Origin of the sequence: Lachnoclostridium sp. An14, from assembly GCF_002160755.1 — a bacterium.
Lineage (GTDB): Bacteria > Bacillota > Clostridia > Lachnospirales > Lachnospiraceae > Lachnoclostridium_A.
In genome coordinates this window covers 1-57671 of the sequence record NZ_NFLE01000006.1, presented here as the reverse complement: position 1 = coordinate 57671, position 57671 = coordinate 1, and the positions used below count along the sequence as shown (strand labels likewise).

Here is a 57671-nt window from a genome sequence, read left to right as displayed (position 1 = left end):
CTGGAAGAGAATATCCATTGGAGAGAACCAGGAATATCGGTATTATGGCTCATATCGATGCGGGTAAGACCACACTGACTGAGCGTATCCTGTATTACACTGGTGTAAACTATAAGATTGGTAATACTCACGAAGGCAACGCTACCATGGACTGGATGGAGCAGGAGCAGGAGAGAGGAATTACTATTACTTCTGCAGCTACCACCTGCCATTGGACCCTGGAGGAGAACTGCAAGCCGAAGCCGGGCGCCCTGGAGCATCGTATCAACATCATTGATACTCCTGGACACGTTGACTTTACGGTAGAGGTTGAGCGTTCCCTGCGTGTGCTTGACGGCGCCGTAGGCGTTTTCTGTGCAAAGGGCGGTGTTGAGCCCCAGTCCGAGAACGTATGGCGTCAGGCTGACACCTATAACGTACCGAGAATGGCTTTCATCAATAAGATGGACATCCTCGGCGCAGACTTCTACAACGCTGTAGATCAGATCCGCACCAGACTTGGCAAGAATGCCATCTGCCTGCAGCTCCCCATCGGCAAGGAAGATGAGTTCAAGGGAATCATCGACCTGTTCGAGATGAGAGCCTACATCTACAACGATGAGAAGGGCGACGACATCAGCATCGTGGAGATCCCGGACGACATGAAGGATGAGGCTGAGCTTTATCATTCTGAGCTGGTTGAGAAGATCTGCGAGCTGGATGACGATCTGATGATGATGTATCTGGAGGGCGAGGAGCCTTCTGTAGAGGAGATGAAGAAGGTCTTAAGAAAGGCCACCTGCGAGTGTACCGCTATCCCGGTATGCTGCGGCTCCGCTTACAGAAACAAGGGCGTACAGAAACTTCTGGATGCGATTCTGGAGTTCATGCCGGCCCCGACCGACATCCCGGCTATCAAGGGTGTTGATATGGACGGCAATGAGATCGAGAGACATTCCTCTGACGAGGAGCCGTTCTCCGCTCTCGTATTTAAGATCATGACCGACCCGTTCGTTGGAAAGCTGGCGTTCTTCCGCGTATACTCCGGTACCATGAATTCCGGTTCCTACGTGCTGAACGCGACAAAGGGCAAGAAAGAGCGTGTTGGACGTATCGTGCAGATGCACGCAAATAAGAGACAGGAGATCGACAAGGTTTACTCCGGCGACATCGCCGCTGCTGTAGGCTTTAAGATTTCCACCACCGGCGACACCATCTGCGATGAGCAGCATCCGGTAATCCTGGAGTCCATGGAGTTCCCGGAGCCGGTTATCGACATCGCGATCGAGCCCAAGACCAAGGCTGGCCAGGGCAAGATGGGCGAAGCCCTCGCAAAGCTGGCTGAGGAGGACCCGACCTTCCGCGCGAGAACCGATCAGGAGACTGGTCAGACCATCATCTCCGGTATGGGTGAGCTTCACCTGGAGATCATCGTAGACCGTCTGCTCCGTGAGTTCAACGTAGAGGCAAACGTAGGCGCGCCTCAGGTTGCTTACAAAGAGACCTTCACCAAGGCTGTGGACGTGGACAGCAAGTACGCGAAGCAGTCCGGTGGACGTGGACAGTACGGACACTGTAAAGTACACTTCGAGCCGATGGACGCCAACGCAGAGGAGACCTTCAAGTTTGATTCCTCCGTTGTGGGCGGCGCGATCCCGAAGGAGTACATCCCGGCAGTTGGAGAGGGTATCGAGGAGGCTGCTAAGGCAGGTATCCTCGGCGGATTCCCGGTGCTGGGCGTACACGCTACCGTATTTGACGGTTCCTACCACGAGGTAGACTCCTCTGAGATGGCATTCCACATCGCCGGATCCCTGGCGTTCAAGGAGGCCATGCAGAAGGCGGGCGCGATCCTGCTTGAGCCGATCATGAAGGTAGAGGTAACCATGCCTGAGGAATACATGGGCGACGTAATCGGAGACATCAACTCCCGTCGTGGCCGTATCGAGGGTATGGACGATGTAGGCGGCGGAAAGATGGTTAAGGCATTCGTTCCGTTGTCCGAGATGTTCGGCTACTCCACCGACCTTCGTTCCAGAACGCAGGGCCGTGGAAACTACTCCATGTTCTTCGATAAGTACGAGCCCGTACCCAAGAGCGTACAGGAGAAGGTGCTGAGCGAGAGAAAAGGTAAGTAATTAACCTGTTTTTTAGGGGGCCGCGGCTCTGTCCGGGCCGCGAAACCTCATGAAATTAGGCTTGAAATAAGTATTCAAATCGAATATAATTATAGACAGCCTAGATAATAACTAAATAGCCCTGAAGGGTGCAAATTTAAGGAGGACGTTATAAAATGGCTAAAGCTAAGTTTGAAAGAACGAAACCGCATTGTAACATTGGTACCATTGGCCACGTTGACCATGGTAAAACCACTTTAACGGCTGCTATCACGAAGGTTCTGCACGAGAGATTAGGTACCGGCGAGGCCGTAGCTTTCGAGAACATCGACAAGGCTCCGGAGGAGAGAGAGCGTGGAATCACCATCTCTACCGCACACGTTGAGTACGAGAGCAACAAGAGACACTATGCTCACGTTGACTGCCCCGGCCATGCTGACTACGTAAAGAACATGATCACCGGTGCTGCTCAGATGGACGGCGCTATCCTGGTTGTAGCTGCTACCGACGGTGTTATGGCTCAGACCAGAGAGCACATCCTTCTGTCCCGTCAGGTAGGCGTTCCGTACATCGTTGTATTCATGAACAAGTGCGACATGGTTGACGATCCGGAGCTGCTTGAGCTGGTTGAGATGGAGATCAGAGACCTGCTTACCGAGTACGAGTTCCCGGGCGATGACACTCCGATCATCCAGGGTTCCGCTCTGAAGGCTCTTGAGGATCCGTCCAGCGAGTGGGGCGACAAGATCCTTGAGCTCATGGATGCTGTTGACAACTACGTTCCGGATCCGGTTCGTGACACCGACAAGCCGTTCCTGATGCCTGTTGAGGATGTATTCTCCATCACTGGCCGTGGAACCGTTGCTACTGGTAGAGTAGAGCGTGGTACCCTGCACATCTCCGACGAGGTTGAGATCGTAGGCGTACACGAGGACGTTCGTAAGGTAGTTGTTACTGGTATCGAGATGTTCCGTAAGCTGCTTGACGAGGCTCAGGCTGGTGATAACATCGGCGCTCTGCTTCGTGGCGTTCAGAGAAACGAGATCGAGCGTGGACAGTGTCTGGTTAAGCCGGGCTCTGTAAAGTGCCACAAGAAGTTCACCGCTCAGGTGTACGTTCTGACCAAGGACGAGGGTGGCCGTCATACTCCGTTCTTCAACAACTATCGTCCGCAGTTCTACTTCAGAACCACTGACGTTACCGGCGTTTGCGAGCTTCCGGCTGGCACCGAGATGTGTATGCCTGGCGACAACGTTGAGATGACCGTTGAGCTGATCCACCCGGTAGCTATGGAGCAGGGTCTTCGTTTCGCTATCCGTGAGGGCGGCAGAACCGTTGGTTCCGGTAGAGTTGTAAGCATCATCGAGTAATTTTCGACGAATTTTAAATAAACTTTATCTGTATAGATAATTTGTGATCAAGCGGGAATAGAAGGGCTGTCGCTTTGCCTTCCGGAATGGGAGGGCGGGGCGGCGGCCTTTTTTGCGTCATGGGAAACGGCGCTCCCTGTGATACAAAAGTTTCTGGCGGGAGGCGTACTCTGTGCAAAGGAAAATGACTGCTGGCGCAGCCGCGCTCCGGCGCGGGTGTGTGCTGCCGCGCACACTTTTTGCATCCGGAGAGACTGGAGGTAGAGGAAACAGCTCCTTTGTGTATAAGCTGTTAAGCTCTCCATTTCCGTATTGCCACACTCCGCCCCGTAGGTTATAATACATCCATAAGCCCCAGGGGGTGCTATGGGTTTTGGGGCTTAAATTTTGAGAGGTAAGGAGAAGGATGAAGATGACGAAGGAAGAATTGAGAGATAAGCTGATTGCTGAGGCGTGGGAAGGACAGAAGAATTCCTACAGCCCCTATTCTAAATTTCCGGTGGGGGCGGCTGTGATGGGGGCGGACGGAGTGATTTACCGCGGCTGCAACATCGAGAATGTCTCCTACGGGCTGACGGTCTGCGGGGAGAGAAACGCCATTTTTAACATGGTGATGCACGGCTGCCAGACGTATACGGCTCTGGCGGTGGTTTGCAATGGAAACGCGGACGCGGCTCCCTGCGGCGCCTGCAGGCAGGTGATGGGAGAGTTCTGCGAGAGCCTGGATACGCCGGTTTACATCTGCGGCGGGGAAGGAAATCTGCTGGAGACCACGGTGGGCGAGCTGATGCCCTATCCGTTCCTGAAGTTCGACCCGGCAAAGGAGTAAATGCCTCTTTGCTTGACAGAACAGCCCTGCTGCTGTACAATTTCAGCAATGGCGGCTCCGCGCGGCAGAGCCGTCCATTTAATATGTATGAAATAGGAGTGTGATTTTTTTGGATTCCAACCAAGCGAGCGCCATGACTCAGCTATTGATCGTGGTGGTCCTGTTGTTGCTGTCGGCCTTTTTCTCGTCGGCGGAGACGGCGCTTACAACTGTAAACAAAATGCGGGTGCGGACCCTGGCGGAGACGGGGAACCGGCGTGCCCAGGTACTGGCGAAGGTGATCGAGAACCCTGGAAAGCTGCTGAGCGCGATCCTGATCGGGAACAACATCGTGAACCTGTCCGCCTCCTCCCTGACCACTGCCCTGGTGATCAACCTCTGGGGGGATAAGGTCGTGGGGGTTGCCACAGGTATCCTGACCCTGCTTATTCTGGTATTTGGCGAGATTACTCCCAAAACGCTGGCGACTTTTTATGCGGAGCAGCTTTCCATGGCTTACGCTACCGTCATCTACTGGCTGATGATCGTTGCCACGCCGTTTATCTTTGTGATGAACAAGCTGTCCATGGGCGTACTGTTTCTGCTCCGGGTGGATCCGCATAAAAAGCAGGAGTCCATCACCGAGGACGAGCTGCGCACCATCGTGGAGGTGAGCCACGAGGAGGGCGTGATCGAGTCCGAGGAGAAGAAAATGATCAATAACGTGTTCGATTTCGGCGACGCCCGCGCCAAGGACGTGATGGTGCCCAGAATTGACATGGTGATGATCGACGTGAACGCCAGCTATGACGAGCTGCTGGAGCTGTTCCGGCAGGAGCGCTATACCAGAGTGCCCGTTTACGAGGAGACTACGGACAACGTAATTGGAATCATAAACGTAAAGGACCTCCTTTTAATGGAGGAAAAGGATGGATTTTCCATCCGGAATTATCTGAGACAGCCTCTCTACACCTATGAGTATAAGAAAATCGCGGAGCTCATGTCAGAAATGCGGGAGATCGCCAATAACAACTGCGTGATCGTGCTGGACGAGTACGGCGCCACCGCCGGACTGATCACTCTGGAGGACCTTCTGGAGGAGATCGTGGGAGACATCCGCGACGAGTACGACGAGGACGAGGAGGAGGAGCTTGTGAAGGTCGGAGAACGGGAGTATCTGGTGGAAGGTTCCATGAAACTGGATGACTTAAACGACGACCTGGAGCTGAAACTGGAGTCGGAGGACTACGATTCCATCGGCGGGCTGGTGATCGGCCTGCTGGATCACCTTCCGGAGGAGGGTGAGGAAGTTACCTGCGACGGCATTCGCCTGGTGGTGGATCAGGTGGATAAGAACCGGATTGACAAGGTCCGCCTGTACCTTCCGGAGCAGGAGGAAGAACAGGAGCAGGAAGAAAAATAAGACTTTTCCGGCCCGGCAGCGGGGGAGCCTAACGCCCCCCACCGCTGGGCTGTTTTTGTGCCATGGAACGGCGTTTTGCGGTGCCAGAAAAGCCTTCCGCGGGCCGCGCCGCTCCCCGCGGAGGAAATGGACTGGCGGCGCAGGTCTGGCCGCTTAAAATGCCGTTCTGGCCGCCAGCGGCATCCCCGTCCGCCAGCCTCGGCGTGCTTAGCTCAGCATTCCGCCGATGGTTCCGCTGGCGGCGCACATGATAAACGTCCTCACCATCTGCCCCATATCCGCCGGCAGCCCTCTGCCGGTGACGCAGGTGGCGGCGAGAAGGACGGCGAAGTACAGGGCGCCCAGCAGAAAGCCCCAGAAAAACCGCCGTCTGCGGGCGGCCTTTCCCATGAGCAGGCCGCCGATAAAGCAGGTGACTACGTAAATGCCGCTGACAGCCAGTCCCACCTGGCTTTCCTTCAGGTGAAATTTATAGAGAAGGAACGCCAGCGCCACCAACAGGATGGCCGCCAGGAAATAGGAGGCGAAAAGAGAGCGGATGGCCGCCTTCACTTTGGAACTGCCCATATGTTTCTCCCCTTTTCATTGGGTTATGGTCCAGTATATTCCCGGCGGGGACAGAATATGAACAAGACTGAAAAGCCTTGCTAAGGCCCTCAACATATGTTATAATCGCTAGGAAATTCAATAAATTCTCAGGAGGATGATGAACTATGACGCGTGTAAAGACCTTGAATTCCAATACCTTAAAAGACACGATGAAAAAGGGCGGCTGCGGCGAGTGCCAGACGTCCTGCCAGTCTGCCTGCAAGACTTCCTGCACGGTAGGCAACCAGAGCTGCGAGAACAGCAACCGCTAATCTGCGGTGTGTGACGGGTTAGAAAGCAGAACACAGCCAAATGAGAGGGACCCCTACGGCCTGGGAGCCGTAGGGGTGCTTGGTCTGTCCAAATGGAAATTCGGGGAATGGCTGGTTGGATAGGTCAAGAGGACGGCAGTGCTGCGGATTTTGACGTGAGAAAAGGAGAGTATGAGTGATTCATCAATATAAGAACAACGGATATAATATCGTTATGGATGTGAACAGCGGGTCGGTCCATGTGGTGGACGACCTGATCTATGATATGGTGGAGGTCCTGGAAAAGGAGCTGCCGGAGCTTGAAAAGCCGGAGACACTTCCCGCGGAGGCGGTGGAAAAGACGGTGGCAGCCTTAAAGGACCGCTATCCGGAGACGGAGATCCGGGAGGCCATGGAGGACATCCAGGAGCTGATCAACCGGGAGGAGCTGTTCACGAAGGATGTGTATTCCCAGTACGTGACAGACTTTAAAAAGAGGAAAACGGTGGTGAAGGCCCTGTGCCTGCACATCGCCCACGACTGCAACCTGGCCTGCAAATACTGTTTCGCGGAGGAAGGGGAGTACCACGGACGCCGCGCCCTCATGAGCTATGAGGTGGGAAAGAAGGCCCTGGATTTCCTCATCGCCAATTCTGGAAACCGCCGGAATCTGGAGGTGGATTTCTTCGGCGGCGAGCCGCTGATGAACTGGAACGTGGTGAAACGCCTGGTGGAGTACGGCCGTTCCCAGGAGGAGGCCCACAACAAGAAGTTCCGTTTTACTCTGACCACCAACGGCGTGCTGTTAAACGACGAGATCATGGACTTCTGCAACCGGGAGATGAGCAACGTGGTCTTAAGCCTGGACGGACGGCCGGAGGTAAACGATTTCATGCGTCCCTTCCGCAACGGAAAGGGCAGCTACGACCTGATCGTGCCGAAGTTCCAGAAGTTTGTGGAAAAGAGAGGGGACAAGGACTATTACGTCCGCGGCACCTTTACAAAGCAAAATCTGGATTTCTCCAAGGATGTGCTCCATTTCGCGGATCTGGGCTTTGAGAAAATGTCCATCGAGCCGGTGGTTTCCCTGCCGGAGGAGCCTTTCGCCATCACCGAGGAGGATCTTCCCCAGATCATGGAGGAGTACGACAACCTGGCCAAGGAGTATATCCGCCGCTGGAAAGAGGGCAGAGGCTTTACGTTCTTCCATTTCATGATTGACTTAAAACAGGGCCCCTGCGTGGCGAAACGCCTGTCCGGCTGCGGCTCCGGGACGGAGTATCTGGCTGTGACGCCGTGGGGAGATTTCTACCCCTGCCACCAGTTTGTGGGCGAGGAAGGTTTCCTGTTAGGCAATGTGGACGAGGGAATCACCAACACCGCGGTGCGGGATGAGTTTAAGCTGTGCAACGTGTACGCCAAGGACAAGTGCCGGGACTGCTTTGCCAGATTTTACTGCAGCGGCGGCTGCGCGGCCAATTCCTACAAGTTCCACGGCTCCATCACAGACGCCTATGACATCGGCTGTGAGATGCAGAAAAAGAGGATCGAGTGCGCCATTATGATCAAGGCGGCGCTGGAGGATTCCAATTTATAAAATAAAGGAGATAAGTCATGAAGAATAACAGAGGAAAGGGCCTTTTGTGTCTGCTCATTTCCATCGCGGCCATTGTGCTGTTCGGCTATCTGGGCTATACGACGGCAAATGACATCAAGCTGGGACTGGATCTGGCGGGCGGCGTTTCCATCACCTACCAGGCGGTGGGAGACGTCACGGACGAGCAGATGAACGACACGGTTTACAAGCTGCGCAAGAGAGTGGACAGCTACAACAGCACGGAGGCGGATGTGTACCGTGAGGGAAGTGACCGGATCAACATTGATATTCCGGGAGTTTCTGACGCCAACGCGGTGCTGGAGACGCTGGGAAAACCGGGATCTTTGCGGTTTACCGATATGGAAGGGAATACCATTCTCACCGGAGACCAGGTGAGCAGCGCCAATGTGATGGTGTCGGAAAACAATGGATCCAGAGATTACGTGGTGTCCCTGACGTTTAACGAGGAGGGCACGAAGGCCTTCGCGGATGCCACCTCCGCCATGGTGGGGCAGCAGATCGCCATTATCTACGACAATGAGGTAGTTTCTGCCCCCACGGTGCGGGAGGCCATCACCCAGGGCCAGTGCACCATCGACGGAATGGCGGGATACGATGAGGCGGAAAATCTGGCCGCTACCATCCGCATCGGCGCCCTGTCCGTAGAGCTGATGGAGCTGCGCTCCAATGTGGTGGGCGCGAAACTGGGACAGGAGGCCATCACCACCAGTTTGCAGGCAGGGGCTGTGGGATTTGGAATCGTAGCCCTGTTTATGATAATTGTGTATCTGGTGCCCGGACTCGCGGCATCTCTGGCCCTGTCTCTCTATGTGGGGCTGATGGTGCTGCTGTTAGAGGTATTTGAGGTGACGCTGACGCTGCCGGGCGTGGCAGGTATCATCCTGTCCATCGGTATGGCTGTGGATGCCAACGTCATCATTTTCACCAGAATCAAAGAGGAAATCGGTGTGGGCAAGACGGTGGAGTCGGCGGTCAAGACCGGTTTCGCGAAGGCTCTGTCCGCCATTGTGGACGGAAACGTGACCACCCTGATCGCGGCCCTGGTGCTGTTCTGGAGAGGCTCCGGTACGGTGAAGGGCTTTGCCACCACTCTGGCTCTGGGTATTGTGCTTTCCATGTTTACGGCCCTCTTTGTGACCAGGTTCATCCTGCGGGCCCTGTTCCGTCTGGGATTGCAGAACCCGAAACTGTACGGCGTGAAGAAGGAGCGGAAACCGGTAAACTTCCTTGGAAAGCGGAATCTCTGTTTCGTCCTCTCCCTGGTGGTGATCGCTGCCGGCCTGGTGTCCATGGGAATGGGCATGGCCTCTGGAAACGGCGCATTCAACTACAGCATGGAGTTTAAGGGCGGCACCTCCACCAACGTCACCTTCAACGAGGAAATGACCATGGAGGACATTTCCCAGCAGGTCGTTCCGGTGGTGGAAGATGTGACGAAAGACGCCGACGTGCAGACTCAGAAGGTAGAGGGCACGACGGAGGTGATTATTAAGACCAGAACTCTTTCCGTGGAGGAGAGAGAGGCGTTAAACCAGGCGATGGTGGACAATTTCGGCGTGGACGACGAGAAGATCACGGCGGAGAGCATTTCCGGAGCGATCAGCGAGGAGATGAAAAACGACGCTATCGTGGCGGTGGTGATCGCTACGGTTTGTATGCTGATTTACATCTGGTTCCGGTTTAAAAATATCCGGTTCGCGGCCAGCGCGGTGCTGGCGCTGGTTCACGACGTGGCAGTGGTGGCGACCTTCTATTCCATTCTCAAATGGTCTGTGGGTTCCACATTTATCGCCTGTATGCTGACCATCGTGGGTTATTCCATCAACGCGACCATCGTCATCTTCGACCGGATCCGTGAGAATCTGAAACTGACGGGCGGCCGGGCCGATCTGGCGGAGCTGGTCAACGACAGCATTACCCAGACCTTCACCAGGAGCATCAACACCTCTCTTACCACCTTTATCATGGTGTTTGTGCTCTATATTATGGGCGTGTCCTCCATTCGGGAGTTCGCTTTGCCTCTGATGGTAGGTATTGTGTGCGGAACCTATTCTTCCGTGTGCATTACGGGAGCGCTGTGGTATGTGATGACGGTGCGCCATGAAGGCAGGAAGGCCGCGGAGAAAGCGGCGGCCAAGGCGGCGAAAAAACAGGGGAAGAAGGCATGATGGAATATAAGATCATAGCGAAGGACGGCCGCGCCAAGCGGGCGGAAGTGAAGACGGTTCACGGGACGATCCAGACTCCGGTGTTTATGAACGTGGGAACGGTGGGGGCCATCAAGGGAGCGGTTTCCACCGACGATCTGCGGCAGATCGGCACCCAGGTGGAGCTTTCCAACACCTACCATCTCCATGTGCGGACGGGGGATAAGCTGATCAAGGAGTTTGGCGGCCTGCACAAGTTTATGAACTGGGACAGGCCCATTCTCACCGATTCCGGCGGGTTCCAGGTATTTTCCCTGTCGGGGCTGAGAAAAATCAAGGAGGAGGGAGTGTATTTTAACTCCCATATTGACGGGCGCAAGATTTTTATGGGGCCGGAGGAGAGTATGCAGATCCAGTCCAACCTGGGATCCACCATCGCCATGGCCTTTGATGAGTGTGCGCCGGCTCTTTCCTCCAGGGAGTATGTGGAGAATTCCGTGGCCAGGACCACCAGATGGCTGGCCCGCTGCAAGGCGGAGATGGAGCGTCTGAACCATCTGCCGGATACGGTAAATCCCCATCAGCTCCTGTTTGGAATCAACCAGGGCGGCATTTTCCCGGACATCCGCATCGCTCACGCGAAGGAAATTTCCAGGATGGATCTGAACGGCTACGCCGTGGGCGGACTGGCTGTGGGAGAGACTCACGAGGAGATGTACCACATCCTGGATGAGGTGGTGCCCCACCTGCCGGAGAACAAGCCCACTTATCTGATGGGCGTGGGAACACCGGCCAACATCCTGGAGGCGGTGGACCGGGGCGTGGATTTCTTTGACTGCGTGTACCCGTCCAGAAACGGGCGCCACGGCCACGTTTACACCAACCACGGGAAACTGAACCTGTTTAACCAGAAATATGAGCTGGATCCCCGGCCCATCGAGGAGGGCTGCCAGTGCCCGGCCTGCCGTTCTTACAGCAGGGCGTACATCCGCCATCTGTTTAAGGCAAAAGAAATGCTGGGGATGCGATTATGTGTATTGCATAATTTGTATTTTTATAATAAAATGATGAAAGAGATTCGCGATGCAATCGAGAACCACCGTTATGCCGAGTACAAGGAACAAAAACTGGAAGGTATGGCGAGAGGACAATCAAAGGGATAGCGGTCCGGGCAAGGCGCAGGACGCGAACAAGGAGGATTTTTACTATGCAAAGTGGAGTTGTTATGGTCGGCTACATCATTTTCTTCTGTGCACTGATGTATTTTATGCTCATCCGGCCCCAGAACAAGGAGAAGAAGAAAAGAGAGGAGCTTATGGCCAGCATTGCCGTAGGAGACAGCGTGCTTACGACCAGCGGTTTTTACGGCGTGATCATCGACATGACCGATGACACGGTGATCGTGGAGTTTGGCAGCAATAAGAACTGCCGTATTCCCATGCAGAAGGCGGCCATCATCGAGGTGGAGAAACCGGAGCTGTAATACGGAGAGAGAAGAAATGGGAGCGGTTTTCCTGGAGGATGGGAGGGCCGCTCCTTTTTGTTGCAAAATTTTTCTGTAGTGATATAATAGGGAACAGCTTAAGGAGGCGAGGAAACGTGGAAAATGGGAAAAATTATGATGTCCCGATCCATTACGCCATGGCCCTTTGCGGAGGGATGATCGGGGTGTATGCGATCGTGGACCGGATGGGCGTGTTCGGGTCGGCGCAGACGGCGAATATGATTGAGCTGATGTGTGACGTGCTGGGACGGGATCCCTTGGAGATTTCTTACCGGGTGATGGCGCTGGTGATCTACGTGGGCGCTATGGCCACGACGGTGGTCCTGGAGAAACGGACGAACTGGAATCTGAAATACACGGCTATTCTGGTGGATCTGGCAGCGGTGACGGCAGTGGGCTGTTTTCCGGAGACTATGAATCCCTTTGTGGCCCTCTATCCCATATTTTTTGCCATGGCTTTTCAGTGGTGCGTGTTCAAGGGGGCGAATGGCTATGTGAGCGCCACCATTTTTTCCACCAACAACCTGAAACAGACGGTGACCGCGTTTACGGACTATCTGCTCACCGGGCGGGATGAGGCCGGCCGGGCGGAGAAGGGGCAGAAGGCGGCGTTTTTTGGCGGGACGCTCCTCAGTTTCCATGCCGGAGTGGCGGCCGGGTACGGCTGCTGGCTGATGTGGGGTGTGCACAGCATTTGGGTGTGCGTGCTGCCGCTGGCCGTGGGAGCGGTTCTGGTGACGGCCGCGGAGCGGCAGCTGGTGGCGGTGCAGGCGGACACGGCAGTGTGTGGGCTTGAGGATTGTGTGAAATGAAGGCTGCTGCAGCGTCGCTTGCTTTTTTGATAAGAGAAATAAGGGAAAATAAAAATGCCCACCCCGCCTGCAAACGGGATGGGCGCCTCTTAATGAGAGGAAACTAACCATTTGGGAGCATCCACTTTGGAGTGGGTGCTCTTTCTATTTTTCATGTCATAGGAAACTGCGTTCCCTATGACACAAAAGCCTCCGGCGGGAGGCGCACTCCGCGCAGAGGAATATGGCTGCTGACGCAGCCGCGCTCCGGCGCGAGTGTGCGCCAAGCGCACACTTTTTAATTATATATGGTTTTGGGGGTTTTATAAATCGTTTGCGGGATGTCAGATTGCGTCAGATCGCCACGCCTAACAATTTGCGACTGATTCGCATATTGACAACCCGGCGGAGATTCGATATACTAATTTGCGAATCGTTTGCAAATCATAGGGGGTATGAGGGATGGCGAAGTATTGGACGAGGCAGCGCAGGCAGCTGCTGGAATACCTGTCGGCGCACAGGGATGAGCAGATGACCGCCCAGCAGATTGCCGGCGGTATGACCTCGGAAAAAATCAGCATCAGCGCGGTTTACCGGAATCTGTCCGTGTTGGAGGAGAGAGGATTTTTAAAACGAAATGTCCGTGAAAACACCCGGGAGATTTACTATCAGTATATCGCCGCGGAAGAATGCAGGGACCGTCTGCATTTGTCGTGTCTGGTCTGCGGAAAGAGCATTCATCTGGGGGAGGATGAGACGGAGAGGCTGATTCAAAGCACTCTGGAGAGCACAGGGTTTGAGATAAAGAAATCGGAGACGATTCTCTACGGCGTGTGCGAATCCTGCAGAAAGCAGTAAAAGAAAGGAAGGTGAGCGTGATGAATAAAAACAGGAAACGGCTGGCCCTGCTGACCGCGGCCATGGTTTTATTTGTCGTGCTCGCTTCCATCTTTTTTGTGGCGGGGGAGGCGGGCCATGACTGCGTTGGCAGAGGCTGTACGGTCTGCGAGCAGCTCAGCGCCTGCGAAAAAACGCTGGAGAGCTTGGGATTTGCGGCCTGCGCCGCGGCGTTTGCGGTGGTGCTTACGTATTTCCCGGGGGCAGGTACTCCGGTTTCCAGGGAGTTTGTTCCGATTCCCACATTGGTTTCACTTAAGGTAAAACTTCTGAATTGAAAAGAGATGGCAAGGGACAGCCGGTCCGGGTTTCGGATGGGCTGATGCGGCGCTGCCGTTACCCTTGTATTTTTGTACCCATTTTTCAGTCTTTTCAATAAATTCGGAGGATTTTTACTAATGAAAAAATTAATAACCATTCTTCCCGCGCTGGCCTTAACCGGCGGTTTGCTGGCCGGCTGCGGAAAAATTGCGGCGCTGGACGGGAAAAAGGACGATTCCAGGCAGCTGAGCATTGTCACCACCATTTTTCCGGAATATGACTGGGTCCGTGAGATCCTTGGAAACAGGATGGAAAATGTCAGCCTCACCATGCTGTTGGACAGCGGCGTTGACCTGCACAGCTATCAGCCCACAGCCGATGATATTGTAAGCATTTCCGACTGCGATCTGTTCATCTATGTGGGCGGCGAGTCCGACGGCTGGGTGGACGACGCGTTAAAAGAGGCCACCAATCCCAATATGCGGGTTATCAACCTGCTGGACGTGCTGGGTGATGGGGTCAAAACAGAGGAGGCAAAGCCTGGTATGCAGGCGGAGGAAGGCCATCACCACGGCTATTCCCACTTTTCGGACAGCGATGTGCGGGACAGAACTCTTTCTGACTGGACCGGGAGCTGGCAGTCCGTGTACCCCTTCCTGGAGGACGGCACTCTGGACGAGGTGATGAAACGCAAAGGGGAAAACGGCAAGAAAACCGCGGAGGAATACCGGAAATATTACGAAACCGGCTATCAGACCGACGTGGAGAGCATTGTGATCGACGGCGGCGCGGGAACAATGGAATTTGTAAAGAACGGCGTTTCCTCCAAGGCGGTTTACCAGTATAAAGGCTATCAGATTTACGATTACGCCTCCGGGAGCCGGGGGGTGCGCTACTTTTTTGAAACCGCGGACGAGGATTCCGGGGCGCCCAGATATGTCCAGTTCAGTGACCATGGGATTGAACCGGGGAAAGCGGGGCATTTTCACATTTACAGCGGCAATGACGGGTTCGATGCCCTGTCGCAGGAAATGGAACACTGGCCGACGTACTATCCGGCGGACCTGACCGGGGATGAGATCAGGGAGGAGATGCTGGAGCACGAGGAAAAGGAGTATGACGAGCACGTCTGGCTGTCTTTGAAAAACGCGGAAATACTCTGCAAAGCCATTGCTGCCCAGCTGGAAGAACTGGATCCGGAGCACCGCGACATTTATAGCACCAATGTGTCCGCTTATGTGGAAAAACTTGCGAAACTGGACGGAAGATATAAGGGAACTGTGGAGAAGGCGTCCGGAAAAACCGTTCTGTTTGCCGACCGCTTCCCCTTCCGGTACATGGTGGATGATTATGGCTTAGACTATTACGCGGCCTTTGCGGGCTGTTCCGCGGAAAGTGAAGCCAGCTTTGAAACCGTGTCCTTTCTCGCCAACAAAATAGATGAGCTGGAGCTGCCCTGCGTGCTGACCATCGAGGGAAATCACCACAGGCTGGCGGAAACCATCGTGGAAAATACCAGGGACAAAAATCAGAAAATCCTCACCCTGGATTCCATGCAGGGAACGACTGCGGAGGACGTGAAAAAAGGGGTGACGTATCTGTCTGTGATGGAACAGAATCTCAACCTGCTGCGGGAAAGCCTGGAGTAAGGAGGAGGATTTATGGCTCAGCTTATTTGTTGTAACCTCTCCGCCGGCTATGAGGGAAAGGCCGTGGTGCGGAACTTAAACTTTCAGGTCCATGCAGGCGACTATCTCTGTATTGTGGGGGAAAATGGCTCCGGGAAAACCACGCTTATGAAAACCATTCTCGGCCTGCATCCGCCTATAAGCGGCAAAATTTTCATGGACAACGGCCTGAAAAACAGGAAAATCGGCTATCTGCCGCAGCAGACCGATGTGCAGAAGGATTTTCCCGCGTCCGTGAGGGAGATCGTCCTCTCCGGATGCCAGGGACGCTGCGGAAACCGCCCTTTTTACAGCCGGACGGAAAAGCAGATGGCGGAGGACGCCATCCGGAAAATGGAGATCAGCCATCTGGCGAAACGCTGCTACCGCTCTCTTTCCGGCGGGCAGCAGCAGCGGGTCCTTTTGGCCAGGGCCCTGTGCGCCACTCAGAAAATGCTGGTGCTGGACGAGCCGGTTTCCGGGCTGGATCCCAAGGTGGCGGCGCAGATGTACGCGCAGATTGAAAAACTGAACCGGGAGGACGGCATCACCGTGATCATGATTTCCCATGACATAGAGGCGGCGCTGCGCTATGCCACCCACATTCTCTACATTGGAGACCGGCTGTTTTTCGGATCCAACGCCTCTTATCAAAGGCAATTTTCACAGGCGTTTCCGGGGCTGAAGGGGAAAGGCGGTGATCAATCATGACCGCGGTTTTAGAAAAGCTGCTGTTTTACTGGAATTATCCCTTTGTCCGCTACGCGCTGGCAGTGGGGGTGCTGATTGCCTTGTGTTCCTCCCTGTTGGGCGTGACCCTGGTGCTGAAACGGTTTTCCTTTATCGGGGACGGGCTCTCCCATGTGGCCTTTGGGGCCATGTCCGTGGCGTCGGTGATGAAACTGACGGACGATATACCGCTGACGCTGGGGATTACGGTGGTCAGTGCCATCCTTCTGCTGCGCACGGGGCAGCACACGAAGATCAAGGGGGACGCGGCCATTGCCATGATTTCTGTGGGGGCTCTGGCCGTCGGTTATCTGCTGATGAACCTGTTTTCCACATCCGCCAATCTTTCCGGCGATGTGTGCAGCACTTTGTTTGGTTCCACTTCGATCCTGACGCTGACCCAGACCGAGGTGTGGCTGTGCGCGGGGCTGTCTGTCCTCGTGGCGGCGGTGTTCGTGTTATTTTACAATAAGATTTTCGCGGTGACCTTTGATGAGGATTTTTCAAAGGCGGTGGGGACAAAGGCGGAGGTTTACAACCTGGTGATTGCCGTGACGGTCGCGGTGGTCATCGTGCTGGCCATGAATTTGGTGGGATCGCTGCTGATTTCCGCTTTGGTGATTTTTCCGGCGATTTCCGCTATGCGGGTTTATCAGAATTTCCGCGCGGTGACCATCTGCTCGGCGGCGCTGTCCGTGGTCTGCGCCGTGCTGGGGATTCTCGTTTCCATTCTCGGCGGGACGCCGGTGGGATCTACCATTGTGGCGGTAAATATCACGGCGTTTCTCCTGTTTTCCGCAGTGGGGCGGTGGATGGGAGGGGGTGGAGGATGAGAAAGGGACTTCGCCTCTTATTTGTCCTTTTGGCCGGCCTGGTTTTAGGGGCCTGCAGGGAGGGGACGGGGAAGGAAATAAACGGTGGGATCGCTGTTTTGGAAACCGCTCCGCGAAAGACGGAAATGCGGCCGGTTCGTAGTGTGCCGGAGACGCAGGGAGTGCTGGAGACGCGGGGAGCGGGGGAAATGCCGGAAACGCGGAAAGCAGCGGAAACCCCGCCCTCACCGGCGGCACCGGAGAACGGCGGGGATGCTGAGGTAGATCTGACGGCGCTGAGCAGCATCATGGTCTATTCTGAGATCTGGAACATGATGAAGGCCCCTGAAAACTACATCGGAAAGACGATTAAAATGCGGGGGCAATTTGTCTGCGCAGGGGAACAGGAGGAGGGAAAACGGTACTTTGGGTGTCTCGTTGCCGACGCCGCCCAGTGCTGTTCCCAGGGGCTGGAGTTTGTTCTGGCCGGCGAGCACGTTTATCCGGACGATTATCCGGCGCTGAACTCGAGAATCACCGTTACAGGCACCTTTGAGACGTATCAGGTAAAGGGGATCGAATATTGCAGGATTGTGGACGCGGTGCTGGAATGTGAATCCAATTAAATGGAGCCGGATCAGTGCCGCAGGCCCGTGATCACGAAAAAAGGCAGTCAGGTGAGGAATCTTCCTTTGAGGGAGGTGAAATGTCGCCAAACTGCCTTTTTTGACGTCACAGGCCGGAAACCGGCGCGCCTGGCGGCCTTTGGACGGAGTCTTAGAGGGCCGTACCTTTCTTGGGGACGGAAAAGCGGCTTACATCCACCTGTTCCAGGGTCAGCAGTTTCACCTTGCGGTCAATGCCGCCGGCGTATCCCGTCAGGCTGCCGTTTGTCCCCACCACACGATGGCAGGGAACGATGATGGAGATTTCGTTGTGGCCCACGGCGCCGCCTACAGCCTGGGCGGACATATGGGGAAGGCCCCGTCTGGCGGCCAGCTTTTTCGCGATTTCCCCGTAAGTGGTGGTCTGTCCGTAGGGGATGGCGGAGAGAATTTCCCACACCTCATTCTGAAAGGGGGTTCCGGTAAAGTGGAGCGGCACCTGGAACTTTGGATTTTTGCCGGAAAAGTAGAGGTCAAGCCACTGTTTTGCCGTCTCGAACACCGGCAGCTCCTTTTCCTCGTGCTCCTTGTCCAGATAGAGGGCAAAATATTTCTGCCCCTCAAACCAAAGGCCGGTCAGGCCCTCCTGGTCTGCCGCCAGGAGAATGTCCCCCAGGGGAGACGAATAGTGACTGATGTACTGCATAGCGTTCCTCCGTAGTGAAAGCGTTGTCAGGGCGGGCACAGGCCGTTTTCCCTGTTTTCTTTTCTCAATTTTAGCACAGATCAGGGAGACAGGCCATGGGGAAATGGCGGCTCCGCGAAATTTCGCGAAATTCTGCCGCGAAATTTTACCGGATAAAAAGAGCTTTTCCGACGGCCCAAATTCGATTATACTAGAGGGAGCACGATGTTTGCGGCAAAAACGGAGGATGAGAATTTGGACGAGAAGGAAAAAGATAAATTAGAGCAGGAAAAGCAGGGCGGGGAGGACGAGTATGAGAAGGTCTGCTACGTCTGCCGGCGCCCGGAGAGCAAGGCTGGGCCTATGATCACCATGCCGGGGGATATGTGCCTGTGCCACGACTGTATGCAGAAGGCCTTTGACTCGGTGACAAACGGCAGCCTGGACTGGTCGAAGATCCAGAATATGCCGTTTATGAACATGAATTTAAACGACCTGAAAAACACCAACATCCCGGAGATGCAGATCCCGCCCCGGCAGAAGGTGAAGAAAAAATCAGACGCCAAAAAGCTGGATTTTGAGCTGAAGGACATCCCGGCCCCTCACGTGATCAAGCGGAAACTGGACGAGTACGTGATTGGCCAGGAGAAGGCGAAACGGGTGATTTCCGTGGCGGTGTACAACCACTATAAGCGGGTTTACATGGCGGCTAAGGGGCAGCTGAATGAGGATGTGCGGATCGAGAAGTCCAACATCCTTATGATCGGCCCCACCGGTAGCGGAAAGACGTATCTGGTGCGGATGCTGGCAGAGCTGTTAAACGTGCCCCTGGCCATCGCCGACGCCACCTCCCTGACGGAGGCGGGCTACATCGGGGACGACATTGAGAGCGTGATCTCCAAGCTTCTGGCGGCGGCGGGAAACGACGTGACGAAGGCGGAGCGGGGCATCGTTTTCATCGACGAGATCGACAAGATCGCGAAGAAAAAGACGGTGAACACCAGGGACGTGAGCGGGGAGTCAGTGCAGCAGGAGCTGTTAAAGCTCTTAGAGGGCACCAACGTGGAGGTTCCCGTGGGCTCCAACCAGAAAAATGCCTTAACGCCCATGGAAACGGTGAATACCGACAACATTCTTTTCATCTGCGGCGGCGCCTTTCCCGACCTGGAGGAGATCATCAAGGGACGGCTGGCAAAGCAGTCCACCATCGGTTTCGCCTCCGTGCTGAAGGATGAGTTTGACCGCGACCCGGAGCTGCTCTCCAAGGTGACCAACGAGGATCTGCGGGCCTTTGGCATGATCCCGGAGTTTCTGGGGCGTCTCCCCATCACTGTGACCCTGCAGAAACTGACGAAGGAGCTTTTGGTAAAGATCTTAAAGGAGCCGAGAAACGCCATTTTAAAGCAGTACGTCAAGCTTTTGGAGCTGGACGAGGTGAAACTGGTGTTTGAGGACGAGGCTCTGGAGTGGATCGCTGAGGAGGCTTTAAAACGGGATACGGGAGCCAGGGCGCTGCGGGCCATCATGGAGGACTTCATGCTGGATATTATGTACGAGATCCCCAAGGACCCCAATATCGGCTCCGTCACCATCACCAGGGCCTACCTGGAGCGAAAGGGCGGCCCGGCCATCGAGATGAGGAGCGGATTACTCCCTCATGCGTAAAAATGTCTGATAGAGATCCAGCTCTCCGTACCCCCATTCTCTGGAGGGGTAGGAGAAGGCCGGATTTCTCCTGGCGCCGCGGACCAGGTAGGATTTCACCGCGGCAGCCGCGGCCATCTCCGGATGGCCGTTTTTCAGTCCCCAGGAAATGAGGGAGGCGGCAGCTCCGGCGGTGATGGCGGCGGCCGCGGAGGTGCCGGTGCGGGCGCTTAAGGGGGACTGGCACGGCAGGGGAGAACGGCCTGGGCCGGCCACCTCCACGCCGGGGGCGGCCAGTTCCGGCTTGACCTTTCCGCTGCGGGAAAAGCCGCGGCCGGAGTTTAGGTAGATGCTGCCGTTTCGGTGGTTGTAGGCGCCTACGGTGATGGGGAGCGGGGCGTTGGCCGGGTCGGTGACGGTGGTGTCGGGATTGGAGCGGAGGAAGAAGGTGTTTTCGGAGATGAAACCTTCGGGAGGCAGCCACATATGGTATTCCCCGGTGATAAAAAGGCTGCTGTAGACCCGCACCCGCCAGATGCCGGCGGTGGGGGCCTGAAAGCGCATGAAGATCAGCTGGCTGCCGGAGCCGGCCTCGGCGTTTATATAGTTTACGGTGATTTCCGTCTGCTCCAGGAGGAAACGCACCCGGTTGTCACCCTCAAAGGCCAGGGGAATGCGGGCGATGCGTTCGCCGGTGGGGGAGAGAAAGCCCACGGTGTAAAGCTCCGGGTCTCTGGCCCACAGCTCCAGCACAAAGCCCTTTTCTCCGTCGGCCACCCGGATTTCCACGTCCTCGTACTCGGCGTCCCGGTCCACGGAGCCGAGGAAATGGCGGCTCCTGGCGGCCTCGTTTCCGGCGGCTAGGACGGGGATGACGCCGGAAAATTCCGCGGCCTGGTTTAACATTTTTCCCAGGGGGGAGGTGCCCTCGTGGCTGCCCTGGGAGGTGCCCAGGCCGATGACGATGACCAGGGGGAGCTCGTAGGCGGCGGCCAGCAGCAGGAGGTATTTAATGCCCATCATGATGTCGTTTTCCTGGTAGGCCACGGCGGTTTCCGGGAGAAGGTAGAACTGGCGCAGGTAGTCCTTGGCCGGTTTCAACTTGACGGCCCCGATGGCGCATAGGGGGGCGGCGCCGGAAAAAGAGCCGTCTGCCGTCTCGCTTCCGGCGGCAACTCCGGCGAGGAAGGTGCCGTGGCCCGCCTCGTCTCTGGTGGGGACGGTTTCCAAAGGGGACGGGGACGCCAGGGCGGCATTGATCTCGTCCTCGGTGAACTGGCGGCCGTAGAGGAAGTCGGTGTCGATGAAACCGGTGTAAGGGGAGGCCGTCTGGAAGAAACGGCGGTTTTCCCCGGCGGGGAGAGTCTGGTCCCAGATGCCCAGAATGCGGGTGCGGCCGTCGGGGCGGGTGAACAGGGGATCGCAGTAGTTGATGCCGGTGTCCACGAAACCGATCATCACACCGGCTCCGCCGGTGCTTAAGGCTGGCTGGGCCATGACGGTGGAAATGCCGGATGCCTCCAGGGCGGAGGTGTCTAAAGGCGTGTATAATTTGGGAATAGAGGTATAAGAATAGTCCGTAAGGGACAGAGGCAGAGCGTCCCCGGCGGGAATGTAGGCCACGGCGTACTGGCGGCTTACGATGTCCAGACAGGAGGTGCCCGCCAGCCGTTCCAAAAGCTCACGGGAGTAGTTTGTGTGAGGGATGATGAAATCCACGTAATCCTGGGAGGAGACGTCAGAGGTGCAAAGGGGCATGAGCTGCGGCTCCGGAAATGGGTTTGGTACTAATGTATGCGGGCGGCGGGCAGAAAATAAGCTGGACGGAAGGCCGCGGGGATAGTACAATAGGAGGTAGAAAAACTGGCAATGACAGGCGGCGGCCGGGCGGAAGGGCCGGGGCAGCCGCTGTGGAAATATTGCGGGAGAACGGAGGCTGGTTATGGTATATTTGGGGTTCATCGGGTCCCTTTTGGTGACGGACCTGGCGCTGAAGGCGGAGATTGAGAGCAGGGACGGGGCGGAGTTTCCCAAGGAGTTTGACAAAAAAGGGCTGATTGTGCTGCACAAGAGCCACAACGCCGGGCTGCCCTTCGGGCTTTTGAAGAAGTACCGGGAGGCGGTGCGGATGATCCCGGTGGCGGCCACGTCGGCGGTGGGCGGGATTTTGTTCTGGCTGCTGCAGAAGAAGGGGCATACGGCGGAAAAGCTGGGCTATTCCCTGACTCTTGCGGGGGCTTTGAGCAATCTCTATGACAGGCTGACGAGAGGCTATGTGGTGGACTATTTTTCCATCAACCGGGGGAAATTGAAGAAAGTGATTTTCAACCTGGGTGATCTGTTTATCTTCGCCGGAGGGCTGGTGCTGCTGGGGCATGAGGTTTGGACGGAGATTCGGGAGATGGTGAGGAGAAGGAGACGGAAATAGGAAATACAGCGAAGGAATGACAGAACAGCAGAGTGAAACGGATGGCAGCAGAAGGACGCAGGGCCGTAGGAACAAGACAGCGGCATAATACAGCTGCGGGATAAGACGAAATGCGCCGGGCCGCGGGACGGGATGAGTTCCGCGGGCCTGGCGTTTTTTCTTGTTTAACAGGAAACTTCGTTTCCTGTTAAATGAGAATGCTCCGCAAGGAGGCACACTCCGCGGGGAGGAAAATGGCTGTTTACGCAGCCGCGCTCCGGCGCGAGTGTGCGCTACTGCGCACACTTTTTAAGAGAGTGGAATCCGGCAGTATCCGTGCAGTCCGTTTTACACGCATTTTTCCTCGTCTACTCCTCCCGCCGCCGCGGCGGCGCGCAGCTCTCCCTCTGGGACAGATAAAAGGGCAGAAAGATTTTCATAGGCAGGGTGTGGCCGCCGGTGATGCGGTCGATGAGGATTTTGGCGGTCATCTGGCCCATTTCCTCGATGGGGACGTGGACGGTGGTGAGCATGGGGGAGAGGTACTGGGCGGTGTCGATGTCGTCGATGCTGATGACGGAGATGTCCCTGGGGATTTTTAAGCCACGGTCCCGGATGGCCCGCATGGCCCCGATGGCAGTCACGTCGTTGCTACAAAAAATGGCGGTGATGAGGGGTTGGCGCTCCAAAAGCTGCAGCGCCCCCTTTAAGCCGCCGCCGGAGGTCTGAGGGACGGAGGAGACGTAAGTGGCGTTGCAGGGGAGGCGGTGTTTTTCCAGGGTGTCCTTGTAGCCGCTGTAGCGGGTTTCGTTGTCCGTTTCACCGATGTAGCCGATGTGGCGGTGGCCAAGACTGATTAGGTGCTCTACCGCGGTGATGCTGGCCTGGTAGCCGCTGCAGAGAATCTGATCGTATTTGGCGTTGATTTCGTTTAAGCCGGTGTAGGCCACATAGCGGAAATACTGTTTTAAGGTTTTCAGGCCCGCTTTGTCGATCCGTCCCAGGACGGCCACGCCGTTGATGGAGGGATCCATGAGCATCGGGCTGGCGCCGGGCTTATCCAGGTCAAAGGCGGTGAAGGAGGATTTTACCAGGTAGTTCTGCTGATAGGCGGCCGTCTCCACGCTCCTTGCCAGGGAGGAGAAAAAGGGATCGTTGGGGGAGTCGGGGGTTCTGGCGAACAGGCAGGCCAGGGAATGGGTGTTGATGGGGGCGGAGGTGCCCTTCTGAAGGCTTTTGGCAGACAGATTGGGGGTGTAGCCCGTTTCCCGGACGATCTGCCAGATGCGCTCCTGGACCTCTTTGCTGGCGGCTTTGGAATTATTGTTGTTGATGACGCGGGACACGGTGGAGACGGAAACACCGGCCTTTTGTGCAATTTCTTTCAGTGTCATGGAAAGCCCTTCTTTCGTATTTGGAATATAATGATAAAAAACGGATTTGAATGACAAAATTATAACACATAATGGACAATAAAGCAAACGTTTGCGTAAAAAACGTTTGCTTTTTGCTTATTATTTTCTTATGCTTAAGAAGTAAAAGTAAATAGATAATGCAAAGATATATACAAAAGAGACAGAGGGTCGCGGGTTTCCCTTAAAAACCTAGATTATAAATAGGAGAGATGATATATGAGAGAGGACAAGGTAAAAGTAATTATTGACTGTGACACGGGGATTGATGATATGATCTCGTTTGCTCTATCCCTTGCTAGTGACAAATTGGATGTCATTGGCGTTACTACAGTCGCGGGAAACCAATCGGTGGATAAAACGACATTTAATACATTAAATGCTTTGGAAATTATGGGGCGAACAGAGATTCCTCTTGCGCAGGGAGAGTCACACCCATTAGAGCGTCCGCTGGAAGACGCTGGATATATTCATGGGGAAACGGGATTGGGAACGTATTGTTTTGAACAGCCTACAGAGAAAAAGCCTGTAGAAGAAAAGGCCTCCGATTTTATTTATAAAAAACTCATGGAAAGCGATGAAAAAGTAGCCATTATGGCTTTAGCGCCACTGACGAATATAGCGAAACTTCTTATGGAGCATGAAGACTGCAAGGGCAAGATCGACAAGATTGTGTTTATGGGGGGATCCATTCGGACCGGGAATCCGACGCCAGTATCTACGTTTAATGTTTTGGCGGATCCGGAGGCCGCGCGGCTGGTAATGCAAAGCGGGGTTCCGTTCTATATGTGTCCGTTGGATACGACGAAAGAGCTGTATTTTACAGATGAGGATATAGAAGAAATTGGGAAAATAAAAAATCCGGTCGCGCAGATGAACTATCAGCTTTGCAGCTTTTATAATGCCACTGTGAATGAGAGTAATAATGCGAAGGCTCGTTTTAAAGGCCTTTGTGTCCATGATCTCTGTACGGCAGCATATTTGACTAATCCTGAATGTTTCACTGGGGTAAAGTATTACGCCGATGTGGAGACACAGGGAGAGCTGACAACAGGAATGACAGTAATTGATTATGAAAATATAATGCAGAAAACGGAGGAGGAAAGGAATATCGTATATCTGGATTCTGTGAACAGAGAACGGATCATGGAGGAATATTTCCGGGCGCTTAGATCGTACACGAAATAAATCAGAGAGAGGGAGGTTTAACCATGGTGGTGTGGAAACGTATCCTGGCAATAGGGGTTTGTCTGGCGGTTGCTACTGGGAGTTTGACTGGGTGCGGAGCTGGAGGCGAGGAGGACGATGGAACAGTTACTGTAGCGCTTTTAGCGGATGGGGCAGGTTTTGGAACGCAGAGCTTTAATGATGTGGCGTTGGAGGGACTCCAGAGAGCGGAGCAGGAGCTGGGAATTAAACTGATAACATTGGAAGTGAAAGAAGTTTCGGACTTACAGAATAGTCTAAGAAGCCTGGCGCAGCTGTCTGATATGATTATTACTCCCAGTTCTACGGTCAAGGATGCGGTGATTGAAGTGAGCCAGGAGTTTCCAGATGTTTATTTTGGACTGTTGGATATGGAAATTGAGGGATATGAAAACATCGCGTCATCTTCTTACCGGGAGCAAGAGGCCGGCTTTTTGTTGGGAGCTTTGGGGGCAAAACTGACTCAAACAGGACAAATCGCGTATGTGGGAGGTGTGAGCGGGGTAATCCAAGATAGATGTCAGTGGGGATATACAGCAGGAGCGTATTATATTGATCCGGATGTCAAAGTAACCTCTACTTATGTGGGCAGTTTCAGCGATGTTGGAAAAGGGTTGGAGATTGCCAGCGCGTTGTATAGTAGTGGCTGTGATTATATAGCTCCTTTTGCAGGCGCGGCGAATTTGGGAGTGTTTCGTGCGTCATCCCAGGCAGGAGAGGAAAAATGGGCGTTTGGAGCAGCCAATGGCCAGTTTAATCAAATGCCGGATAAAATTGTGGCATCTCAGGTAAAACGGGTGGATAATGTGGCCTATTCATTGGTTGAAAGTTTGTTGGATGGCACTTTGAAAGGGAATGAACCTCAGAACTATGGAGTAAAAGAGGGCGGAGTCGATTTGATGTATTCTACAGAACCTGTGATGCAGGACTTTGTGCCACAGGAGATAAAGGATGAGATTGATGAACTGCGGGATCAGGTGATAGCGGGAGAGATTGATATTCCGGTCAATCAGGAGGAGTTTGAAACCTGGGTAGCGGCTCGGTAAACAGGGAGGAGAGGTGATTGTATGGCTTATGCAGTGGAGCTTAGGCATATCACAAAGCGGTTTGGTCAGTTCACGGCAAATGATGATATTTCTTTCGGCGTGGAACAGGGACAGATTCATTCATTGGCTGGAGAAAATGGGGCAGGAAAGACGACGCTTATGAATATCATCTATGGTCTTTATACCCCTACTTCTGGTGAACTGCTGATTAATGGAAAGCCGGTTCATTTTACCAGTTCCAAAGATGCTATTCATATGGGAATCGGTATGGTTCATCAGCATTTTATGCTGGTGCCTAAAATGACGGTAGCAGAGAATATTATAGCTGGCGAAGAAACGGGCAGCAAATGGTTTCTGGACAGAAAAACGGCGGAGAAACGAATTGCAGAGCTCTCAGAACGGTATGGAATGAAGATTGACCCGAAAGAAAAGGTTGGAAATTTGTCTGTTACCATGCAGCAGAGGGTAGAGATCTTAAAGGTACTGTACCGAAATGCGAAAATCCTTATTTTCGATGAACCGACAGCAGTATTGACACCTCAGGAAATTGACGAATTCTGCGAAATTTTGCTGAAGTTAAAGGCGCAGGGAAATACCATTCTGTTTATCAGCCATAAACTAGCGGAGGTCATGAAAATTTCTGATAAAGTAACAGTAATCAGACGAGGGCGGGTTACAGGAACTTTTGGAACCGCTGATATAACTTCAGAGGAATTGGCGAAAAGTATGGTTGGCAGGGAGATTGTGCTCGGCGGTGGAGAACGGGAACAGAGAAGTGACGGCCACCTAGTTCTCGATATTCAAAATGTGACCTGTGTAAAAAATAAGACCATACGGAAAATAGACAGCTTATCACTTGGAGTAAAAGCGGGAGAAATCATGGGTGTCGCGGGAGTAGATGGAAATGGACAAGAAGAACTGGCGGCTATGATTTCCGGTCAGGAGGAGAATTGGACAGGGGATATTCTTTTAAATGGGAAATCAATTAAGGGACGGAAGATCCATGAGATTTTAGATCAGGGGTTAGGCTATATTCCAGAGGACAGGCATAAGGACGGATTGGTTCTGGAATTTTCCATAGCTGAAAATATGATTTTGGGTCTCCATAAAAGACAGGAGTTTGCTGAAAACGGGATGATTCTCAAAGAGGGAGCAATCCATGATACTTCTGATAAGTTGAAGGAGCAGTTTGACATTCGCTGCACAGGGGTGGAAGAACCGGCAGCCAGCCTGTCTGGCGGAAATCAGCAGAAGATTGTTATCGCAAGAGCTGTTTATCGGGATCCTCATTTGATATTGGCAGTTCAGCCAACAAGAGGGCTTGATGTGGGGGCAATTGAGTATATTCACCAGGTTTTGGTGAACGAGAGAAATAAAGGGAAAGCAGTACTTTTGTTTTCCCTGGAGCTGGATGAAATTTTGGCCTTGAGCGATCGCATTGCAGTAATTTATAAGGGACAGATTGCCGGTATTGTTGATGCGAAGACAACAACGAAAGAAGAACTGGGATTGATGATGCTGGGACAGAAAACGGCTACAGAGGAGGTGAATGTTGGATGAAAGGCAAATCAAGAGGCTTTTTGATAGAGGCTCAAATTACGCTTATTGCTATTTTGCTTGCGTTTTTGGTTGGAGGAGTGATCATAGCATTGATGGGAGAGAATCCTTTCCGTGCTTATGGAGCGCTGCTTCAGGGGGCATTTGGTTCTCCGGTAGCGCTTTCCTATTCACTTACTAAGGCCGTCCCCCTTATCTTCACCGGACTCGCGGTAGCGGTGGCGACGCGGTGTACAGTATTTAATATTGGTGCGGAAGGACAGTTACTCATGGGAGCCATGGCTGCCGGTTTGGTAGGTGTATATGTGGATTTGCCCATGGTAATTCACATTCCTCTCTGTATTCTGGCAGGGGCAGCTGCAGGATTTCTATGGGCCGGTATTGCGGCCGCATTGAAATTTGCCCGAAATGTGCACGTAGTAATTGCTACGATTATGCTGAACTACGTTGCTACATTTTTTGTACAATATCTGGTAAATGGTCCATTTAAGGAAGAAAATTCCACGATCAGCGGGACAGCGAGAATTGCGGGTTCCGCGCAGTTGCCGTTGCTGTTTCCTCGGCCGATGTCCTTAAATATTGGTTTTATATTGGCAATTATTATGATTTTCGTGTGCTGGTTTTTATTAAAAAAGACTACTGCGGGATATGAATTGCGGGCAGTCGGATTAAATGCGAATGCCAGCCGTACATCTGGAATCAACATTAAGAAAAATATGTTTCTTGCGCTTTTAATCAGTGGAGCTTTAGCCGGGATTGGGGGTGCGGTAGAAGTTCAGGGCAGTATCTATCGTGTTGTGGACGGATTTTCTCCAGGATATGGTTTTAATGGAATTCCGGTAGCCATGATGGCTCATGGAAATCCTGTCGCGGTGTTTTTTTCAGCATTCCTTTTAGGAGCTATGAGAAATGGAGCCTTAAATATGCAGATCCAAGTTGGGGTTTCACAGGACATTGTAGACATTATTCAAGGATTAGTTCTGATTTTCCTGGGTTGCGATTATATGATTCGGTACTATCTGGAGCATGGGACAAAGAAGGGAGGGAAGGCAGATGCTTAGTGCGCTCTCAACGATCTTGCTTTCAACTTTGCGAATGGGTACACCTTTGGCATTGACTGCACTTGGAGGAACAATGTCTGAAAAATCAGGCGTCACAAACATCGGCTTAGAAGGAATCATGACAGCTGCGGCTTTCAGTGCTGTGGTCGGCAGTTATTACACAGGAAATCCTTGGATTGGTGTGTTGGCTGCGGTGATTGTCGGGATTTTAATTTCTGCCATACATTCTTTTGTATGTATCACGGCAGGAGGTCTTCAAAATATCAGCGCGATGGCACTTGTGATGCTGGCAGATGGATTCTCTGCTGTAGGAATTAATGTGGTGTTTCATACCAGCGGAAATTCAGCGCAGGTAAACTCTTTATCGTCTACTCCTGTTTTAGCTGGGATACCGGTGATAGGGAATTTTCTTTCCAAGCTGTCCCCGTTTGTGTATTTGGCATTTATTATGCTGGCGATTGTATGGTACATACTGAAATACACTCCTCTTGGGCTTCGTATTAATATGGTGGGAGAACAACCGAAAGCAGCGGAAACGGCAGGAATCAGTGTGGCAAAAATACGATATTTTTCGGTGATGGCCAGCGGTTTTTTAGGTGGACTGGGTGGAGCGTTCTTATCAATCGGACAGATGGATCTGTTTCAGACGGGAATGGTGTCTGGCAGAGGTTATTTAGCTTTGGGAGCTGTCATCATGGGAAAATGGAATCCGGTGGGCGCTTTCTTTGCGGCAATGTTCTTCGGTTTATTTGAAGCAATACAGATTTATGTTCAAATGATTCCCAACTTTCCGATTCCTCATGAGTTTATTCAGATGATCCCGTATGTGGCCAGTTTGATTGTATTAGCTGGATTTATTGGAGAGGCGAAGGGACCGGCAGCAAATGGAAAGCCGTATTCAAAATTTGTAAATTTAAGGTAGTTACAGGATGGAGGAAACGATTATGCCTATAGTAAGCCCTACGTTGGCTTGCGCAGATTTATTAAATTTGGGAAGTCAGTTGAATATGCTGGCAGAAGCAGGGGCGAGCATGGTTCATTTGGATATTATGGATGGACATTATGTACCGAACTTTTGCTTTGATTTTAATACAGTGGGGGTGATCGCTCAAAAATATTCTTTTACATTGGATGTACACCTTATGGCGGAACATCCGGAACAGTACCTGGAACAGTTGCAGGCGGCGGGAGCAGATATTGTGACATTTCATTTAGACGCAACGCCGTTTGCCATTAGACTGGCCAGGGAAATTAAAGCCAGGGGAATGAAAGCGGGAATTGCCCTGAATCCTTCCCAGCCAGTATCCCTCCTGAATTATGTTCTGGAGGAAGCCGATTTGATTCTGGTTATGGGAGTAGAGCCTGGGTTTTCCGGTCAGACGTTCATTCCCTCGACATTAAAAAAAGTAGAAGAACTGGCTAAAATCAGAAGGGATAAAGGCCTTTCTTATCTCATTGAAGTAGATGGAGGAATTGATGATGTCAATACTCCGGAATGTATCAAACGAGAGTGTGATATTTTGGTATCAGGAGCATTTGGAGTTTTTCGTGGCCGAAAAGGCGTACGGGAGGATTTTCTGGAATATGAAAGACTTATAAAGACGGCACAAAGACAAATGGAGTTATCAGGAATGGAGGTGTGAACGCAGCATGAAATTGGGTATTGGATGTGATCATGGAGGATTTGAATTAAAAGAGGAGCTGAAACGCAGGCTTTGTGCGGAAGGCTATGAGGTGACAGACCAGGGAGTATATGATCAAAATGAGGTAGATTATCCCGATATAGCCAAAATCACAGCCGATGGAATACGGAATGGTGAATATGAAAAAGCCATTCTTGTGTGTGGGACCGGAATAGGGATGAGCATTGCGGCAAATAAAATTTCCGGTATCAGGGCTGCGCTTTGCTGTGATTGTTTTTCAGCCAGAATGGCCAGAGAACATAACGATGCCAATGTAATCGCGTTGGGAGCCAGGACAACAGGCGTAGAACTCGCCTGGGAGATTTTGCGTTCATATTTAAACGCTGAATTTTTGGGAGGAAAACATACAGTAAGAGTAAACAAAATTATGCAGCTTGAGAAAGGGGAGGTGTAAAACGGTACATGAAACACATTTTTCTGAATTTAAAGCGCTTTGACATCCCCAAATCCCAGGGCGGCGTAAACACCATTGCCCCGCCGGCGGAGTGGGGCGGCTTTATTGTGAGCCAGATCCAGGACGGGGTGCGTCGGCTGGCGGAGGCAGCGGGGGAGGAGACAGAGTTTGTGATGTACCTTCCGGAGGCCCACATCATCCCGGCCATCCAGGCGAAAGCGGCGGGAAACCCGGTGCAGATCGGCTGCCAGGGCGTATACCGGGACGATGTGGCTCCCGGCCATAATTTTGGCGCGTTTACCACGAACCGCACCGCCAAGGCGGTGAAAGCCCTGGAGTGTGAGAGCGTTCTCATCGGCCACTGTGAGGAGAGAAACGACAAGGCCGGCATCTTAAAGGAGGCTGGCGTGGAGGACACGGCGGCGGTGAACCGGCTGTTAAACCAGGAGGTAAAGCAGGCGGTGGAGGCCGGACTCTCCGTGCTCTACTGCATTGGCGAAAAGGCGGAGGAGCAGGAGCGGTGGAAAGAGGTGCTGCGGGAGCAGATCGAGACGGGCCTGGCGGGAGTGGACAAAAGCCGGGTGGTGATCGCCTATGAGCCGGTATGGGCCATCGGCCCCGGAAAGACACCGCCGGACAAGGAATACATTACAAAGATCGCTGAATATGTAAAAGAAGTCTCCGGCGGCATGGACGTGGTGTACGGAGGCGGGTTAAAGCAGGATAACGCCAGAATGCTGGCGGAAATCCCCTCCATCGACGGCGGACTGATCGCCCTGACCCGGTTTACGGGGGAGATCGGTTTTTATCCGGAGGAGTATCTGGAGATCGCCGGATTGTATCTGGGGGTTTAGGGCTTAGAGGGCGCAGTATTGCGCGCAGAGGAATATGGCTACTGACGCATCCGCGCTCCGGCGCGGGTGTGCGCTAAGCGCACACTTTTTATATCATCACTTGCATCATCACGGAATTTCCGGCGGCAGGCTGCGTTTTCCTGCCGTCCCACAGCAAAGAGAGGTAATGACAATGAAAAATTTACAGTTTGAATATGGGCACGGCCTGATGAACGCGTCCCTTCCGGACAATACCGATGTATTTATCCCGGGAGTGACCGTGCCGGATCCGCCCTGTATCCCGGAGGAAAAGCTGGAGGAGGCATATTTGCAGTCCATCCGCAACCCCATTGGGATGCCGCCGCTTTCCGAGCTGGCCCACAAGGGCTCAAAGGTCACCATCGTATTCCCGGACATTGTAAAAGGCGGGCTCCAGCCCACCTCCCACCGGAAAATGTCCATCCGCATCATTTTAAACGAGCTTTACAAGGCCGGCGTGGAGAAGAAGGACGTCCTTCTCATCTGCTCCAACGGCCTTCACCCGAAAAACAAGATCCCCCAGCTGAGAGCCATTCTGGGCGAGGAGCTGTTTAACGAGTTCTGGTACACCGGGCAGATCATCAACCACGACAGCGAGGACAAGGAGCATATGGTGGACTGCGGCTATACCGACAGAGGGGATCCCGTATTCCTAAACCGCTACGTCCACGACTGTGACCTGCCGATCCTCATCGGCCACACCCAGGGCAACCCCTACGGCGGCTATTCCGGCGGCTACAAGCACTGCGCCACCGGTTTGAACCACTGGACGTCCATCGCGTCCCACCACGTGCCCCAGGTGATGCACCGCCAGGATTTCACCCCGGTGAGCGGCCATTCTCTCATGCGGACAAAGTTTGACGAGATCGGCATGAAACAGGAAGAACACATGGGCAAGAAATATTTCTGCTGCGACGCCGTTCTCGACACCCAGTCCCGGCAGATCGAGATCAATTCCGGCTACGCCGCCGAGATGCAGCCCCTTTCCTGGCATATGGCGGACAAGCGCACCTACGTGCCCTTCGCGGAAGAAAAGTACGACATCATGGTATTTGGAATGCCCCAGGAGTTCCACTACGGAAACGGCATGGGCACCAACCCCATCATGATGATGCAGGCCCTCTCCGCCCAGGTCATCCGTCACAAGAGGGTGATGAAGGAAAACTGCGTGATCATCTGCTCCTCCATCTGCAACGGCTACTTCCACGACGAGCTGTGGCCCTACCTTCGGGAGTGCTATGATATGTTCCAGCACGACTACATGAACGTGCTCACAGACATGAACCGCTACGGCGAGTATTTCGCCACCAACGAGGAGTATATCCGGAAATACCGTTTCTGCAACGCCTTCCACCCCTTCCACGGCTTTTCCATGATGAGCTGCGGCCAGATCGCGGAAATGAACACCTCCGCCATCTACATCGTAGGCGCCCAGGAACCGGGCTACGCCAGAGGTATGGGCTTAAAGACCAGGGCGACCTTCGAGGAGGCGCTCCAGGACGCCATGAGAAAATACACCGGCCCCAACCCCAGAATCCTGGCCCTGCCCCAGACCTTTAAGCTGTCGGCCGTACATCTGATGCTGAAGGATCAGGTGTATGACGGGACGAATGGGTGCGCGCGGCCGGAGGCGTATGTGAAGTAGTGCGGGGAGATTGGAAGAAAAATTGAAATAGAAGAAGAATAGGAAAAATGAGAAAAATGGCATTTTGTTGGCTGGAAAGGCTGATGAGGTGCCATTTTTTGTTCTATTTATGAGTTTCAAAAAATATAATGTTAATAATAAGCTTGATTTTTTGGTGAGATGAGGTATAATAAATGTGCAGACATTACTTCGCAAATGACGAACAAATATACAAAAGAGGAAATGCCATGATTATTATGGACGTTAAGGTGGACAACCTGTATGCGTTGAAAAATTTTCACATGAATATGTCTTATCCCAAGAAAATTGTAGACTCTACAGTACCTGGGGAATATCTGGAGGACAGGCCGAACTTTCGCTATAAAAAGGTCAATATTATTATGGGTGGAAACGCGACGGGAAAGACGTCTCTGGGAAAGCTGCTGATGCTGTTTGCCAATTATTTTCGTGATGGAGAATATGGCCGTTTTACCAGGATCATAGAAGATCGAAAACGGGATGCGAGTTTAAGCGTGGATTTTGTCACCTGTGATGAAATTTTGTGCCGTTTTGAAATGCACATTGCGGCAAAGGAGAACGAAGAATACGGGGAAGAAGATGTAAATATTCGTATTTCAGGTACAGAAATTGGAAAACGGGATAATTATGAAATCTGTGCTGCCCGCTTGGACAGAGACGAGGGAGAGGAATTTCCATACGATAAAATAAAAACGAATGGATGGATATTTTCTTATCCTTACGATGCCAGTAAAAGTAAAACGTATCGTTCGATTGAAAGTGACAGCAGATACCTTCACATTTTAGAACAGGTTTTGAAAACTCTGGATCCTTCCATACGGGAGGTGATAAAGGTAAAAGAGCTGGAGAATACATACGCAATCAAGCTCAATCATCAGTCTGTGATTATTAAGGACGGTCAGATTGTAGATACGCAGCTTTTGTCCAGCGGGACAAAGGCCGGTCTGGATATTTCTTATATTATCGCCTCTCTTATCTGTGATATGCACGATCTGTACTACTGTGACGAGCTGTTTTCCTATGTCAACAGCGATGTGGAAAAGGCCTGTCTGTCCATTATTATTGATAAGCTGAATGGGAAGAAACAGCTGTTTTTCACAACGCACAATGTGGATATTCTGGATATGCAGCTGCCAAAGCATTCGTTTACCTTCTTAAAGAAGAATGTGGAGAATAAAGAAAAACCGATTCAGTGTGTATACGTTTCGGATTTTCTGAAACGGAATACGGATTCCCTGAAAAGTGCGGTGGAAAATGATCTGTTCTGCACTGCCCCGGATCTGGACAGGCTGTATGAGCTGATTGCGGACTAGTTGGCTTACGGGAAGCAGTTCGGACAAAGATTTTAAACGGGATCTGATTGGGTGCACGAATCTGGGAAAACGTTTGCAGAAATATGAGTTTGATATTGAAAAGTTTTGGTGCGGTGTACCTCAAAATGAGTTTCAGATATTTCCCAACGGCGCGTCAAAAATAAAAATCAAATCAAAAAAATAAGGAAAATACTCCCGCCCCGGCAGAGCATTTACGCTTTGCCGGGGCGGGATCATTTTTTATACAGTAATCAAAACATCACAACACCGATAATCCGTATCAATATTATGGGCAATAAACCGCGCCCGCAGATTCCTGGTGCCGCACATGGAGCCAGGGGCGCCGGTGGAGACGTTTAGGTCCTCCGGCAGCACGAATTTGATACATTTCACCAGCACATCCCGGCAGGTGGGGAACTGGTGGGCGGGGATGGTGAAGGCCTTCATGCCCCGCTGATACTCGTTTCCGGAGTCGTCCAGCTCTGTGAGGATGACGGCCAGGGCCACCCGGCGGTTCGGGCAGACGTTGCGGATGGTCACATCCAGCTGCACGATCCGTCCCAGGGATTCCAGATCGGCGTCTCCCAGGTCCACCACCACAGCGTCCTGGCAGCCGTCCAGTTCCAGGTCTACGGGAACGGGACATGGCTCCGGAGTTACGGAGGAACCGCAGGAAACGTCCACCGACGGGGACGGGAAAGTGACGGAGTTGCCCTCGGCGTCGGAGTAGGTGACGGATTGGTTGACCGCCTTCAAGCCGCCGGTGAGGCCGGTGTGGCGGGCGGTGAAGGAGAGCGAGGCCCCCTCGTTTCCGGTGACGCCAAGCTCGTCGATGGTCCAGCGCAGAGAGCGGGTTCCTGTAGAGGAGACCGATCCCTTGCTGGGCGCGGAAATGTTCTCAACCACGAAATCCTGGCTCAAAAGCTCGTCGATCACAATATCCGTGGCCCCGGGCTTGGAAATGTTTGCGGCCAGGTCGGCAAAAAGCTGCTCCAGATCCGCCGCGTCAGGAGTCACCGCCACGTGGGAGGCGTCCGGATCGGTGGCCCAGTCGTTTAAGACGGACACGTCGATGCCGTCGGAGCCAATGAGGCCGATGCAGTAAATGATAATACCGGACGCCCTGGCGGCAGCCGCCACAGGAGCGGGCGGAAGGCCGGCAGTGGTCTTTCCGTCGGTGAACATGACGATGACCTTGGCATTTCCGGAGGGCGGCTCAAACAGGCTGGCGGCCTCGGAGAATGCGGCGGCGTGGTTGGTGGAGCCGCCGGCGGTCAGGCTGTCTACCGCCGCCTTCAGATCCGCCACCGAGGTGATAAGCGGCTCATTTACCTGGGCGTCGTCCGCGAAACTGACGATGCCGATGCGGCTGCCGGAGCCGATATTTCCGTCCTGGGAGCTGTCTGTGGCCTCGTCGATGATGTCGATAAAGGTCTTGGCCCCCAGTTTCAGGTTGTCAAGGGGCATTCCCGCCATACTGCCGGAGCGGTCCAGCACCAGCACGATGTCCGTGGGGTTGGAGGAAATGTCGGGGGCGGCGGTCAGGGCCAGAGTGACGGTCACGGTTCCGTCGCAGGAGATCTGAGAAAGGTTCACTTGTTTATTGGAATTTACAATACCCATGGTAGTACCTCCGTTTTATGATAATGGAAGGGCTTGTTTCCCCTCACTATACCATATGCAGGAGGCGGCAGATGTGTCCGGACAGGCGGGGCGGCGGGAGAGATGCCTCAGCCGCCGCCGTTTTCATTTTCTAATTTCCCCATATACTCCGCCACCGCCGGATCCCGCATCTGGTACGTTCTGGTCCACTCCTTCGTCCCTTCCACCTTATACACCTCTGAACGGTGCAGGGAGAGGAATTTCACCAGCTCGTAGCAGTCGATCCAGATCTCGTTGTTTCCCTCCTTCTGGGACTCGTCGAAAATGAGCTGGATGCCGAAATGGAGGTGGGATTCGTCAATGTTGTTGGTGTTTTCCGTGGCGCTGTAGCCGGTGCGGCCCATGTAGCCGATCACGTCCCCGGCGCTCACCACGCTCCCCTCCTGGAGGCTGGACTGGTAGGGATAATTTTTCCTCAGGTGGGCGTAGTAATAGTACCGTTTCCCGTCAAAGCTGCGGATGCCGATGCGCCAGCCGCCGTACTGATTCCAGCCCAGAGCCTCCACCCGGCCCGACTCCACGGCGATGATGGGCGTTCCCACCTGCCCCATCATGTCATGCCCTAAGTGCTGCCGCCGGAACCCGTAGCTCCTGGAAACGCCGAAATCGTCGTACTCGCTGTAGGGAAACCCGTAGGCGATGGGGGAAAATGCCTTCAGCCCGTACTTGGTCACCCACACCTTTTCCCCGTCCCGGATGGGATTTCCGGCCTCATCTGTGGGAAGGGCAAAGTCGGGGGCGTCTTCGGCGGCGATCTCCGTCTCGTACTGTCCCAGCAGGCCGTCCAATACCGCCCCATAAGCCTCCCGGTAGTAGGGGAAATACTTCATGTCCGCGGCAATGGTTTCCATGGTCTCCCCGCTTTGCAGCCTGGCGGCGGCCTCGTCTAAGTCCGAGGCCCGGTAATGGGAAAAATCACCGCCGTATTTAGCGCCCAGATAGGCCAGCAGATCCACCCAGCCGATGTGGATTTCCGACTGGCAGGTGTCCACATCCAGGCGGAACGCCCGCTCCAGGGCCTCCTGGGGCACGTCAAAGTCCACCCAGTGGATAAAATCTCCGTCCCCGGCGGTGGGAATGGAGCCTAAGGGGCCGCGCCAGTTTCCAGAGAGCGCGGAAACAGCGGGAATCAGGATCAGAAAGAGAACCGCCCCCGTGAGGACGGCAAGAGCGGCCGTTTTAAGGCCCGCCAGAAAGGATTTTCGGTTCAAAAACATGGAGAGCCTCCTCCTATCTTCCAGTCAGCGGGCGGGGCGCGTCCGGAAAATCGGACGCCGCCCCGCAGTCAACATCGGTTTATGACTAAGATATGCGGACAGCTCTCCATATAGAATGAAAACCGTTACAGATCGAGGATTTCCCCGTCGTCCGGCACAAATAAGTTTCCGTGGTAATACTCCCTGCCTTCCGCGGTGTATTTCTCCTTGCGGACGGAAATCTGGTCGTCCTCTGTGTGCCAGAGCACCAGGTTGGGGATGTTTAAGGACTGGGCCAGCTCGCAGGCGTCCTTTACGGTGGAGTGATGTTTCTCATAGGGCTTGTACTTCTCCCGGTCGCCGTAGAGGCAGAAGGCCTCGTGGAGCAGCCAGTCACTCCCCTCCACGTAGGGCTGGCAGATGGGATTGTAGGGCTCGTCCCCGGCGCAGGTAAATTTCTTCCCGTTCTTTAAGTTCATGGTGAACCCAAACTGTCTGGCCTTTGTGGAATGGATGTCAAAAAAGGTCACGTCGTAGTCCAGAATCCGCTCCGTCTGTCCGTCTGTCACGGGCACCAGCCGGATCCGGTCGCCGATGAGTTTGCACAGCTTGCCCTGCAGGGTAAGGCGGCACAGGGTGGAAATGGTGTCCGGCAGCAGGTCGTGGCAGTAGATGTTTAAATTTCCCTCATATTTTCCAGACAGGATGCGGGAGCCGATCATCCGCACCATCCAGACAATGCCCAGGATGTGGTCCGTGTGCTCGTGGGTGACAAAAATGTTGTGGATGCTGTTTAAAGGCACGTTCATGTCGTTTAAGATCCGCAGGATCCCGTTTCCGCCCCCGGCGTCCACCAGAAAAAACTCGCTGCCGTCCTTTACGGCAAAGCAGGTATTGTAACAGCGGGTCACCGCGGCGTTTCCTGTGCCCAGCACATATAACTGTTCCATAAAATTCCCTCCGTGCCGGGCTTGTATGAAATGGAAAACTTGCCATTTTTTCCCGGCGTGTTATGATAAGTAATAGATGGGGCAAAAGGCGTTTTAACCCCGTAAAATGGGATTGTTTCGTGCGGCGCACGTTTCCAATCCTTATCATGATGTTGGGGTCCCAAGGTCAAAAATCCTCTTGCAAGCAAGCCTGCATCGGATTTCCGGCCTTTTGACCCTGGTATCTTATCATAAATATAGTACAATACAGGCGGAAATGCAACCGCGGAGCGAAGGGAGAATCGTAATATGAGAGATTTGGCGTATCTGAAACTGCTGTCCAGAGAATACCCCAGCGTAAAGACTGCATCCAGCGAAATCATCAACCTGACGGCCATCCAGGGCCTCCCCAAGGGAACGGAATATTTCTTCAGCGACATTCACGGAGAATATGAAGCCTTTATCCACCTGCTGCGAAGCGCCTCCGGTGTGATCCGGGAGAAAATCCGGGACACCTTCGGACACATCATCCCCGAGGAGGAACAGGTGGAGCTGGCCAACCTGATCTACTACCCGGAGCGCGCCCTCTCCCGCTACGAGGCGGCCGGGGAGCTGACGGACGACTGGAAACGGATCACCATTTACCGCCTGGTGCAGATCTGCCGGGTGGTTTCCTCCAAATACACCCGCTCCAAGGTGAGAAAGAAAATGCCCCCGGAGTTTGCCTACATCATCGACGAGCTTCTCCACGTGGACTACCGGGACAGCAATAAGGACGTCTACTACAGCGAAATTCTCCACTCCATGATCGACATCGACGTGGCGGACAAGTTTATCGTGGCTTTGTGCGAGCTGATCCAGAACCTGACCATCGACAGCCTTCACATCATCGGCGACATCTTCGACCGAGGCCCCAGGGCGGACATTATCATGAACGAGCTGATGAATTTCCACGACGTGGACATCCAGTGGGGAAACCACGACATCTCCTGGATGGGAGCCGCCACGGGAAACCCGGCCTGCATCTGCAACGTGGTCCGCATCGCCATCAGCTACAACAGCTTTGACGTGCTGGAGGACGGCTACGGCATCAACCTGCGCCCCCTGTCCATGTTTGCCGCCAGAATTTACCAGAACGATGAGTGCAAAATTTTCATGCCCAAAATCCTGGATGAAAACCTCTACGATGCCGTAGACCCCGGCCTGGCGGCCAAAATGCACAAGGCCATCGCCGTCATCCAGTTCAAGGTGGAGGGGCAGATCATCAAGCGCCACCCGGAATACGGCATGGAGGACCGCCTGCTCCTGGAACAGATCGACTATGAAAAAGGGACTGTCCGCATAGGACGGACAGAATATCCCCTGCGGGACAGCTATTTCCCCACCATCGACCCCAAAAATCCCTATGAGCTGACACGGGAGGAGGAAGATCTGCTCCACGTGCTCACATTTTCCTTCCTTCACAGCGAGGTACTCCACAGTCACGTGAGATTTCTCTACTCCCACGGCAGCCTGTACAGGAAATACAATTCCAACCTGCTCTATCACGGCTGCATCCCCATGGAGGAGGATGGCTCCTTCTCAGAGTACGCCGTAGACGGACATTCCTACTCTGGAAAGGCCCTGATGGACTACCTGGAAAAGGAGATTCACCGCGCCTATTTCCTGCCGGAGGGCAGCCGGGAGAAGGAAAACGCCTCCGACCTCATGTGGTATCTCTGGAGCGGCGCTAAATCCCCGGTGTTCGGCAAGGATAAAATGGCCACATTTGAGCACTATTTTATAGAAGAAAAATCGGTGGGAAAGGAGACTTTAAACCCCTACTACCGTTTAAGCCTTGAGGAGGAATGCTGCGACCGCATCCTGGAGGAATTCGGCCTTCCAAGGAACGGCTCCCACATCATTAACGGCCACGTGCCGGTAAAAATCAAGGACGGGGAAAAGCCGGTAAAGGCGGGCGGCAAGCTCTACATCATCGACGGCGGCCTCTCCAAGGCCTATCAGAAAACCACAGGCATCGCCGGCTACACCCTGATTTACAATTCCAACCATCTGGCCTTGGCGGAGCACAAGCCTTTTGATCCGAACCGGGAAAATACGCCGAAGGTGCATATCACGGAGACCCTGACCGCCAGAATGCGGGTGGCGGACACCGATCTGGGACGGGAGATGGCGGAGCGGATCCAGGACCTGAAGGAGCTGGTGGCGGCGTACCGGGGCGGGGTGCTGAAGGAGAAGAACTAGGACGGCGGAAAAGGCCACAGAATTTTCAAAATTTCTTTATGGAATGAGCGGGGAAACTATGGTATGATGGTACTATTATTGCCGGAAATCGGCTCTGCAAGGAGGCGCACTCCGCGCAAAGGAAAATGGCTGCTGGCGCAGCCGCGCTCCGGCGCGAGTGTGCGCTAAGCGCACACTTATTTAACAGAAAACTGCGTTTCCTGTTAAATAAGAATGCTCCGCAAGGAGGCGCACTCCGCGCAAAGGAAAATGGCTGCTAGCGCAGCCGCGCTCCGGCGCGAGTGTGCGCTAAGCGCACACTTATTTATTTAAACGAAGGAGAGGTTATGGATAGAGACGAGTTCCTGAGGACACTGAGAGAGGCTCTGTCCGGGGAGGTTGCCCCGAACATCATAGAAGAAAATATCAGATATTACGATGCCTATATCGTTGATGAAGTGCGAAAAGGCCGCAGCGAGAGGGAGGTCATTGAGGAGCTGGGAGGCGCGCGGGTGATCGCCAAGACGATTATTGACGTAGCCGCCGCAGGCGGCGAGGCCGGGACGGGAGACCCTTACGGGGACGCCTACCGGGAGAGCGCCTACAACTCCGGAAACGGCTACGGCGGCGAAAACCCCTACGGAGGAGATCCCTACGGCGGCGCGGAAAATGGAAACGGATCCAGAGGGCCGGAGCCGCCCCGGGGATTTCACGTTTACAACCTGGATAAATGGTATTGGAAGCTGCTGTTTTGGGTAATTATTTTCGCTGTCCTCATGCTGGTGATGTCTCTGGTGATGGGACTGGCGACCCTGCTGTGGCCGATTCTGGTGATCGGCCTGGTGATCTGGATGATCCGTGGCCTGCGCAGGTAAAGAACGGGGAGAAAGGAAGATTTCAGAATGGCACAAAATAAATCAAATGGGAAGGCAAACGGAACCGGGGATACCCTGGCACAGGTGATTTCTGGGTTTGTGGGAAACGTGACGGCCATCGCCACGCTCCTTCTGCTGTTCGTATTTCCCCTGTACATTACCAGTGAAAACTACAGCAACATCCTGCGGGCCAAGTACAAGTTTTTCTGGCTGATGGTGGTGGTTTTGGCCGCCGTCTGTCTGCTGGCCGGTCTGGCGTGGCTGTTTATCGACCGCATGGAGTACGGCGGAGCGGGGATGAAGAAATTCTTTTCCCGCATGAAACCGTCCAACTGGAAAGCGGTGTTTCCCGTGAGCGAGCGGGGCCTGCTGACGTTTATCGTCATTGCCCTGCTTTCCACCCTGACCTCCGAGTACCTGTACGAATCCTTCTGGGGCAACGAGGGCCGGTATTCCGGCTTTTTCCTGCTGCTTTTGTACGTGGTTATGTATTTTCTGCTGAGCCGTTTCCTGCGGTTTCGGCAGTGGTATCTGGATGCCTTTCTGCTGTCCTCCTCTCTGGCGGGGCTGTTTGGCATCACGGACTATTTCCGCATGGACATTATGGGCTATAAGGTGGGAGTGCCTCAGATAACGGCGGACATTTTCACCTCCACCTTTGGAAACATCAATACCTTCACCGCTTTTCTGGGGATGGCCCTGGCGGTGGCGGCGGCTTTGTTTGCCGTAGAGAAAAACGGGAAACGGGCGTTGTGGTACTTTCTCCACCTGGCCATCGCCAGCGCCGCCCTCATCACCTCCCAGAGTGACAACGGTTATCTGGCAGTGGCGGCCCTGTTTATCAGCCTGCCCTTCTTCCTGTTTAAAACCAGGATGGGGCTGCGCCGGTATCTGGTGATCCTGGCGGTCTTTTTCAGTGCTGCCGCCTGGGTGGGCTGGGTGAATGTGGCCATGGAGGAAACGGTGATTGGCCTCTCCGGCATCGGCGGCGTGGTGACCACTCTGCCGGGACTTCCCGTGCTGGCGGCGGCTCTGTGGCTGGCGGCAGTTGCCTTGTTTGTGCTGGATCGAAAACGGGAGAAGGCAGGAAAGAATGGGGATGGAGACGGGCTCTCAGACGATCCCTTAAGCCCGCTTCCGCGGCGGATCTGGATGTGGGCGATGATCGCAGCGGTGCTGGCCGTGGCTGTGATGTTTGTGGATGCCAACTTCCTGGGGCATGGGGAGAGGTATGGGGCGTTGGGGCAGTTCTTGGTGTTTGATGACGACTGGGGGACTCAGAGAGGGTTTGTGTGGCGGATTGCCTTTGAGGACTACCGAAACAAGTTTACCCCATTGCAGCGCGTCCTGGGCTATGGGCCGGATACCTTTGGCATCATCACAACGAAGTTCAACAAGATGGAAATGCACTACGCCACCGGCCAGATTTATGACAGCGCCCATAACGCCTATATCCACTATTTCGCGACTATCGGGCCGATTGGTCTGGCGGGGTATCTGGTGTTTTTGATCGGATCCCTGAAACGGTTCGCGTCGGCAGTGAAGGAAAAACCGGTGACGCTGGCGGTGTTTGCCGCTGTCCTCTGTTATTCGGCGCAGGCGCTAGTAAACATTGATCTCCCCATTGTGACTCCGTTTTTATGGGGATTCCTGGCGGTCGGCGCTGCCAGAATCAGGGCGAATTAACATTTTATTAAAGAATTTCTAATATTTTTAGGGGCTGATAAGATATACTTGTCAGCCCAGTTGTGCTATAATGGGGCGAGAACTGTGAAGAAACGCCCGGATTTTCCGGATGAAAGGTTTACAGGAAATTAAAAGTTAGGAATGAACTGCAATGAAAATACAGGAGAAATACAAACGCCTGGTAAAGCTGTTGTTTTCGGCAGTGCTCACAGGAATGATGGTGGCGGTGTACGCCTACGTGTGGACGGATTACTTTAACGGACAAATGCTCCAGGCGCCCTTTTTCAGAAGGGGAAACTGGATGATGATCTGCCTGTACGGCGTCCTGCTGATCTTTTTTATGAAACTGTACGGAGGCTACAAGGTAGGATATTTGAAAAATGGAAACCTGATCTATTCCCAGATCCTGTCTGTGTGTTTTACAAATACCTTTACATATTTTCAGATTGCCGTTTTGGATAAGAGATTTTATTCTCCGGCGGTTCTTCTGTTAATGACATTGGTAGAGGCATTTATCATCGTGGTCTGGACATTGGTTTTCCAGCGGTTGTACAGATGGATGTATCCGCCGCGGCGGATGCTTTTGATCACAGGAGACCGGCCGGACTATCACCTGATGGAAAAGATCAATACCAGAGAGGACAAGTACGAGATCCAGGATAAAATCAGCTACAAACAGGGCTTTGACGCTTTTGTGGACCGGGTCCAGGCGTTTGACAGCGTAATCGTGGGCGATATTCCGTCCCATGACCGCAACCGCATTTTAAAATATTGCTACGAGAACAATATTCGGTCCTACACCGTTCCGAAAATATCGGATATTCTTCTGAAAAGCTCGGATGAATTGAATTTGTTTGATTCGCCGCTGCTGCTGTCCAGAAATAACGGACTTTCCATTGAACAGGAATTTATGAAACGGGCGTTGGACATCATTGGGTCCCTGGTGGCGATCATCATTACGCTCCCGTTTTTTGCAGTTATTGGCATCTGCATAAAATTGGTGGACGGCGGTCCCGTTTTATATAAGCAGGTGCGTCTCACAAAGGACAGGAGAGAATTTGAAATCTACAAATTCCGTACGATGATCATGGACGCGGAGAAAAACGGCGTGCCGCGCCTTGCCTCAGAGAGGGATCCGCGGATTCTGCCAGTAGTAGGGCAGCTGCTGCGGCGAACCAGACTGGATGAGCTGCCACAGATTTACAACATCCTGAAAGGGGATATGTCCATCGTAGGCCCCAGGCCAGAGCGTCCGGAGCTGATGAGTGAGATTGAGGCGGAGATCCCGGAGTTTTCCTATCGCTTGAAGGTGAAAGCGGGACTTACCGGCTATGCCCAGGTATACGGAAAGTACAACACTACGCCCTACGATAAGGTGAAACTGGATCTCACCTATATTCGGAATTATTCCATACTTTTGGATCTGAAACTGATTATTATGACGCCCAAGATTATGCTTTTAAAAGAAAGTACGGAAGGTGTGAAGGATGAAGAAGGCACTGCTGGTGACAACTGTTAGCGGATTTGTCCCTCAATTTGAAATGGGAAATGTGCGCATACTTCAGGAAATGGGGTATGAGGTACATTATGCGGCAAATTATCATATGCCCTCATACGGAGATGACAACAGCAGACTGGAAGGGACCGGAATCATACGCCACCAGGTGGATTTTGAGAGAAGTCCCTACAGCCGGAAAAATCTGGCTGCGTATCGCCAGCTGAAAGAGCTGATGGTACGGGAGCGGTTTCAGCTGGTACATTGTCATACTCCTATGGGGGGAGCTCTGGCTCGGTTGGCGGCTCATGCGACGCATACCGGGCCTGTGGTTTATACAGCCCACGGCTTTCATTTTTTTCAGGGGGCGCCGGTTCTCAACTGGCTGATCTATTATCCCATTGAGAGATGGCTTTCCAGGTACACCGATGTTCAGGTTACGATCAACCATGAGGATTATGTGAGAGCCAAAGGTTTTCATGCCAAGCGTACAGCGCGGATTCACGGGGTCGGCATTGAGCTGAAACGGCCGGAGCCCTTTGACCGGGAAACAAAACGGGCGGAGCTGGGAGTAAAACCGGATGAAATTTTGCTGATAACGGCAGGGGAATTGAATAAAAATAAAAATCAGCAGATGGTGCTGGAAACACTGGGCATATTAAAAAACAGGACGAGCCGGCCTTTCGTGTATATGGTCTGCGGAAAAGGGGAATGCCTGAGCCTGCTGCGGGAAAAGGCGGAAAAGCTGGGCTTACAGTCCTGTGTCCGGTTCCTGGGATACCGGGAGGACTTAAGGGAAATCCTGGGGGCCGCGGACGTGTTTCTCATGCCGTCTTACCGGGAAGGGCTCCCGACGGTGGTTATGGAGGCCATGGGCGCGGGCCTGCCGGTGATCGGAACGGATATTCGTGGTAACCGGGATCTGATCTCTCCGGGAGAGACCGGGTATCTGGTGAAGGTGAATGACGGCGAAACTATGGCGGAAGATTTGAAACTGCTTTTGGAACAGGACGATCTGCGGGAAACCATGGGAAAGAGAGCCAGGGAGGCGATCCGGCCCTTTGGCCGGAAACAGGTAGAAAAAGAGATGAGAGCGATTTACAGTTCGCTGGAAGGACAGACATGAACAGAAAAGTCAAGGTATCTGTAATCATGGGAGTATACAATGGGGCCGCCAGCCTGGACAGGGCGGTGCAGTCCATCGTGGATCAGAGCCTGCGGGACTGGGAGCTAATCATCTGCAACGACTGTTCCACCGACAATACAGGAGAGAAGATCAGAGACTGGGCCAGAAAGGATTCCAGGATTGTTTATTTAGAAAACAAGAAAAACCTGCGGTTGGCGGCGACTTTAAACCGCTGTATCCGAAAGGCCTCTGGGGAGTATATCGCCAGGATGGACGACGACGATGTCAGTTATCCGGACCGTCTGGAACGGGAAGTGGAATTCCTCGACGCTCATCCAGAATATGCCTTTGTCTCCGGTCAGATCGACGGATTTGACGGACAGCGGCTGATCCCGGACTATTGGCACCGGAAGGAATGCCCGCAAAAACGGGATTTTCTGTCGGGAAATCAGTTTGTCCATCCGGCTGTGATGTTTCGCAGAGAATGCCTGGAGAAGGTGAACGGCTATCGCGCGGATGCCAGTACCAGGCGGATGGAGGACTACGATTTGTATATGCGGCTCTACGCGGAAGGCTATCAGGGCTATAACCTGCAGAAATCCCTTCTCCGATATACCATCAATACGGGAAAGGATAAATACCGGTACCGGATTGACGAGGCGAAAGTCCGCTGGAGAGGATTTTGCTGTCTGGGGCTTATGCCGCGGGGACTGCCCTACGTGTTTCGTCCGCTGGCGGTGGGACTGATTCCCAAAGGGTGGCTCCTGAAATGGAAAACAAGAAGAAGGAAATGCAAGGTTTCATGATAGGAATTGTCATCTTAAATTATAACAGCTGGCAGGACGCGGAAGAATGTATTCAGAGCATCTGCCGTTCGGAACAGAGTGCCGGTTACTGTATTTACCTGGTGGACAATGCGTCGCCGGAACGGCCGTCTGCCGCCATACTGCGTTACTTGCGGGAAACGGGAGTCAGGCTGCTGCAAAGTGACAGGAACTGCGGCTACTCTGCCGGGAACAATATTGGGATAAAGAAAGCTCTGGAAGATGGCTGTGACGCCATTTTGATCAGCAATACGGATGTCCGCTATGAGCCGGGCAGCATTTCCGGACTGAAATCTTATCTGGATGCGCATCCCGATGTGGGAATTGTGGGTCCGAAGATTATTTTGGGCGACGGGAAACTCCAGCGGGAGTGCATGATGTTTAAAACCGGCCCCAGGGAAAAATACCTTCTGAGAACCCGTTTTCACATATTTTTTCCAGGCTACAACCGCCGGTACTGGGGGCGGGAACACGACTACGATCGGGAAACCTTTTCTGTGTACGCGGTGATGGGCTGCTGTTTCATGATGAGCCGCGCCTGCGCCCTGGATGTGACGCCCCTGGATGAGAACACCTTTCTCTATGAGGAAGAACTGATCCTGGGAATCCATATGGAACGCGCCGGTTGGAAAACGGTGTACTATCCCGGCAGCGTAATCCATCATCTCCATGGCAAAACGACGGAGCGGGTAAAGGCTTTCGCCTATACCTGCAACGTGTGCAGTGAGATTTATTATTGCAGGGAGTATTTGGGGATGAAACGGTGGGAGATTTGGCCGCTTTATGGGTATCGGACGGCGGTGTATTGGGGGAAATGCCTTTGTAACAGGGAGTATCAAAATGGTAAGAAAAAATATATATATGAGACATTTGAAGAAATGAGAAAATAGAGATGAAGATAGTGTATTTTGCTCCGATTCCTTTTGATGAAATCAAACAAAGGCCACAGTGCTTAGCGGAGGAACTGTCAAAAAGCAATGAAATTTGGTACGTTGAACCAACAGTTAGCTTGATGAGGTGTATGTTAAAAGGAAATGGAGAATATCGAGGATTTGAGCGAGAACACACGTCAAATCTGCATATTGTCAGATTATCAGGAAAGACGAATGTTCATGAAAAGTTAAAGTTATTTGATATATTTGGTTTAGGAAATTGGGAAGAAAGCTTTCAAATTCGTCCATTACTGGAACAGGCGGATGTTGTATGGATTGGATATGAAGGTTGGTTTCGTTTATTTGTTAATGATAAGAAACGGTTTATTGTCTATGATAAAATGGATGATAATGTAATGCTTACACAAAATCGTCTAATAAAAAAATTCTTAAAACGGATGTACAGCAAACTTGTAAAAAGAGCAAATGTTATTTTTGTTACAGCTCATAAATTTTTAGATGACTTAAATGAAAAAAGGCAGGCTGTGTATTTGGTTCCTAATGGAGTGGGATTTGAGAAACAGTATTTTGGAGAAACAGCTATTCCGATTTCTGTAAAGAAACGGATTGGTTATATTGGAATGATAGGACATTGGTTTGATGTTGAAGGCGTACGCAGGCTGGCACTAGCGAACCGGGACGCGGAAATTATCTTGGTAGGCCCTAATTATATGCCAGTTATAGATGAACCAAATGTAAAATATTATGGTAAGGTTCCGAAGTCAGAAGTAAATGGTTGGATAGAGTCTTTTGATGTGTGTTTGTATCCATTTAAGAAAAGTGAACTTTTAGACACCATTGATCCAGTGAAAATATACGAATATTTGGCGTGTAATAAACCAGTAATTGCTGTACATAGCCGTGAAATAGAGAAATATGACCAACGGGTGTATAGTTATGATACTATAGAGGAGCTGATAGCATTATCAAAAAAAGAGTTGGAAAAGCCGTTCAAAAATCAGGAGGAACTTCAGGATTTTTTTAAGGCTAACAGTTGGCAATGTAGAGCGGAAGATATTATTAAAATATTAGAGGAGGAAATAAGAAATGAAAAGAAAAGTGATGTTAGTGTTTGGAACTAGACCAGAAGCAATTAAAATGTGTCCGTTAGTGAAGGAGTTAAAGAGCAGACCAGAATTGGAAACTGTGGTTTGTGTAACCGGGCAGCATCGCCAGATGTTAGATCAGGTATTAGATGTATTTGAAGTAAAGCCAGAGCATGATTTATCAATTATGAAGGACAGGCAGACTTTGTTTGATGTAACAATTTCTATTCTGGAAAAAATAAAGAGTGTTTTGGAAAAAGAGCGTCCAGATGTAGTGTTAGTACATGGAGATACAACAACTACATTTGCTACGGCGTTATCTGCATTCTATTTGCAGATTCCAGTAGGTCATGTAGAAGCTGGACTGCGCACGTATAATATATTTTCACCTTATCCTGAAGAATTCAACAGACAAGCAACAGGAATCGTTTCTCAATTTAATTTTGCGCCGACAGAAAAGGCAAAGAATAATTTGCTCAAGGAAGGAAAAAGGGCAGAGACGATATTTGTTACAGGGAATACTGCGATAGATGCTTTAAAGACAACGGTAAGGGACAATTATAGTCATCCAGAACTTGAGTGGGCAAAGGGGAGCAGACTGATTATGCTGACTGCGCATAGGAGAGAAAATCTGGGTGAACCAATGTATCATATGTTTAGGGCAATCAGAAGAATCGTGGACGAGACCCCGGATATTAAGGTAATTTATCCGATTCATATGAATCCAGTTGTCCGTAAAGCAGCAGCAGATGTGCTGGGGGATGACGATAGAATTCATATTATTGAACCGCTTGAAGTATTAGATTTTCACAACTTTTTATCGAGATCTTATTTGATTTTGACAGACAGTGGCGGAATTCAGGAGGAAGCCCCTTCTTTGGGAAAACCTGTTTTGGTTATGAGAGATACAACAGAGCGTCCAGAAGGGATAGAGGCAGGTACATTAAAACTTGTTGGTACGTATGAGGAAACGATATATAAAGAGTTTAAAACACTGTTGACGGACCGTGATGAATATGCAAGGATGAGCCATGCCAGCAATCCTTACGGGGATGGCTTTGCGTGTAAAAGGATTGCAGATATTTTGACAGAGAAATTGTAACAATGAGAGGACAGAGGCTTTGAAAACGATAAAGGAAATATATGAATATCGAACGATGATACAAAGCTTAGTGAGGCGTGACTTGCGAGGGAGATATAAAGGTTCGGTATTAGGGTTTTTATGGACATTTATAAATCCGCTTTTGCAACTTGTGGTGTATACCATAGTTTTTTCGGTGATTATGAGAGCGGGTATTGAGAAATTTTATTTATTTTTGTTTGTCGCGCTTGTACCATGGCTGTTTTTCAGTTCTTCAATCATGAATGGGGCTATGTGTGTGTTGCAGCAGCAGGATATGGTGAAGAAAATTTATTTTCCCAGGCAAGTTTTGCCCATAGCAAGTGTTACTAGCTGTTTTGTAAATATGTTACTTAGCTTTGTGGTTATTTTTGCGGTTTTGATTTTTTCGGGGTATGGGATTAACTTGCAAGCTGTCTTATATTTACCTGTGGTTATGTTGGTAGAATATATATTGGCATTAGGTATAGCTTTGATTACTTCAGCACTAACCGTTTATTTTAGAGATCTGGAACATATTTTAAGCATAATTACTATGGCGTGGTTATATTTAACGCCCATTATGTATTCCGTTGATATGGTCCCAGAACAGTTTCTGCCGATATTTTATTTGAATCCTATGACACCCGTTATAATCGTTTATCGGGATATATTATATTATAAGACAGTACCCGAAATTGCTACGCTTTTTCAGGCGTTATTGATTGGCATTTTGGCAATGCTGGTTGGAAACTATGTATTCAGTAAATTACAAAAAGGGTTTGTGGAAGAATTATGATGCAGAAGGAAAATGCTATCGAAGTAAAAGATCTGAAAAAGAAATTTAAAGTTTATTTAGATAAGGGGAATGATTTAAAAGAGAAAATTCTTTTTCGTAAGAGAAATCAATATGAAGATAGGTGGGTTCTTAAGGGGATTAGTTTTAATGTAAAAAAGGGTGAAGCGGTTGGCTTAATCGGCAAGAATGGATGCGGAAAGAGCACTACGTTAAAAATGTTGAGCAGAATCATGTATCCTACAGAAGGTAGCATTGAAATTCAAGGCAGGGTATCCAGTTTGTTGGAATTAGGTGCCGGATTTCATCCAGATATGTCTGGGAGAGAGAACATTTACACGAATGCTTCAATTTTGGGACTAACCAAAAAGGAAATTGATAATCGACTAGAAAGAATCATAGCATTTTCAGAACTAGAGGAGTTTATTGATAACCCAGTAAGGACATATTCGTCTGGTATGTATATGAGGCTTGCTTTCTCAGTAGCTATTAATGTGGATGCTGATATTTTGCTGATTGATGAGATACTTGCGGTTGGAGATATTGGTTTTCAGACTAAATGTATGGAAAAATTAAGAGAAATAAAAAAAGAAGGAGCGACAATTATAATTGTATCTCATGCAATGGGGCAAATTGAACAGATATGTGATAGAGTGATTTGGATAGAGGATGGCAAAATAAAGGAGGAGGGAATACCTAAATTTATAGATGACAAATATTTAGCGTCTATGGAAGAAAAACGCTTATCAAAAGTCGATAATAAAAAAAATCAACAGCAAAAGTTATCCAATCAGGAAAAACAAAAAAGTTCTTGGAGTGATAGAGTGATTCGGAGCGGAAACCGAGATGTTGAAATTGTAGATGTTGCTATGCTAAATGACAATACGGGTAAGAACATTTATAAAACAGGAGAGCCTATCACTGTTTTGGTAGATTACAAAGTAAACAAACCGGTAGAATCAGCCGATTTCACGATTGGAATTGCGAGAGATGATGGAATTTACTGTTACGGATCAGGAGTGATGCTGGATTCGCAAAAACCAAGTAGCATCCAAGAAAAGGGACAGGTTCAAATTCAACTGACTCAAAATGAATTACTTCCGGGCAAGTATTTTTTAGACGTCGGAATACAGTCGGCGGATGGAGTGTTATATGATGCGGTGTGCAGTGTTCTTGAGTTCCACATTACGACAGATCGTGTAACAGAATATGGAATCGTGAGCATGAAACACATTTGGCAGGTTGACGGTAAACAAATAGAGAAGGTGTAATGAAAATGACAATAGACGATTTCGCCATTAATTCTAATGAATGGTGGGAAATGTATTTTTCACAGGGAATGTGGAAATCGTTCGATGGAGAAGGACAGACTCAGTTTTTTGGGAAGGTTTTAATTGAAAATTTACCGGACAAGGTTAGGAAAAATTTAGATGGGGTCAGTATCTGCGATTTGGGATGCGCCGAAGGGGAGGCAACAGACTGTTTTGAACAGGTATTTGGAAATGGAGTAGAAGGGGTAGATATTTCTTTTTCTGCAATTCAGGCAGCAAGAAACAAATATCCTCATATAAAATTTCTTTGTACGGATTTTGAAGATATACAAAAAAAATATGACTCTGTAATATGTTCAAATGTTTTAGAGCATTTGGAAAATTATTTGCATTATATTGAAAAGATGTGTTTAATTGCAAAAAGATATGTCATTATTATGGTTCCGTATAAAGATTGTAGTGGGGAGCCTTCACACATTAACTACTTTGATGAGAAATCGTTTCCGGTTCAAATAAAAGATTTTTGTTTAGTGTATGAAAAGGTAATAGATACAAGTGAGATTGAGAATACGTATTGGAAGGGCCAGCAAAAACTGTTTGTATATGAGAAATGCGGAAAGAGAGGGATCAAAATGGATAACAAATTAGTTCCGTTAGTAGAAACATGGGATAAAGTTGCGGAGACTTACAAAATAGAAATTGAAAATAGTGAGCGAGAAATTGCAGATGCAATAGCGTTACAATTAGAAAAAATAGGGATTTATCCGGGCGCCTCTTTAGTGGAATTAGGATGCGGAAGTGGTCACTTGTCTGCGTGCCTTGCTCAAAAAGGATATAAGACCGCTTTAGTGGATTTTAGTGATACTGCTTTAGAAAAAGCGAAAGAAACGTATCGGCTGTATCAATTAGAGGGCGAGTTTATTCATGGTGATTTGATGGAAAAAAACATGGGGGACTCGGTTTATGATTTAGCTTGGAATAGTGGAGTAATGGAGCATTTTGGGGATCATGAATTGCAGATCGCAATTATGAATGCAGCCAGCTACGCGAAAAAGGGCGTATTTTTTGTAGTACCTAATTCTAAAAGTATTTCCTATAATTTGATGCGGGCCCGGTTGATGAGCAAAGGGAAATGGGAATATGGGATAGAGTATTTACGAGATGATTATGACATTATTCTTAGAAGGTTGGGATTTGAAAATGTGAATGTTTCTTATCTTAATACGTCAGGGATGTCAGCGAATCATATGTTAGTAGCGAATGAAGGTTCAGGAGATTTAAATGATTTATACGAATTGTTAATGGAGAAAGGCTTTTTGCCGGACAGTGAGGGGTATTTGGCTGTCTACAGTGCATTAAAAAGTAAAGTGATCGAAGTATCACAAGAAAGTGAATACAGAGGGGATACGGAGACTAAGACACAGATTTTTGATCTTACTACGGAAAATTACGGATTAGTGGCTGATAGGCAGAAGGTAGGGGAGATAGAGGAAACGTATCAGAGGAAGATTGAGTTACTGGAAAAACAACTTGCAGAATGTCATGAAGAATGCGCGCGTCTCCAGACACAGTTTCAGAATAAAATTAAAAATAGTACGGAAGAAATATCACACTATAAAGAACAGCTGCAGAACACAAAAGAACAATTAAAGAGTACAGAAGAACGGTTGAAAATAAAGAATGATGAATTATGCAAAACGATAGATGAGTTAGAGGAGAAAACAATACAACAAAAAGAATCAGAAGAAAGGCTGATCGAATGCAATCAAAATTTAACTGATGTTCGAATTAAGCTACAGCAAAAAGAAAGAATTATTCACGAAGCATTGGCAAAGTGTAATGAAATGCTGGGCTCAAAGTTATTTAAAATGACGCATTTATTATATCGAACGAAATATCAGGGGTTTAATAACACTGTGGAGGAGAAGAAACGGTATCGCAAATGGGTTATGTCTCAGCTACGAAGAAATGGTGGTGATGCAGATCGCCGGTATAATCCTCTATATGGTATAGTTCAAATACTAGAAAAAGAAGGAGAAACTTTAGTAGAGGATACTATTGGTTTTGGAGACTCATTAAATACTCCGTTAGGGGAACATTTATCTAAAGAGAAAATTAGACTTTCTGTCGGTGAATATGATCAAAAAGAGGTTGATGAAATTCGGAGAATTATAGCCTCTAGAAAATACAAAGGGATTTTGGTGTACCCTCATGTCGTATATTGGGAACCGCTACAGACACCGCAGCAACTATTACGTGCATTTGCGCAAACAGGATGGCTGTGTTTCTTTTGCGAGCATCCAAATTTAAAAGATGCTTTTAGAGAGGTTGAAGAAAACGTTATTATTGTACATGAAAAAGAATTTTTAAGAGCAGTGGGAGATACAAATGTAACGATCTTACTTACGTGGATGGGTTCTTTAGCGTTTGTTGAGAGTGTAAAAAATAAGACGATTTGGTATCACATTCTTGATAAACTGGATTTATTCCCATATTATGACGACAGCTATTATAAACTTCATCAAAACTATGAGCGCAAAGCGGAATGTGTCAGCTACGTAGCTACGCCTCTTTTGGAGTGTTTAAAAGAACGGAAAGATGCAGTCTATCTGCCTAATGGTGTTAATCCGGATGAATTTGTAAACATTCATGAGGATTATATTCCTGAAGATATGAAGGGTATAGTGGCAACTGGGCATAAAATTATAGGGTATTATGGTTATCTCGCAGAATGGATGGATTATGATATGGTAAGACAAGCTGCTCAGTTAAGGCCAGAGTACGAGTTTGTTTTTATCGGGAAAGCAATTTATGATACTTCAAAGATTGAGAATGTTCCCAATATTCATTTACTGGGTTTAAAACCTTATAAAGAATTATCAGATTATGCGAAACTATTTGATGTGGCTACAATACCATTTGTCATTAATGAAAAGATGGATTGCGTTTCGCCAATTAAATTTTATGAGTATTGTGCAATGGGATTGCCTGTAGTGACTTCCAGGATGAAGGAGATGGAAAAGGAAGTTTGTGAATTTGTGGCGTGCGCTAACGGTGTGGATGAATATCTATTTTATTTAGATCATTTTACAAAAGAAGATATAAAAAAAATAGCGGCCGAACAAGCAGGGGAAATTGCTGAGCGGAATACTTGGTTAGCACGAGCCAATCGAGTAGAGTATCATTTGATGAATTCTTATATGGAGGTGTTGGAGAAACCATATGACAAATTTGATGTAATTATTTTGGGAGTAATAGATTATGATTTTAGATTCCAAAGACCTCAGCACTTTGCGGTCAGATTTGCTAAAAATGGACATAGAGTATTTTACATCAATGCGAATCATTATAAACCGGATGAAATACGCAAAATAGATGATAATCTGTATGTAATAAATATTCATAATGAAAAAGAAAGCGCAATTCATCTCACGGATTGGAAGGATCAATTACCAGATCTGTATGCGAAATTGGATGTTGTTGCGAATCAATATTGTATTCGTGATGCTATTACTATCGTAGACTATCCAAATTGGATTTATGCGGCTGATTATTTTAGAGAAAATTACGGATTTAAAATTATTACGGATTATATGGATGACTATACAGGGTTTTTGAATCCGGCAGAGAAATTAGTGGAAGAAAATTGCAAACGCTTGCTGGAACTGTCAGATGAAATTATAGCCAGTTCTAAGTTTTTGCAGGAGATTGCAGAGAAATATCAAGATAAAGTGGAAATTGTCCGCAATGGAACGGAATTTAATCATTTTAATTGTGCCTTAAAAAAGACTAATAATATCAGGAAAATTGTAGGGTATTATGGTGCTGTCGCGGAATGGTTTGAATACAAGATGGTTTTACATTTAGCAAAGAATATTCCGGATTGTGATGTTGTGATTATTGGGAATGTTACAAAATGGAACAAGGAGCTGTCTCAGTATCCGAACATTAAATTATTGGGCGAAAAACCATACAAAGACTTGCCGCAGTATCTGGAAACGTTTGACGTTTGCTTAATTCCCTTTGATACATCAACAGATTTGATTAAAGCAACAAATCCGGTCAAATTTTATGAGTATTTAAGTGCTGGTAAAAAAATTGTAGCAACGGAAATTCCAGAATTAGAGCCATATAAAAATAAGTATGTATATATGTCAAACGACAAAGATAAATTTGTTGAGTATGTAAAATTGTGTTTGACGGGTGAGGATACTTTGGCAAGTGTTGATGAATGTGTGCAATTTGCTAGAGAAAATGATTGGCAAAAACGATATGAGATGTTTGCGGCACTTTGCAAAAATACAACCCCAAGAATCAGCATTGTTGTTTTGACGTATAATAATCGGGATATTAATAAAATGTGTATTAATAGTATTCTTAGTAAAACGGCCTATCCCAATTATGAGTTAATTATTGTGGATAACAATTCACAGGATGGGACAAGAGAATATTTGAAGGAGTTGCAGAAAACAAATCCTGAAATAAAGATTATTTTGAATGAATCAAATATGGGATTTGCGGCTGGGAATAATGTTGGTATTAAAGAATCTTCGGGAGACTATGTGGTTCTGCTGAATAACGATACGATAGTCACGAGAGGGTGGTTAACGGCATTGAGTAAGCACTTGGAAAATGATCCGAAACTTGGTATGTGTGGGCCGGTTACTAATTCTATTGGTAATGAGGCAAAGATAAAGGTGGATTATCATGATTTTCCAGGTTTGGACTTATTTGCTTATCAGTATACGACGCAGCATTTAAATGAGGAATTCAGGGATGTGCGTGTACTGGCTTTATTCTGTACTATGATTCGCAAACAGGTTATTCAGCAATGCGGATTATTAGACGAGTCGTATGGAATAGGAATGTTTGAAGATGATGATTATGCGGAAATGGTAAAAAGAGCGGGATATGAATTAACCATTGCGGAAGATGCGTATATTCATCACTTTGAGAGCGTGTCCTTTAAAAAGTTGGAGGATGAGACTTTTAAGAAATTATATGAGGAAAATAAACAAAAATTTGAGAAGAAATGGAATATGAAATGGGAGATGCATAAGAAGAGACCGGGAATAAAGTGGGATACCAATATTGATGTAAATCTTTTGAAATAAATTTAGAACCATTTAGGTGTTACGGAAAGTAAAAAGGCTCTGTATTACTTTGAAAGTAATACAGAGCAAACTGGGTTTGGGGGGTCAGTTGCGGGAATTGTACGGTATTATGAAAAGAACAAGAATAATAATTGGTTTAATATGTATATTTTTATGCGTGACTTTTTTTCGGCTATGGATCAATAAAAATGATTTCGGTGAAGTGATTACAATAACTGTAAAGGACAGCGAAGATAGAAGATATGATTTGTTTTATGATAATGGAAAAAAAGGATATCCGTTTACAGATGGAGTACAGACCCTACAGCACGAAGGAATAAATGAGAAAACACAACTTACTTTTGATGTTCCATATGGCAGGGATACTAAACTCAGAATAGATTTATATAATACATTAAAGGGAACGGAAAACGTCGTTAGTATATATGAAATAGTTGTAGAGACAAAGTATGAAAAAAAGAAATTGACGGCTGAAGACATTTATAAGATATTTTATCCATATCCAGATGCAAATGTAAAATTAGAAAATGACCATGTTGTAATTTCATTTGTATCTGATGTGCTTATGTTTGAAACAACAGAAAAAATCCCGTATCAACAGATAGAGAGTGCGAAGAAAGCAAACGGTATAATAGCGATATTAATAAATGTAGTTTATGCTGTAGCTATTGCGGCAATAATTGGGGCTATAGGTATAGGATTTAATAAACTGAGTTTGTTAAATCCCAATTTAAGACAAGAAATATACTTAAACCTGAATTATTCACGACTTTGCCACGAATGTGGCTGAAAGCCACATAGTTACTGTATTTTAACTGAATATTGCTTTTCACCTATCAAGTGAATGAAAAAAGAGCATCCATTTGT

Annotated in this window: 48 protein-coding genes (1 of these 48 running past the window's edge); 41 read left to right on the top strand and 7 right to left on the bottom strand. The window is 50.3% G+C overall.

The features are described 5' to 3' along the window. The 4 genes from fusA to B5E84_RS05125 all read left to right on the top strand — a co-directional run. A protein-coding gene (fusA, locus tag B5E84_RS05140; protein WP_087220195.1) for an elongation factor G crosses the window boundary here: on the top strand, positions 1-2117 show its 3' portion. 4 nt of this gene lie to the left of the window's left edge; the window shows 2117 of its 2121 coding nt (coding positions 5-2121); the start codon falls outside the window, past its left edge; the stop codon is at positions 2115-2117. Between the two features lie 155 nt (positions 2118-2272). Continuing rightward, entirely contained in the window at positions 2273-3466 is a 1194-nt protein-coding gene (gene tuf / locus B5E84_RS05135) for an elongation factor Tu (protein WP_087220192.1), read from the top strand. Positions 3467-3878: 412 nt separating this feature from the next. Beyond that, a complete protein-coding gene (locus tag B5E84_RS05130; RefSeq protein ID WP_204248541.1) occupies positions 3879-4295 on the top strand; it encodes a cytidine deaminase in 417 nt (138 codons plus the stop codon). A 109-nt stretch (positions 4296-4404) separates the two neighbouring features. Further along, complete coding sequence (locus B5E84_RS05125) at positions 4405-5697, top strand: HlyC/CorC family transporter (protein WP_087220190.1); 1293 nt, start codon at positions 4405-4407, stop codon at positions 5695-5697. A 207-nt stretch (positions 5698-5904) separates the two neighbouring features. On the opposite strand, the gene B5E84_RS05120 is transcribed toward B5E84_RS05125, so the two are convergent. Continuing rightward, the gene (locus tag B5E84_RS05120; protein WP_087220187.1) at positions 5905-6264 is read right to left on the bottom strand and encodes a TIGR04086 family membrane protein; all 360 of its coding nucleotides are present in this window, start codon (positions 6262-6264) and stop codon (positions 5905-5907) included. Between the two features lie 146 nt (positions 6265-6410). On the opposite strand from B5E84_RS05120, the gene scfA reads away from it, so the two are divergent. The 12 genes from scfA to B5E84_RS05060 all read left to right on the top strand — a co-directional run bounded on the left by scfA (position 6411) and on the right by B5E84_RS05060 (position 17588). Then, on the top strand, positions 6411-6557 hold the full coding sequence (gene scfA, locus B5E84_RS05115; RefSeq protein WP_087220184.1) for a six-cysteine ranthipeptide SCIFF: 147 nt from the start codon (positions 6411-6413) through the stop codon (positions 6555-6557). 175 nt (positions 6558-6732) lie between these two features. After that, positions 6733-8133, top strand: a complete 1401-nt coding sequence (scfB, locus tag B5E84_RS05110) for a thioether cross-link-forming SCIFF peptide maturase (RefSeq protein ID WP_087220181.1) — start codon at positions 6733-6735, stop codon at positions 8131-8133. Between the two features lie 17 nt (positions 8134-8150). Further along, positions 8151-10322, top strand: a complete 2172-nt coding sequence (secD, locus tag B5E84_RS05105; RefSeq protein ID WP_087220177.1) for a protein translocase subunit SecD — start codon at positions 8151-8153, stop codon at positions 10320-10322. Beyond that, positions 10322-11464 carry a tRNA guanosine(34) transglycosylase Tgt gene (gene tgt, locus B5E84_RS05100; RefSeq protein ID WP_087220401.1) on the top strand — a complete coding sequence of 381 codons (1143 nt, stop codon included), beginning with the start codon at positions 10322-10324 and terminating at the stop codon, positions 11462-11464. Before secD ends, tgt begins: the two co-directional genes overlap by 1 nt. A 44-nt stretch (positions 11465-11508) precedes the next feature. Beyond that, the gene (yajC, locus tag B5E84_RS05095; protein WP_087220174.1) at positions 11509-11784 is read left to right on the top strand and encodes a preprotein translocase subunit YajC; all 276 of its coding nucleotides are present in this window, start codon (positions 11509-11511) and stop codon (positions 11782-11784) included. A gap of 116 nt (positions 11785-11900) precedes the next feature. Beyond that, on the top strand, positions 11901-12617 hold the full coding sequence (locus B5E84_RS05090; protein ID WP_162612808.1) for a YoaK family protein: 717 nt from the start codon (positions 11901-11903) through the stop codon (positions 12615-12617). 441 nt (positions 12618-13058) lie between these two features. Then, on the top strand, positions 13059-13454 hold the full coding sequence (locus B5E84_RS05085) for a Fur family transcriptional regulator (protein ID WP_087220168.1): 396 nt from the start codon (positions 13059-13061) through the stop codon (positions 13452-13454). A 20-nt stretch (positions 13455-13474) separates the two neighbouring features. Then, complete coding sequence (locus B5E84_RS05080) at positions 13475-13771, top strand: hypothetical protein (RefSeq protein ID WP_087220165.1); 297 nt, start codon at positions 13475-13477, stop codon at positions 13769-13771. Between the two features lie 120 nt (positions 13772-13891). Then, a complete protein-coding gene (locus B5E84_RS05075; RefSeq protein WP_087220163.1) occupies positions 13892-15403 on the top strand; it encodes a metal ABC transporter solute-binding protein, Zn/Mn family in 1512 nt (503 codons plus the stop codon). A 12-nt stretch (positions 15404-15415) separates the two neighbouring features. Beyond that, the gene (locus B5E84_RS05070; protein ID WP_087220160.1) at positions 15416-16132 is read left to right on the top strand and encodes a metal ABC transporter ATP-binding protein; all 717 of its coding nucleotides are present in this window, start codon (positions 15416-15418) and stop codon (positions 16130-16132) included. Then, positions 16129-16983 carry a metal ABC transporter permease gene (locus B5E84_RS05065; protein ID WP_087220157.1) on the top strand — a complete coding sequence of 285 codons (855 nt, stop codon included), beginning with the start codon at positions 16129-16131 and terminating at the stop codon, positions 16981-16983. Before B5E84_RS05070 ends, B5E84_RS05065 begins: the two co-directional genes overlap by 4 nt. Then, on the top strand, positions 16980-17588 hold the full coding sequence (locus B5E84_RS05060) for a hypothetical protein (protein ID WP_087220154.1): 609 nt from the start codon (positions 16980-16982) through the stop codon (positions 17586-17588). The genes B5E84_RS05065 and B5E84_RS05060 overlap by 4 nt, the downstream gene beginning before the upstream one ends. Positions 17589-17739: 151 nt before the next feature. Here the strand turns inward: B5E84_RS05060 and B5E84_RS05055 are convergent, their stop codons facing one another. After that, positions 17740-18273 carry a methylated-DNA--[protein]-cysteine S-methyltransferase gene (locus B5E84_RS05055; RefSeq protein ID WP_087220151.1) on the bottom strand — a complete coding sequence of 178 codons (534 nt, stop codon included), beginning with the start codon at positions 18271-18273 and terminating at the stop codon, positions 17740-17742. A 234-nt stretch (positions 18274-18507) separates the two neighbouring features. On the opposite strand from B5E84_RS05055, the gene clpX reads away from it, so the two are divergent. Beyond that, positions 18508-19917, top strand: coding sequence for an ATP-dependent Clp protease ATP-binding subunit ClpX (gene clpX, locus B5E84_RS05050; protein ID WP_442911392.1), 1410 nt, complete (start codon positions 18508-18510; stop codon positions 19915-19917). Here the strand turns inward: clpX and B5E84_RS05045 are convergent. Beyond that, complete coding sequence (locus B5E84_RS05045) at positions 19900-21654, bottom strand: S8 family peptidase (RefSeq protein ID WP_087220145.1); 1755 nt, start codon at positions 21652-21654, stop codon at positions 19900-19902. The two genes, clpX and B5E84_RS05045, sit on opposite strands and share 18 nt — an antisense overlap. Before the next feature lie 184 nt (positions 21655-21838). Here B5E84_RS05045 and B5E84_RS05040 point away from each other — a divergent pair, with 184 nt between their 5' ends. Continuing rightward, positions 21839-22324: a signal peptidase II gene (locus tag B5E84_RS05040; protein ID WP_087220142.1), complete on the top strand. Its 486-nt coding sequence runs from the start codon at positions 21839-21841 to the stop codon at positions 22322-22324. 347 nt (positions 22325-22671) lie between these two features. Here the strand turns inward: B5E84_RS05040 and B5E84_RS05035 are convergent, their stop codons facing one another. Then, on the bottom strand, positions 22672-23697 hold the full coding sequence (locus B5E84_RS05035; protein ID WP_087220139.1) for a LacI family DNA-binding transcriptional regulator: 1026 nt from the start codon (positions 23695-23697) through the stop codon (positions 22672-22674). A 237-nt stretch (positions 23698-23934) separates the two neighbouring features. Here B5E84_RS05035 and B5E84_RS05030 point away from each other — a divergent pair, with 237 nt between their 5' ends. From B5E84_RS05030 to B5E84_RS04985, 10 genes are all read left to right on the top strand, one after another. Then, positions 23935-24903, top strand: coding sequence for a nucleoside hydrolase (locus tag B5E84_RS05030; protein ID WP_087220136.1), 969 nt, complete (start codon positions 23935-23937; stop codon positions 24901-24903). A gap of 23 nt (positions 24904-24926) precedes the next feature. Continuing rightward, complete coding sequence (locus B5E84_RS05025) at positions 24927-25967, top strand: BMP family lipoprotein (protein WP_087220133.1); 1041 nt, start codon at positions 24927-24929, stop codon at positions 25965-25967. 21 nt (positions 25968-25988) lie between these two features. Continuing rightward, positions 25989-27527: an ABC transporter ATP-binding protein gene (locus tag B5E84_RS05020; RefSeq protein ID WP_087220130.1), complete on the top strand. Its 1539-nt coding sequence runs from the start codon at positions 25989-25991 to the stop codon at positions 27525-27527. Then, a complete protein-coding gene (locus tag B5E84_RS05015; protein WP_087220127.1) occupies positions 27524-28585 on the top strand; it encodes an ABC transporter permease in 1062 nt (353 codons plus the stop codon). Before B5E84_RS05020 ends, B5E84_RS05015 begins: the two co-directional genes overlap by 4 nt. Continuing rightward, a complete protein-coding gene (locus B5E84_RS05010) occupies positions 28578-29507 on the top strand; it encodes an ABC transporter permease (protein ID WP_087220124.1) in 930 nt (309 codons plus the stop codon). Before B5E84_RS05015 ends, B5E84_RS05010 begins: the two co-directional genes overlap by 8 nt. Before the next feature lie 7 nt (positions 29508-29514). Further along, positions 29515-30228, top strand: coding sequence for a ribulose-phosphate 3-epimerase (locus tag B5E84_RS05005; protein ID WP_087220121.1), 714 nt, complete (start codon positions 29515-29517; stop codon positions 30226-30228). Between the two features lie 7 nt (positions 30229-30235). After that, positions 30236-30682, top strand: coding sequence for a ribose 5-phosphate isomerase B (gene rpiB / locus B5E84_RS05000; RefSeq protein ID WP_087220118.1), 447 nt, complete (start codon positions 30236-30238; stop codon positions 30680-30682). Positions 30683-30690: 8 nt separating this feature from the next. Next, positions 30691-31536: a triose-phosphate isomerase gene (locus tag B5E84_RS04995; RefSeq protein WP_087220115.1), complete on the top strand. Its 846-nt coding sequence runs from the start codon at positions 30691-30693 to the stop codon at positions 31534-31536. Positions 31537-31708: 172 nt separating this feature from the next. Beyond that, positions 31709-33199: a lactate racemase domain-containing protein gene (locus tag B5E84_RS04990; RefSeq protein ID WP_087220112.1), complete on the top strand. Its 1491-nt coding sequence runs from the start codon at positions 31709-31711 to the stop codon at positions 33197-33199. 227 nt (positions 33200-33426) lie between these two features. Next, entirely contained in the window at positions 33427-34530 is a 1104-nt protein-coding gene (locus tag B5E84_RS04985; RefSeq protein ID WP_087220109.1) for an AAA family ATPase, read from the top strand. Between the two features lie 240 nt (positions 34531-34770). Here the strand turns inward: B5E84_RS04985 and B5E84_RS04980 are convergent, their stop codons facing one another. From B5E84_RS04980 to B5E84_RS04970, 3 genes are all read right to left on the bottom strand, one after another. Continuing rightward, entirely contained in the window at positions 34771-36153 is a 1383-nt protein-coding gene (locus B5E84_RS04980; RefSeq protein ID WP_087220106.1) for a vWA domain-containing protein, read from the bottom strand. A 107-nt stretch (positions 36154-36260) separates the two neighbouring features. After that, complete coding sequence (locus B5E84_RS04975; RefSeq protein WP_087220103.1) at positions 36261-37409, bottom strand: M23 family metallopeptidase; 1149 nt, start codon at positions 37407-37409, stop codon at positions 36261-36263. 125 nt (positions 37410-37534) lie between these two features. Next, entirely contained in the window at positions 37535-38338 is an 804-nt protein-coding gene (locus B5E84_RS04970) for an MBL fold metallo-hydrolase (protein ID WP_087220099.1), read from the bottom strand. Positions 38339-38626: 288 nt separating this feature from the next. Here B5E84_RS04970 and B5E84_RS04965 point away from each other — a divergent pair, with 288 nt between their 5' ends. The 13 genes from B5E84_RS04965 to B5E84_RS04905 all read left to right on the top strand — a co-directional run bounded on the left by B5E84_RS04965 (position 38627) and on the right by B5E84_RS04905 (position 57594). Then, positions 38627-40561 (top strand): fructose-1,6-bisphosphatase, encoded by a 1935-nt coding sequence (locus B5E84_RS04965; RefSeq protein WP_087220096.1) that lies wholly within the window; start codon positions 38627-38629, stop codon positions 40559-40561. Positions 40562-40887: 326 nt separating this feature from the next. After that, positions 40888-41415 carry a DUF1700 domain-containing protein gene (locus B5E84_RS04960; protein WP_087220093.1) on the top strand — a complete coding sequence of 176 codons (528 nt, stop codon included), beginning with the start codon at positions 40888-40890 and terminating at the stop codon, positions 41413-41415. Positions 41416-41442: 27 nt separating this feature from the next. Continuing rightward, positions 41443-43101, top strand: a complete 1659-nt coding sequence (locus tag B5E84_RS04955) for an O-antigen ligase family protein (protein WP_087220090.1) — start codon at positions 41443-41445, stop codon at positions 43099-43101. A 151-nt stretch (positions 43102-43252) separates the two neighbouring features. Next, positions 43253-44620 (top strand): sugar transferase, encoded by a 1368-nt coding sequence (locus B5E84_RS04950; protein ID WP_087220088.1) that lies wholly within the window; start codon positions 43253-43255, stop codon positions 44618-44620. Next, entirely contained in the window at positions 44589-45722 is a 1134-nt protein-coding gene (locus tag B5E84_RS04945; RefSeq protein ID WP_087220086.1) for a glycosyltransferase family 4 protein, read from the top strand. The genes B5E84_RS04950 and B5E84_RS04945 overlap by 32 nt, the downstream gene beginning before the upstream one ends. Further along, entirely contained in the window at positions 45719-46528 is an 810-nt protein-coding gene (locus B5E84_RS04940) for a glycosyltransferase family 2 protein (RefSeq protein ID WP_087220083.1), read from the top strand. Before B5E84_RS04945 ends, B5E84_RS04940 begins: the two co-directional genes overlap by 4 nt. Beyond that, on the top strand, positions 46525-47436 hold the full coding sequence (locus B5E84_RS04935) for a glycosyltransferase family 2 protein (RefSeq protein WP_087220080.1): 912 nt from the start codon (positions 46525-46527) through the stop codon (positions 47434-47436). The genes B5E84_RS04940 and B5E84_RS04935 overlap by 4 nt, the downstream gene beginning before the upstream one ends. Positions 47437-47438: 2 nt before the next feature. Beyond that, entirely contained in the window at positions 47439-48560 is a 1122-nt protein-coding gene (locus tag B5E84_RS04930) for a glycosyltransferase (protein ID WP_087220077.1), read from the top strand. Further along, entirely contained in the window at positions 48526-49626 is a 1101-nt protein-coding gene (wecB, locus tag B5E84_RS04925) for a non-hydrolyzing UDP-N-acetylglucosamine 2-epimerase (protein ID WP_087220074.1), read from the top strand. The genes B5E84_RS04930 and wecB overlap by 35 nt, the downstream gene beginning before the upstream one ends. 19 nt (positions 49627-49645) lie before the next feature. After that, positions 49646-50422, top strand: coding sequence for an ABC transporter permease (locus tag B5E84_RS04920; RefSeq protein WP_087220071.1), 777 nt, complete (start codon positions 49646-49648; stop codon positions 50420-50422). Further along, positions 50419-51690 (top strand): ABC transporter ATP-binding protein, encoded by a 1272-nt coding sequence (locus tag B5E84_RS04915; protein ID WP_330374175.1) that lies wholly within the window; start codon positions 50419-50421, stop codon positions 51688-51690. The genes B5E84_RS04920 and B5E84_RS04915 overlap by 4 nt, the downstream gene beginning before the upstream one ends. Then, positions 51690-56804, top strand: coding sequence for a glycosyltransferase (locus B5E84_RS04910; protein ID WP_087220065.1), 5115 nt, complete (start codon positions 51690-51692; stop codon positions 56802-56804). Before B5E84_RS04915 ends, B5E84_RS04910 begins: the two co-directional genes overlap by 1 nt. A gap of 109 nt (positions 56805-56913) precedes the next feature. Then, positions 56914-57594, top strand: a complete 681-nt coding sequence (locus tag B5E84_RS04905; RefSeq protein ID WP_143469175.1) for a hypothetical protein — start codon at positions 56914-56916, stop codon at positions 57592-57594. Positions 57595-57671 lie beyond the last annotated feature (77 nt).

What these genes read in the sequence shown, in the direction of transcription:
- wecB (WP_087220074.1), top strand. Translation starts at nt 48,526, where the DNA reads ATGAAAAGAAAAGTGATGTTAGTGTTTGGAACTAGACCAGAAGCAATT.
- B5E84_RS05070 (WP_087220160.1), top strand. Translation starts at nt 15,416, where the DNA reads ATGGCTCAGCTTATTTGTTGTAACCTCTCCGCCGGCTATGAGGGAAAG.
- B5E84_RS05030 (WP_087220136.1), top strand. Translation starts at nt 23,935, where the DNA reads ATGAGAGAGGACAAGGTAAAAGTAATTATTGACTGTGACACGGGGATT.
- B5E84_RS04995 (WP_087220115.1), top strand. Translation starts at nt 30,691, where the DNA reads ATGAAACACATTTTTCTGAATTTAAAGCGCTTTGACATCCCCAAATCC.
- B5E84_RS05020 (WP_087220130.1), top strand. Translation starts at nt 25,989, where the DNA reads ATGGCTTATGCAGTGGAGCTTAGGCATATCACAAAGCGGTTTGGTCAG.
- B5E84_RS04910 (WP_087220065.1), top strand. Translation starts at nt 51,690, where the DNA reads ATGAAAATGACAATAGACGATTTCGCCATTAATTCTAATGAATGGTGG.
- B5E84_RS05035 (WP_087220139.1), bottom strand. Translation starts at nt 23,697, where the DNA reads ATGACACTGAAAGAAATTGCACAAAAGGCCGGTGTTTCCGTCTCCACC.
- B5E84_RS04945 (WP_087220086.1), top strand. Translation starts at nt 44,589, where the DNA reads ATGAAGAAGGCACTGCTGGTGACAACTGTTAGCGGATTTGTCCCTCAA.
- B5E84_RS05120 (WP_087220187.1), bottom strand. Translation starts at nt 6,264, where the DNA reads ATGGGCAGTTCCAAAGTGAAGGCGGCCATCCGCTCTCTTTTCGCCTCC.
- B5E84_RS05065 (WP_087220157.1), top strand. Translation starts at nt 16,129, where the DNA reads ATGACCGCGGTTTTAGAAAAGCTGCTGTTTTACTGGAATTATCCCTTT.
- B5E84_RS04955 (WP_087220090.1), top strand. Translation starts at nt 41,443, where the DNA reads ATGGCACAAAATAAATCAAATGGGAAGGCAAACGGAACCGGGGATACC.
- B5E84_RS04985 (WP_087220109.1), top strand. Translation starts at nt 33,427, where the DNA reads ATGATTATTATGGACGTTAAGGTGGACAACCTGTATGCGTTGAAAAAT.
- tgt (WP_087220401.1), top strand. Translation starts at nt 10,322, where the DNA reads ATGGAATATAAGATCATAGCGAAGGACGGCCGCGCCAAGCGGGCGGAA.
- B5E84_RS04930 (WP_087220077.1), top strand. Translation starts at nt 47,439, where the DNA reads ATGAAGATAGTGTATTTTGCTCCGATTCCTTTTGATGAAATCAAACAA.
- B5E84_RS05060 (WP_087220154.1), top strand. Translation starts at nt 16,980, where the DNA reads ATGAGAAAGGGACTTCGCCTCTTATTTGTCCTTTTGGCCGGCCTGGTT.
- B5E84_RS04970 (WP_087220099.1), bottom strand. Translation starts at nt 38,338, where the DNA reads ATGGAACAGTTATATGTGCTGGGCACAGGAAACGCCGCGGTGACCCGC.
- B5E84_RS05075 (WP_087220163.1), top strand. Translation starts at nt 13,892, where the DNA reads ATGAAAAAATTAATAACCATTCTTCCCGCGCTGGCCTTAACCGGCGGT.
- B5E84_RS05080 (WP_087220165.1), top strand. Translation starts at nt 13,475, where the DNA reads ATGAATAAAAACAGGAAACGGCTGGCCCTGCTGACCGCGGCCATGGTT.
- B5E84_RS05045 (WP_087220145.1), bottom strand. Translation starts at nt 21,654, where the DNA reads ATGCCCCTTTGCACCTCTGACGTCTCCTCCCAGGATTACGTGGATTTC.
- secD (WP_087220177.1), top strand. Translation starts at nt 8,151, where the DNA reads ATGAAGAATAACAGAGGAAAGGGCCTTTTGTGTCTGCTCATTTCCATC.
- B5E84_RS05085 (WP_087220168.1), top strand. Translation starts at nt 13,059, where the DNA reads ATGGCGAAGTATTGGACGAGGCAGCGCAGGCAGCTGCTGGAATACCTG.
- B5E84_RS05015 (WP_087220127.1), top strand. Translation starts at nt 27,524, where the DNA reads ATGAAAGGCAAATCAAGAGGCTTTTTGATAGAGGCTCAAATTACGCTT.
- B5E84_RS04960 (WP_087220093.1), top strand. Translation starts at nt 40,888, where the DNA reads ATGGATAGAGACGAGTTCCTGAGGACACTGAGAGAGGCTCTGTCCGGG.
- B5E84_RS05055 (WP_087220151.1), bottom strand. Translation starts at nt 18,273, where the DNA reads ATGCAGTACATCAGTCACTATTCGTCTCCCCTGGGGGACATTCTCCTG.
- B5E84_RS04935 (WP_087220080.1), top strand. Translation starts at nt 46,525, where the DNA reads ATGATAGGAATTGTCATCTTAAATTATAACAGCTGGCAGGACGCGGAA.
- B5E84_RS04965 (WP_087220096.1), top strand. Translation starts at nt 38,627, where the DNA reads ATGAGAGATTTGGCGTATCTGAAACTGCTGTCCAGAGAATACCCCAGC.
- B5E84_RS05005 (WP_087220121.1), top strand. Translation starts at nt 29,515, where the DNA reads ATGGAGGAAACGATTATGCCTATAGTAAGCCCTACGTTGGCTTGCGCA.
- B5E84_RS05025 (WP_087220133.1), top strand. Translation starts at nt 24,927, where the DNA reads ATGGTGGTGTGGAAACGTATCCTGGCAATAGGGGTTTGTCTGGCGGTT.
- B5E84_RS04905 (WP_143469175.1), top strand. Translation starts at nt 56,914, where the DNA reads ATGAAAAGAACAAGAATAATAATTGGTTTAATATGTATATTTTTATGC.
- B5E84_RS05010 (WP_087220124.1), top strand. Translation starts at nt 28,578, where the DNA reads ATGCTTAGTGCGCTCTCAACGATCTTGCTTTCAACTTTGCGAATGGGT.
- B5E84_RS05040 (WP_087220142.1), top strand. Translation starts at nt 21,839, where the DNA reads ATGGTATATTTGGGGTTCATCGGGTCCCTTTTGGTGACGGACCTGGCG.
- yajC (WP_087220174.1), top strand. Translation starts at nt 11,509, where the DNA reads ATGCAAAGTGGAGTTGTTATGGTCGGCTACATCATTTTCTTCTGTGCA.
- B5E84_RS04915 (WP_330374175.1), top strand. Translation starts at nt 50,419, where the DNA reads ATGATGCAGAAGGAAAATGCTATCGAAGTAAAAGATCTGAAAAAGAAA.
- B5E84_RS05130 (WP_204248541.1), top strand. Translation starts at nt 3,879, where the DNA reads ATGACGAAGGAAGAATTGAGAGATAAGCTGATTGCTGAGGCGTGGGAA.
- B5E84_RS04980 (WP_087220106.1), bottom strand. Translation starts at nt 36,153, where the DNA reads ATGGGTATTGTAAATTCCAATAAACAAGTGAACCTTTCTCAGATCTCC.
- scfA (WP_087220184.1), top strand. Translation starts at nt 6,411, where the DNA reads ATGACGCGTGTAAAGACCTTGAATTCCAATACCTTAAAAGACACGATG.
- B5E84_RS04940 (WP_087220083.1), top strand. Translation starts at nt 45,719, where the DNA reads ATGAACAGAAAAGTCAAGGTATCTGTAATCATGGGAGTATACAATGGG.
- B5E84_RS04950 (WP_087220088.1), top strand. Translation starts at nt 43,253, where the DNA reads ATGAAAATACAGGAGAAATACAAACGCCTGGTAAAGCTGTTGTTTTCG.
- tuf (WP_087220192.1), top strand. Translation starts at nt 2,273, where the DNA reads ATGGCTAAAGCTAAGTTTGAAAGAACGAAACCGCATTGTAACATTGGT.
- rpiB (WP_087220118.1), top strand. Translation starts at nt 30,236, where the DNA reads ATGAAATTGGGTATTGGATGTGATCATGGAGGATTTGAATTAAAAGAG.
- B5E84_RS04990 (WP_087220112.1), top strand. Translation starts at nt 31,709, where the DNA reads ATGAAAAATTTACAGTTTGAATATGGGCACGGCCTGATGAACGCGTCC.
- B5E84_RS04975 (WP_087220103.1), bottom strand. Translation starts at nt 37,409, where the DNA reads ATGTTTTTGAACCGAAAATCCTTTCTGGCGGGCCTTAAAACGGCCGCT.